Origin of the sequence: Pseudomonas sp. ICMP 460 (genome assembly GCF_002723595.1) — a bacterium.
GTDB lineage: Bacteria > Pseudomonadota > Gammaproteobacteria > Pseudomonadales > Pseudomonadaceae > Aquipseudomonas > Aquipseudomonas kitaguniensis.
This window is the reverse complement of record NZ_LKBR01000016.1, coordinates 57,672-115,342: the sequence shown is the minus strand read 5'-3', so window position 1 is coordinate 115,342 and position 57,671 is coordinate 57,672. Positions and strand designations below refer to the sequence as shown.

Below are 57,671 nucleotides of genomic sequence, written 5' to 3'. Positions count from 1 at the left end.
GACCTTGCAGCATAAGGTCAGCTACTTCGCACGCGGCGCGGATACCAGCCCTGCCGCACTGGCCGGCTACCTGGCCGGCGAGTTGAGTTGAGCCCGGCACCCGCGGCCATCAGCATTGCCCGACACGCAGCCCTGCACCTTTGCTCCGGTAGAAGGTAAACTTCGCCCCCTGCGCAGGAGCAACCATGAATTATCGTCACGCCTTTCACGCCGGCAACCATGCCGATGTCTTCAAACACCTGACTTTGACCCGCCTCATCGCCCTGATGTCGCGCAAGGAGCAGCCGTTCGCCTACCTCGACACTCACGCAGGCATTGGCCTGTATGACCTGCAGGGTGATCAGGCGAACCGCACCGGTGAATACCTCGAAGGCATCGCGCGCCTCTGGGGCGAGAACGACCTGCCGCCGCTGACCGCCGACTACCTGCGCGTGCTGCATGAGATGAACCCGGATGGCCAGTTGCGCTACTACCCGGGTTCGCCGGAACTGGCGCGCCGCCTCACGCGGCCGCAGGACCGTGTATTGCTCAATGAAAAACACCCGGAAGACGGTGTGCTGCTCAAGGACAATATGAAAGGCGACCGTCGCGTCAAAGTGCACTTGGGCGAGGGCTGGCATGTGCCGCGTGCCTTGCTGCCGGTGCCGGAAAAGCGCGCATTGATGCTGATTGACCCGCCGTTTGAAAAGCTCGACGAGATGCAACGCTGCGCGGCGTCGCTCAAGGAAGCCGTCAGCCGTATGCGCCAGACCGTGGCGGCTATCTGGTACCCGGTGAAAGACCAGCGCCTGCTGCGCCGTTTCTACCAGGACCTGGCTGGCACCGGTGCACCGAAGTTACTGCGCGTGGAATTGCTGGTGCATCCATTGGACACACCCAACACCCTGACCGGTTCGGGCCTGGCGATTGCCAACCCGCCGTGGGGTTTGGAGGAGGAGTTGCGTGAGTTGCTGCCGTGGCTGTCCAAAAAACTTGGCCAGACCCAAGGCGGGTGGCAGATGGATTGGCTCATTGCTGAATGAAAGCAGCGGCAAGTTTTAAGCGACAAGCGACAAGCTAAAAGCCGGGCGCAACACGTGCTGCTTGTAGCTTGTAGCTTGCCGCTTAAACCTCCGATGTTCAGATCGGGCAGGTCACGCCTGTGCCGCCAATCCCGCAGTACCCCTGCGGATTTTTCGCCAGGTATTGCTGGTGGTACGTTTCGGCGAAGAACACCGTCGGCGCCTCGGCGATTTCCGTGGTGATTTCGCCCAAGCCAGCCTTGCTCAATTGGGCTTGATAAGTCTCGGCGCTGGCCTGCGCCGCCGCCAGTTGCTCAGGCGTGGTGGCGTAGATCACCGAACGGTATTGGGTGCCGATGTCGTTGCCCTGGCGCATGCCCTGAGTCGGGTTGTGCAGTTCCCAGAACATCTTCAACAAGTCTTCGTATTTCACTTTGGCCTGGTCATACACGACCAGCACCACTTCGCTGTGGCCGGTCAGGCCCGAGCACACTTCTTCGTACGTCGGGTTCGGGGTAAAACCACCGGCGTAGCCGACCACGGTGCTGACCACGCCGTCGCGTTCCCAGAATTTGCGCTCTGCACCCCAGAAACACCCGAGGCCGAAAATCGCAAACCCGACGTCGTCGAGGAACGGGCCCAACAGCGGGTTGCCGTTGACGAAATGCGTCTCCGGCAGCGCCATTGGGGTTTCACGGCCAGGCAAAGCTTGTTCTTGAGTAGGCAACACGTTTTTGTTCACCAGAATTTCCGAGCGCAAGACCATGATCAGTCCTCTCAGTCAGATTGAGTAATGTAAGAAGTCGGGCACTAGTGTGCCCCAGTGTTGCAGCGCTGTCAGGCGATTGGCCCGCGAGGGTAGCGTTTAAGCTTCTCAAGCAGCTCGGAACCGGGGATCGGCCGGTCGAACAGGTAGCCCTGGCCGACGTCGCAGCGATGCCGCCGCAGGAACGCCAACTGCTCGGCGGTTTCCACACCTTCGGCCACTACTTTGAGCTTGAGGTTATGCGCCATGGCAATCACTGCCGAGGTAATTTCCATGTCGTCCTGGTTATCCGGGATTTCGTGGATAAAGCTTCGATCGATCTTAATGATGTCGATGGGGAATTTCTTCAAGTAGCTCAGCGACGAGTAGCCGGTGCCGAAGTCGTCCATGGCCAGGGTCAGGCCAAAGCTCTTCAGTTGGTCAAGCTGCAGGCGCGTGTCTTCCGTGGCCTCCAGCAACAGGCCTTCGGTCAGCTCCAGTTCCAGCAGGTTGGCCGGTAGCTGCTCTTCCTTGAGGATGGTGGCGATCGAGGCCACCAGGTCAGGGTCGGAGAACTGTTTGGGCGACAGGTTGATCGCCACCTGCAAGTTGCCCAGGCCGCCGGCGCTCAACTGCTTGCTCATGCGGCAGGCCTGGCGGGCGATCCATTTGCCGATGGGAATAATCAGCCCGGTCTCTTCGGCCACGCTGATAAATTGGTCGGGGCGGATCATGCCCTTTTCCGGGTGGTTCCAGCGCAACAGCGCTTCCATGCCCAGCAAGCGACCGCTGCGCAGGCACAGCTTGGGCTGGTAGAACACGTCCAGCTCGTTCTGGGTCAGCGCCCGGCGCAGGTTGTTCTCCACGAACAGCTTGTAGCTGGCCTCGGCGTTCAGCGCTTCGGTAAACACCTGTACCTGATGTTTGCCGTTGGCTTTGGCTTTGTGCAGCGCCAAACCTGCGTTACGCATCAGGGTTTGCGGGTCGCGGCCATGCAACGGCGCACAGGCCAGGCCCACAGAGCCGGTGACGCTGATCAATTGATTGTCGACGAACATCGGCTTGTCGAGGGTTGCCAGTAGCTCGCTGGCGACGTGTTGGCCGCTCTCCAGGTCGGTGTCGTCCAGCAACACCGCGAATTCGTTACTCGCAAAGCGCGCCAGGCTGCCACTCGCACTCAAACTGTTGCGCAGGCGTCGGGCCAGGCTGATCAACAGCTTGTCGCCGGTCTGGTGGCCAAGGCTGTCGTTGATCCGCTTGAAGTTGTCGATGTCGACCAACAGCAGGCTGATCGGGCGGTCGCTGTCGCGCGCAAAACGCTCATCGAGGTTGCGGATAAACGCCGGGCGGTTGCCAAGGTTAGTCAGGTTGTCGGTGTAGGCCAGGCGCTCGATGCGCTGCTGGGCCAGCTTGGTCTGGGTGATGTCTTCGTAGATGCCGATGTAATGGGTCAACTCACGGTTGTCGCCATACACCTTGGAAATCGACAATTGGCCCCAGTAGGGTTCGAGGTTTTTACGCCGGCTCTTGAATTCACCCTGCCAGCTATTGCTTTTGGCCAGGGCGGAAGGCGCGTCGAAGAGCAACTCGCTGAGGTTCTCCAGCGCCGGCAGTTGCGCCAGGCGGTGGCCGTGGACTTCCTCGGCGCTGTACTGGGTGATCGCGGTAAAACTGGGGTTGACGTATTCCACTACACCGTCGCAATTGACCAACAGAAAGGCATTCGCGCTTTGTTCCACGGCGCGCTGGAACAAGTGCAGGGCGCTGGTGGCGGTGCGGCGGTTGTGGTTGTTGATGACTTGCGCGAACTGGTCCGCCAGCTCACCGGCAAAAGCAATTTCGTCGGCCTGCCACGCGCGTGGTCTGCCGCTTTGTTCCAGGCACAACACGCCGATGACCTGGCCATCGACGCGGATGCTCGCGTCGAGCATCGCATGTACATCCTTGGCGCGCAGGCTTTCGGCCATTTCCCGGGTGCGTGGGTCGCGCATCGCGTGGGTGGCGTCAATTGCGCGGCTCGAATGCAGGGCTTCCAGGTAGTCCGGGAAACTGCTCGCGTCGATCGCTTCCGGCAACTGGTGCTGTTGGTCGGTGCGGTGGTACGCCGAGATCGGCACCAGGCGCTCGCCTTCGAGGTTCCAGATGCTCGCGCAATCAATCTGGTAGATGTCGCAGGCGCTGCGGGTGATCAGCTCTGCGGCTTCTTGCAGCGAGTTGGGCGTGGTGTAGCGCTGGCGCGCCAGCAGCAGGATCAGCTCCTGTTGGGCGCGCACGCGTTCCAGGTGCTGCAACTGTTCCAGTTGCGCGCGCTGGTTGAGTTCCAAAGCGATCTGCAGGCGGCTGTTCTGGTTTTCGAGGTCGGCCGTAGGGGCCGCTGCGGGGATTTCACTGAACAGCCCGTCGACAACCATCAGGTAGCCGCGCAGCAGGTGACGATTGTGTTGTTTGTAGGCCTCGCCCATTTCCAGCAGGCTCAACGGGCCGTCGCTGGTGTGCAGGGTGTAGCGCACCAGGTAATGCGGGCTCTGGGTCAGTTGTTGCTGGATGGTGTCGTGCAACTGATAGCGCGCCTGGGGCTCCATCAGGCTGGCGTAGGGGGTACCGACCAGGGCGCACAGTTCAACCGCGGACAGGCCGAATTGGCGCTCGCAATTGGGGTCGAGGTACAGCAGCGCCCAGCTTGCCTCATTAAGCCGCTCGAAACGCAGCATACCGAGGCGCGAGGGCACCGGTAACTGCGTCACTACCTCGGCCGCCATTCGGGCGACATCGGGTTGGCTTTTCATGGGGGAAACTCGCTTGAGAAAATGCGCACGGCGCCGGGCTCACGCCCTCTTTACTGTCGCCTGCGGCAAGGTTGCATCATGCAGCACGGACTGACAAGAGAGGATGAAGGCTAAGTGCTATACGGGTGTTATCGGCAGTTGGAGCGGTTTCTGCAATCGAGGTGATGGGTGGCGTATTGACGCAGGTGCAAAATCGTATCGGATTTGCTTTCTGTGGGGGGCTTTACTGCATCTTTGATGTGGCGCTGTCGCGCAGCAAGCGGGCTTGGGGTGTTCTTTGGATTTTCGTGCATATCCGTTCTTTGGGGGATGGCTTGTATCGGTTTCGCTCTTACAGCGAGTCACTTTTGATAGAGCGCAAAAGTAACCAAAACGCTCTCGCCCCACCACTCGGTGCCTCGCTTAGGCTCGGCATGCCCGCCCACAGGCTTGAATCCGTGGGCCGCCGCGATGGGCCATCCTTGGCCCAGCGCGGCTAACCCGGCGTCCTGCCGGGTTACCCACGGATTCAAGCCTGCGTGCGGCCAGCGTGGTTTAACGGGGCGCTTCTAAGATCAAGAGCAAGAGCACGGCGGCCTGAAAGCCGACCTGAGTGGTTGAAGCAGATCAAGGGCGGGTTTTGCATACGCGGCAGATCTGCTTTTTTTGCTTTTTGTGGGAGGGGGCTTGCTCCCGATAGCAGTGTGTCAGTTGAAAAATATTTATCTGACCCACCGCCATCGGGAGCAAGCCCCCTCCCACAGATTGAATGCATTCTGCTTGGGAGATTGGGTCGGCTTTCAGGCCGCCTGCTTTTGATTGTGATCTTGATCTAAGGCGCCCCGTTAAACCACGCTGGCCGAACGCAGATATTACGGAGCGGGTAAACCGGCAGGACGCCGGTTTAGCCGCGACGGGGCAGGGACGCCCCGTCGCGGCGGCCCGCTCCGTAATATCGGAGTGAGGGCACACCGAGCCTAAGCGAGGTGCCGAGTGGTGGGGCGAGGACCTTTTGGTTACTTTTGGGTCCTTTCAAAAGTGACCCGCTGTAAGAGCGGAACCGATATAAGCCATAAACTCAATAACGGATATGCACTCAAAACAAAAAGCCCAAAAACTGGATAAATTTCAATAAAAAACAATAGGTTATTCGTAGTAGATAGGAGCAAGTTCAGCTTGTGGGATTAATTAGGGGCAAAAAAAAGCCCCGCCAATTGACGGGGTTGAGGTACGAGCGTGGCGCTCGAAAATCGGTGCAGCCAGGCCTCCCCATTGCGGGGGAGGCCGCTGGCTGATTACAGCAGGATAGTGCGGATATCGTTCAACAGTTGGCTCAGGCGCTGCGTAAAGCGAGCCGCAGCGGCGCCGTTGATCACGCGGTGATCGTAAGACAACGACAGCGGCAGCATCAGCTTCGGCTGGAACGCTTTACCGTCCCACACAGGCTGAATGGTGGCCTTGGAAACACCCAGGATCGCCACTTCCGGCGCGTTGACGATTGGCGTAAAGCCAGTGCCGCCAATGTGCCCGAGGCTGGAGATGGTGAAGCACGCGCCTTGCATGTCGTCGGCGGTGAGCTTCTTGTCGCGGGCCTTGGCCGCCAGTGCAGCCGCTTCGGCAGCCAGTTGCAGCAGGCTTTTTTGGTCGACGTTCTTGATTACCGGCACCAGTAGGCCATCCGGCGTATCGACTGCGAAGCCTACGTTCACGTATTTCTTGCGGATGATCGCTTTGCCGCTTGGCGCCAGCGAGCTGTTGAAGTCCGGCAGTTCCTTGAGCAGGTGCGCACAGGCCTTGAGCAGCAGTGGCAACACGGTCAGTTTCACGCCGGCCTTCTCGGCCACGGCTTTCTGCGCAACGCGGAAAGCTTCCAGGTCGGTGATGTCGGCCTGGTCGAACTGAGTCACGTGCGGGATGTTCAGCCAGCTGCGGTGCAGGCTCGACGCGCCGATTTGCATCAGGCGGGTCATCGGCACTTCTTCGGTTTCGCCGAAGCGGCTGAAGTCCACCACTGGGATCGGCGGAATGCCCGAACCACCGGTAGCAGCGCCGGCAGCCGGAGCTTCCTTGGCCTTCTGCATCATGGATTTGACGTAAACCTGCACGTCTTCCTTCAGCACACGACCGTGAGGGCCAGTGGCCGACACAGCGTTCAGCTCAACCCCGAACTCACGCGCCAGTTGGCGTACGGCAGGGCCAGCGTGAACCTTGGCACCGCTTGGCGCAGGTGCGGCAGCCGCCGGGGCCGGTGCAGCCTCAGCTTTTGCAGCCGGTGCCGCAGCGGCGGCAGGTGCCGGTGCAGCTTCAGCCTTGGCCGCCGGCGCAGCAGCGGCTGCAGCCGGTGCCGCAGCAGGCGCGGCGCCTTGTACTTTGAGCTTGAGGATAAAGTCGCCAGTGCCGACTTCGTCTTCCAGCTTGACCGCGATGCTTTCCACAACGCCGGCAGCCGGTGACGGGATTTCCATGGAGGCCTTGTCGGACTCCAGGGTGATCAGCGACTGGTCGGCTTCGACGGTGTCGCCGACTTTGACCAGCAGCTCAATGATCTTGGCCTTGCCCGACGAGCCGATGTCCGGAACATGAATGTCCTGAACGCTGGCGGCGGCGGCAGCCGGAGCAGCCGCCTCGGCCGCTGGGGCCTCGGCAGGCTTTTCAGCAGGTTTTTCTGCTGGCGCTGCAGCGGCAGCAGGAGCTGCCGCAGGGGCCGCATCAGCGGCGCCTTCGATTTCCAGCTCAAGCAGTTCGTCGCCTTCTTTCAGACGGTCGCCCAGCTTGACCTTGAGGCTCTTGACCACGCCGGCCTTGGGAGCAGGGATTTCCATGCTCGCCTTGTCCGATTCCAGGGTCAGGATGCTCTGGTCGGCTTCGACGGTGTCGCCGACCTTCACAAACAGCTCGATTACTTCACCTTCACCGCTGCCGATGTCAGGTACGCGAATGAGTTCGCTCACAAAAAATCTCCTCAGCAGTCCAGTGGGTTGCGTTTTTCCGGGTTGATCCCGAACTTGACGATGGCGTCAGCCACCACCTTGGGTTCGATCTCACCACGGTCAGCCAAGGCTTCCAGGGCTGCCAACACCACGAAGTGACGGTCGACTTCGAAGAAGTGACGCAGCTTCTTGCGGCTGTCACTGCGGCCAAAACCGTCGGTGCCCAGGACTTTGAATTCCTTGGACGGGACCCACTGGCGAATTTGTTCAGCAAACAGCTTCATGTAGTCGGTGGACGCGATGACCGGACCTTTACGGCCGTTCAGGCATTCTTCGACGTAGCTCAGTGCAGGCTTCTGGCCAGGGTGCAGGCGGTTGTTGCGCTCTACGGCCAAGCCATCGCGACGCAGTTCGTTGAAGCTGGTAACGCTCCACACGTCAGCGCCGACGTTGAACTCGTTACGCAGGATCTTCGCCGCTTCACGCACTTCACGCAGGATGGTGCCGGAGCCCATCAGTTGCACGTGGTGCGCCGCTTCCCTGGTGTCTTCTTCGAGCAGGTACATGCCCTTGATGATGCCTTCTTCAACACCGGCCGGCATGGCTGGCTGCTGGTAAGACTCGTTCATCACGGTGATGTAATAGAAAATGTCCTGTTGCTCTTCGGTCATCTTCTTCATGCCGTCCTGAATGATCACCGCCAGCTCGTAGCCGTAGGTTGGATCAAAGGTGCGGCAGTTCGGGATGGTCGCAGCCAGGATGTGGCTGTGACCGTCTTCGTGTTGCAGGCCTTCGCCGTTCAGCGTGGTACGCCCGGCGGTGCCGCCGATCAGGAAACCGCGAGTACGGCTGTCGCCCGCTGCCCACGCCAGGTCACCGATACGCTGGAAACCGAACATCGAGTAGAAGATGTAGAACGGCAGCATCGGCTGGTTGTGGCTGGAGTACGAAGTACCGGCAGCGATGAAGGAGCTCATGGCGCCCGCTTCGTTGATGCCTTCTTCGAGGATCTGGCCCTTCTTGTCTTCCTTGTAGAACATCACCTGGTCTTTATCGACTGGCTCGTAGAGCTGGCCGACGGAAGAGTAGATGCCCAACTGACGGAACATGCCTTCCATACCGAAGGTACGCGCTTCGTCCGGGATGATCGGGACGATACGCGAGCCGATTTCCTTGTCCTTGACCAATTGCGCGAGGATGCGCACGAAGGCCATGGTGGTGGAGATTTCACGGTCGCCAGAGCCGTCCAGGATAGCCTTGAGGGTATCGAGTGGCGGCGTCGGGATGTTAAAGCTTTTGGCGCGACGCTGTGGCACGAAACCACCCAGCGCGGTGCGGCGTTCGCTCAGGTAACGCGCTTCGGCGCTGTTTGGCTCTGGCTTGAAGAACGGCAGGTTCTCCAACTCTTCGTCCTTGACCGGGATGTCGAAGCGATCACGGAACAACTTCAGGCTGTCGACATCGACTTTCTTGGTGTTGTGCGCAGTGTTTTTCGCTTCGCCGGCACCGGTGCCATAACCTTTGATGGTTTTGGCCAGGATGACGGTCGGTTGTTCTTTGTGGTTAACCGCTTGGTGGTACGCCGCATACACCTTGTACGGGTCGTGGCCGCCACGGTTGAGTTTCCAGATCTCGTCGTCGGACAAGTCTGCAACCATCGCCTTGAGTTCCGGCGTGTTGAAGAAGTGTTCACGCACGAACGCGCCGTCTTTGGCCTTGTAGTTCTGGTACTCGCCGTCGATGACTTCGTCCATGCGACGTTGCAGGATACCGTCGACGTCTTTGGCCAACAGTGGGTCCCAGAAACGCCCCCAGATAACTTTGGTCACGTTCCAGTGAGCGCCACGGAACACGCCTTCGAGTTCCTGGATGATCTTGCCGTTGCCGCGAACCGGGCCGTCGAGGCGCTGCAGGTTGCAGTTGATGACGAAGATCAGGTTGTCGAGCTTCTCGCGGCCAGCCAGGGAGATGGCGCCCAGCGATTCCGGCTCGTCACACTCGCCGTCACCCAGGAAGCACCAGACCTTCTGCTTGCCTTCCGGGATGAAGCCACGCGCTTCCAGGTACTTCATGAAACGTGCCTGGTAGATCGCCTGGATCGGGCCAAGGCCCATCGACACCGTCGGGAACTGCCAGAAGTCCGGCATCAGCCAAGGGTGCGGGTAGGACGACAGGCCGCCACCGTCGACTTCCTGACGGAAGTTGTTCATCTGGTCTTCGCTGATGCGACCTTCCATGAACGCACGGGCGTAAACGCCTGGCGAGGTGTGGCCCTGGAAGTAGATCAGGTCGCCGCCGTGTTCTTCGGTCGGGGCCTGGAAGAAGTAGTTGAAGCCGATGTCATACAGGGTTGCGCTGGAAGCGAAGCTGGAGATGTGACCGCCCAGGTCCGAATCTTTCAAGTTCGTGCGCATTACCATCGCCATGGCGTTCCAACGTACCAGCGAGCGAATGCGGCGTTCCATGAACAGGTCGCCAGGCATGCGTGCTTCGTGGGTAACGGGGATGGTGTTGCGGTATGGCGTAGTGATGGCGTAAGGCAATTGCGAGCCGCTGCGGGTCGCGAGTTCGCCCATACGGGTCATCAGGTAGTGAGCACGGTCTTCGCCTTCTTTGTCGAGAACCGATTCCAGGGCGTCCAGCCATTCCTGGGTTTCGACGGGATCGAGGTCTTGCATGGCTTGCTCCAGGGCGGAAAGGCTACCAGAATCGGCTGCCTGAGTTTGCGACTGGCCTTGTGGGCAGACGACATAAATTCTTGGATGGCCGAAGGTTGCTTCGGCGTCCTGTAGTTTTACTACAAATCGTCGGCCATTTCAGCCTTTCGAATGTATATACGAGTAGTAAAACTACACAAGACTGAGCGTATGGCTCGGTCTGGCTGGTGAGCATAATCGTTATTGTTGATCTTTTGCGAACAAGAAAAGGTGAAAGTTTGATGTTGCCTGCCAAGATTAATTTAATTTCAGCTATTTATAACCTTTGTTCGACAGTCCATCACCGTGCGAGGGTCTTGCGCTCACCGCCACAAGCCATTTACGCGCCGATCAAGGATAGACCATGAGCCTTCCAACACTGGCCGAATTACCGGCTATTTTAGTGCCTTTCGCGACGCGAGCCGAGCAGTCATTACGTGAAGCGGTGGCCGCGCTGGACGACGATCATGGCCTTTCTGCGTGGACGCCGCAACGCTGGGCCGATTTTGCGCGTGTGTGCGCCGCCAGTGATTTTGTGATTGAACAGAGCCTGCGTGACCCTGTGATGTTGCTCGAACTGGTGGCCTGGGGCGAGCTGGACCGAGGCTTTGCGCCCGGCGAGCTGTGTGGGCAGATTGCCGGCGCCGTGCAACAAGCTGAAACAGAAGATGAGTTGGGCCGCGTGCTGCGTCGCCAGCGCACGCGCCAACAGGTGCGCATAATCTGGCGCGACCTGACGCGCCAGGCCGATCTGGTGCAAACCTGCCGCGACCTTTCCGACATGGCCGATGCCAGCATCGACCAGGCTTATCAATGGCTGTACCAACGCCATTGCCTGCAGTTCGGCACGCCCACCGGTCGGCGCAGCGGCGAAGCGCAACACATGGTCATCCTCGGCATGGGCAAGCTCGGCGCGGTGGAGCTGAACCTGTCGTCGGATATTGACCTGATCTTCGCCTACCCCGAGGGTGGCGACACGGTGGGCGTGAAGCGCGCGCTGGATAACCAGGAATTTTTCATCCGTCTTGGTCAAAAATTGATCAAGGCGCTCGACCCGATGACAGTCGACGGGTTCGTGTTCCGCGTTGACATGCGCCTGCGCCCGTATGGCTCGGCCGGTGCGCTGGTGCTGAGCTTTAACGCGCTGGAGCAGTATTACCAGGACCAGGGCCGTGACTGGGAACGCTACGCGATGATCAAGGCGCGGGTTGTGGCGGGCGACCAAGTGGCGGGCGCGCAACTGCTCGACATGCTGCGCCCGTTTGTTTATCGCCGTTACCTCGACTTTTCCGCCATCGAAGCGCTGCGCACCATGAAGCAGTTGATTCAGCAGGAAGTGCGGCGCAAGGGCATGGCCGAGAACATCAAGTTGGGCTCGGGCGGCATTCGCGAAGTGGAGTTTATCGCCCAGGCGTTCCAGCTGATTCACGGCGGGCGCGACCTCAGCCTGCAACAGCGGCCTTTGCTCAAGGTGCTGGGCATGCTCGAAGGCCAAGGGTATTTGCCGCCGGCGGTGATCGCCGAGTTGCGCAATGGTTATGAGTTTTTGCGTTACACCGAACACGCGATCCAGGCGATTGCTGACCGGCAGACGCAAATGCTCCCGGACGGCCCCGAAGACCAGGCGCGTATCGCGTTTATGCTGGGTTTCGCCGACTGGGCCGCGTTTCATGAGCGTCTGATGTACTGGCGCGGCCGGGTGGACTGGCACTTCCGTCAGGTCATTGCCGACCCTGATGAAGAAGAGGGCGAAGAAAGCGAGATGGTTGTCGGCGGTGAATGGTTGCCGTTGTGGGAAGAGTCGCAAGACGAAGACGCTGCCTGCCGCCAATTGGCCGAAGGGGGTTTCAGCGATGCCGCCAAGGCGCTCAAAGCCCTCGCCGGTTTGCGCGGTAGCCCGCAATTGCGCGCCATGCAGCGCTTGGGGCGCGAGCGGCTGGATGCGTTTATTCCGCGCCTGCTGGCCCAGGCCGTCGAGCACGCCAACCCGGATCTGGTGTTGGAGCGCGTACTGCCACTGGTCGAAGCCGTGGCCCGCCGTTCCGCTTACTTGGTGCTGCTTACCGAAAACCCCGACGCTCTGCGCCGCTTGTTGACCTTGTGCGCCGCCAGCCCATGGATCGCTGAGCAGATCACGCGTTTCCCGCTGTTGCTCGATGAGCTGCTCAACGAAGGCCGTCTGTTCAAGCCGCCTTTGGCGCCGGAACTCGCCGCCGAGCTGCGCGAACGCCTGACGCGCATCCCCGAGGATGACCTTGAGCAGCAAATGGAGGCGCTGCGCCACTTCAAACTGGCCCACCGGCTGCGCGTCGCTGCGTCGGAAATCGCCGGCAGCCTGCCGTTGATGAAGGTCAGCGACTACCTGACCTGGCTCGCCGAGGCCATCCTCGAACAAGTGCTGGCCCTGGCCTGGCGCCAGACGGTGGCCCGCCACGGCTCGCCGCAGCGGCTGGACGGCACCGTGTGCAACCCGGGCTTCGTGATTGTCGGGTATGGCAAAGTCGGTGGTATCGAGCTGGGGCATGGTTCCGACCTGGACCTGGTGTTTATCCATGACGGTGACCCGCAGGCCGAAACCGACGGCGCCAAGCCGATCGACGGCGCGCAGTTCTTCACGCGCCTGGGCCAGCGCATCATTCACCTGCTGACCACCCAGACCAACTCCGGCCAGTTATATGAAGTGGACATGCGCCTGCGACCTTCCGGCGCCTCCGGCCTGTTGGTGAGTTCGCTGGGTGCCTTTGCCCGCTATCAAGAAAATGAAGCCTGGACCTGGGAACATCAGGCCTTGATCCGTGCGCGGGTGCTGGTGGGCAGCCAGGATGTGGGCCATGCGTTCGAGCAGGTGCGCGCCAAAGTGCTTGGGCGCACGCGTGACCTGGCGAAGCTGCGCCAGGAGGTCAGCGAGATGCGCGCCAAGATGCGCGATAACCTCGGCACCAAGAGCACAGCGGCGGGTACGGCGGCGAATGCCTTCGCAGCCACGGCCGTGTTCGACCTCAAGCAGGACGCCGGAGGTATCGTCGATATTGAATTTATGGTGCAATACGCGGCTTTGGCGTGGTCTGCGCAACATCCATCGTTGCTGCGCTACACCGACAATATCCGCATTTTGGAAGGTTTGGAGCAGGTCGGGCTGATGCCTGCCGCCGATGCTCATCTGCTGCGCGAAGTGTATAAAGCGTACCGTTCCGCCGCGCACCGCCAGGCCTTGCAAAACGAGGCCGGCACGGTTGCCGGGGACCAGTTCGCCGACGAACGGCGTCAAGTGATGCGAATCTGGAATGAACTGGGTTTAAGCTGAAACCGATGAATCGAGCGATGCCAATCTAATGTGGAAACCGGCTTTATGGGGAAGCGGGCTCGCCCGCGATGCAGACGCTTCGGTGTATCAGGTACACCGAGGCGATGCTATCGCAGGCAAGCCAGCTCCCACAAAAAGCGCGATCCGCAGTAATCATCGATTCGGGGAGGCGTAAGCCTCCCCGCATCGTTTGTGGAAACTACATGAATATTTTGATTGTTGGTCCCAGTTGGGTCGGTGACATGGTGATGGCGCAGACACTGTTCCAGTGCCTGAAACAGCGTCATCCCGACTGCCAAATCGACGTGCTCGCCCCCGAGTGGAGCCGGCCGATCCTTGAGCGCATGCCGCAAGTGCGCAAGGCCTTGAGCTTTCCGCTCGGCCACGGCGCGCTTGAACTGGCGACCCGTCGTCGCATCGGCAAATCCCTGGCTGGCGAATACGATCAGGCTATTCTGCTGCCCAACTCGCTCAAGTCGGCGTTGGTGCCGTTTTTTGCCGGTATCCCCAAACGCTCCGGCTGGCGCGGCGAGTTTCGCTACGTGTTGCTCAACGACGTGCGCACGCTCGACAAGGCGCGTTACCCGCTGATGATCGAACGTTTCATGGCGCTGGCCTACGAGCCGGGCGCCGAGTTGCCGACGCCGTACCCACGGCCGAGCCTGCAAATCGACCCGGTAACGCGTGACGCGGCGCTGGCCAAGTTCGGCCTGGTGCTCGACCGGCCGGTGCTGGCGCTGTGCCCCGGTGCGGAGTTTGGCGAGTCCAAGCGCTGGCCGTCGGAGCATTACGCCAAAGTCGCCGAGATGAAGATCCGCGAAGGCTGGCAAGTCTGGTTGTTCGGCTCGAAAAATGATCACTCGGTGGGTGAAGACATTCGCCAGCGCCTGATTCCCGGGCTGCGCGAAGAGGCCGTGAACCTCAGTGGCGACACCTCACTGGCCGAGGCCATCGACTTGCTCTCCTGCGCTGACTCGGTGGTGTCCAACGACTCCGGCCTGATGCACGTGGCGGCGGCGTTGAATCGCCCGCTGGTGGCGGTGTACGGCTCGACCTCGCCAGGCTTTACGCCACCGTTGGCCGACAAGGTTGAAGTGGTGCGCCTGGGCCTCGATTGCAGCCCGTGTTTTGACCGCACGTGCCGTTTCGGCCACTACAATTGCCTTCGACAGTTGCTGCCGCAACCGATCAGCGACGCCTTGCAGCGGTTGCAGGGCTCCGTGGTCGAGGTCCGTTAGTTTGCGCGTACTGGTCGTCAAAACCTCATCCCTGGGCGATGTGATTCACGCCCTGCCTGCACTCACTGACGCGGCGCGCGCGATCCCCGGTATTCGCTTTGATTGGGTGGTGGAAGAAGGCTTTGCCGAAATTCCCACCTGGCACCCGGCTGTAGACAAGGTGATTCCGGTGGCGATTCGCCGCTGGCGCAAAAACCTCTGGCAGACCTTCAAGAGCGGCGAATGGCGACGCTTCAAGCAGAGCATTCAGTCGACCAAATATGACTTGGTGATCGACGCGCAAGGCCTGCTGAAAAGCGCCTGGCTGACACGCTATGTGCGTGCGCCAGTGGCGGGGTTTGATAAAAATTCGGCCCGCGAGCCGATTGCCGCGCGCTTCTACTCGCGGCGCCTGGCGGTTGCGCGTGGGCAGCACGCAGTCGAGCGTTTGCGTCAGCTATTCGCGGTTGCGCTGGGCTATGACTTGCCCAAAGGCCTCGGCGATTACGGCCTGAGCGTCGACAAACTGCTGGGCCTGCCGCCTGAAAAACCGTTTGTGCTGCTGCTGCACGGCACCACCTGGGACACCAAACACTGGCCCGAAGCCTACTGGCGCGAGCTGGCTGAACGCATGGGGCGCCTGGGCGTGGAGGTGAAGCTGCCTTGGGGCAACGCCGACGAAAAAGCCCGCGCGCAACGCTTGGCCGACGGCCTGCCGCACGCCGAAGTGCTGCCCAAGCTGAACCTGGCCGGCGTGGCGCGTGTGTTGGCCGGCGCGCGTGCCTGCGTGGCGGTCGACACTGGCCTGGGGCACTTGGCCGCCGCGCTGGATGTGCCGACCATTTCGCTGTTCGGCCCCACCAATCCCGGCCTCACCGGCGCCTACGGCAAGGGCCAGATTCACTTGGCCAGCGACTTCCCCTGCGCGCCGTGCCTGCAAAAACACTGTACCTATCAACCCACAGCCGACGATGTGCGTCGGTTCGACATCAAGCGCGAGTCGCCCCTGTGCTTCACGCGCCTGAACCCTGAGCGTGTGGCAAGCCGGCTGAGCACGTTGTTACTGGCTGAGGAGCTGCACTGATGCAACTGGCTTTTGTTCTGTACAAATACTTCCCCTTCGGTGGCCTGCAGCGCGACTTCATGCGCATCGCGCTGGAGTGCCAGCAACGCGGCCACACGATTCGTGTCTACACGCTGATTTGGGAAGGCGATATTCCGCCCGGTTTTGAAGTGCTGGTGGCGCCGGTCAAGGCGTTCTTCAATCACCGACGCAACGAGAAACTCAGTGCGTGGATGGCCGCTGACTTGGCCAAGCGCCCGGTGGATCGCCTGATCGGCTTTAACAAAATGCCTGGCCTGGACGTGTACTACGCCGCCGATGGCTGTTTTGAAGACAAGGCGCAGAACCTGCGCCATTCGCTTTACAAAAGCTTTGGCCGCTACAAGCACTTTGCCGAGTACGAGCGTGCGGTGTTCGCCAAAGATGCCAAGACCGAAGTCTTGATGATCTCTGAAGTGCAGCAACCGCTGTTTATCAAGCATTACGACACCCCGCTGGAGCGCTTCCACCTGCTGCCACCGGGCATTGCCCACGACCGCCGCGCGCCGCCGGATGCCGCCGAGATTCGGCAAGGGTTCCGCAAGGAATTCAAGCTGGCTGACGACGACCTGCTGCTGGTGCAGATCGGCTCCGGCTTCAAGACCAAGGGCGTCGACCGCAGCCTCAAGGCCGTGGCCGCGTTGCCGGCTGAACTCAAAAAACGCACGCGCCTGTTTGTGATTGGCCAGGACGACCCCAAAGTCTTCCAATTGCAAAGCGCCACACTGGGGCTGGGCGATAACGTGCAGTTCCTCAAGGGCCGCAGCGATATTCCGCGTTTCCTGCTGGGCGCCGACCTGTTGATTCACCCGGCGTACAACGAAAACACCGGCACCGTGTTGCTCGAAGCCCTGGTGGCCGGTTTGCCAGTATTGGTTTCGGCCGTTTGCGGTTACGCGCATTACATCGCCGAAGCGGACAGCGGCCTGGTGCTGGATGAGCCGTTTGAACAAGCACAGCTCAATCAGTACCTGACAAACATGCTCACCGACACTGCACAGCGCGCGGCCTGGGGCCGCAATGGGTTGGCCTTCGCCGAGACGGCCGACCTCTACAGCATGCCGCAGCACGCTGCGGATGTGATTCTGGCGGAGCCAAAACGATGAAGTTGATTCTTGCCGAACCGTTCAAGACCTTATGGGCCGGGCGTGACGCCTTCGCCGAAGTCGAAAAACTGCAAGGCCAGGTATTTCGCGAGCTGGCGGCGCGGCGCACGTTGCGCACCGAAGTCGACGGCCGCGCGTATTTCGTCAAAATCCACCGCGGCATCGGTTGGGCGGAAATCCTCAAGAACCTGATCACCGCCAAGTTGCCGGTGCTCGGTGCCGGCCTGGAATGGAATGCCATCCACCGCTTGCAGGAACTCGGCGTGCCGACCATGACCGGCGTGGCCTTTGGCGAAAAAGGCAACAACCCGGCCGACCAGCATTCGTTCATCATCACCGAGGAGCTGGCGCCGACCATCAGCCTCGAAGACCTCAGCGTCAATTGGGCCGCGCAGCCGCCTGCACCGGCCTTGCGCCTGGCGCTGACGGCTGAGCTGGCGCGCATGGTCGGCGATATGCACCGTGGCGGTGTGAACCACCGCGACTGCTACCTGTGCCACTTCCTGCTCGACACTGCCAAGCCGATCGACGCGCGCGACATCAAGTTGTCGGTGATCGACCTGCATCGCGCTCAATTGCGTGCCCATCTGCCGCTGCGCTGGCGCGACAAAGACTTGTCTGCGCTGTACTACTCGGCGCTGGACATCGGCCTGACGCAGCGTGACAAGTTGCGCTTTCTCAAAGGTTATTTTCGCCAGCCACTGCGCCAGATTCTCGCCGAGCAATCGGCGTCGCTGAGCCTGATGCAGCGCAAAGCCGACAAGCTGTACGCGCGCAAACAGCGGTTAGGGGATGCGATCTGATGGCGGGTTGGAACCTGGAACCTGCGTATGCCGCTTTGGCGGATGATTTTGGCAGCCTTGATGCGGTGTTTGCGCTGCAAGGCGAGCGCCTGACCCGCGACCCCTTGTCGGAAGTGATTCGGGTGGAGCGCGCGGGCGTCAATTACTACGTCAAACGCTACGTCGGTGCCGGCAAAGGCCTGCGCCGCTACTTGGGCAAGCCACGGGTCAAGTCCGAGTGGCAGAACCTCAAGCGTTTCGCCAAATGGGGTATTCCTACCGCCGACGTGGTGGCCTGGGGCCTGGAGCGCAAAGGGCTGGCCTATGACCGTGGTGCGATGATCACCCGCGAGCTGCCCAAAACCGAAGACCTGTCGGCGCTGGCCGAGCGTGACGATGCGCGGTTGGACGACCCGCAGTGGGTCAATGTGATCAGCCGTCAGCTCGCTGAATACACGCGCACCATGCACGAGAACCACTTCACGCATAACGACTTGAAGTGGCGCAACCTGTTGGTCGACGACCAGCGCACGCTGTATTTGATCGATTGCCCCAACGGTGCGTTCTGGCGCGGCTTCTGGCTCAAATACCGGATCACCAAGGACCTGGCCTGCCTGGACAAGGTGGCCAAGTATCAGTTGACCGCCACCCAGCGCTTGCGCTTTTACCTGCAATACCGCCAACGCTCGCACCTGACGGCGTCGGATAAACAGCGAATTCGCCACGTGGTGAAGTTTTTCGAGGGACGCGAATGAGTGATTTCCTGGCGGCCGATGACCGCGCTCTGTTGGAGCGCCATGGCCTCGCAACCTTCGACGCCTTGTGGGCCAGGCAACTGGACGCGGTGGATGAGCCCAATACCAGCGATGGTGGCTGGAGCAGCGTGTTTCGCCTGGTGCTTGAAGGCCAGGGTTACTACCTCAAGCGCCAGAGCAACTACCTGACGCGCACGCTGCACTCGCCCTTTGGCGAGCCGAGTTTTGCTCGCGAATTTCGCAACATCAGCCGCTATCAGAAGCTCGGTATTCCGGCATTGCAGGCGGCGTTTTTCGGCGAGCGCAAGGTTAAGGGCGAGCGCCGCGCGATGTTGCTGACCCGCGCGCTGGACGGTTGGAACGACCTGGATTCGCTGCTGGAGCGCTGGTCGCAACTGAGCGACGCCCAGCACCACGCGATCCTTAAAGCCTGCGGCGAGCTGGCTCGTCAGTTGCACAGCGTCGGTCAAGTGCATGGCTGTTTTTACCCCAAGCATATTTTTCTGCAGGCCGCCGGTGACGGTTATGCCGCGCAGTTGATTGACCTGGAGAAAACCCGCCCGCTGTTGTTCGGCTGGCGTGATCGTGTCAAGGACCTGGAGCCGCTGTTGCGCCGTGCGCCGCAATGGACCCACGCGCACGTGCGCGAATTGCTGGCGGCCTACCTGCAACAACCCGAAGACAGCGCGCTGGTCGCCGCCTGGCTCAAACGCCTGACCGCGCGTCGCAGCCACAAGGAGAGCCGTTGATGCGTTTGTCCGAACTGAAAACCGCCGGCCGCGCGCCCAGCTTGCCGCTGACCGTCGAGCTGGCGGACGCCGCAGGCCCAGGGCAGTTGCAATTGCTCAGCCTGCTGCGCGTGTTGCCGGGCGAGCGCTACGTGGGCGCCGCCGTATGGCGCGGTCGCCCGGTGCTGGCCAAGTTGTTGGTGGGCAGCAAAGCAGCACGGCATTTTCAACGCGAACGCAACGGCGTGCGCCTGCTGGCGGAGCAAGGCCTGACCACGCCGCTGCTGCTTGCCGATGGCTTGCAGGAAGGCGAGGGCGGCTGGCTGCTGTTTGAGTTTATTGAAGGCGCCGAAAGCCTGGCCGATGCCTGGCAAGCGGTCGAAGGTTTGCCGCCGCTGGCCGACGAACAAACCGCCGTACTCGCCGAGGCGTTGGCGGCGATTGCCCGGATGCACGCCAAAGGGCTGTGGCAGGAAGACCTGCACCTCGACAACCTGCTGCGCCAGGGCGGCACGCTGTACCTGATTGACGGTGCCGGCATTCGCGTTGAAGTGGCGGGCAAACCGCTGTCGCGCAACCGTGTACTGGAAAACCTCGGGGTGTTTTTTGCCCAGTTACCGAAGAACCTCGAGCCGTTCACCGAAGAACTGCTGGTGTATTACCTGCTGAGCAACGGCGAACACGCGTTGCCGCTGCAAGCGCTGGAACAGCAAGTGCGCAAGGTCAGCGCTTGGCGCTTGAAGGACTTTTTGAACAAGGTCGGCCGTGAGTGCACGCTGTTCAGCGTGGTACGCGGCGCCTTTGCATTGCGCGCGATTCGCCGTGAGGAAGAACCCGCGATGATGCCCGTGCTGGAGCAGGCTGACGCGTTGCTGGATCAGGGCCATCTGTATAAAACCGGTGGCGCGGCGAGTGTCGGCAAGGTCGAGGTGGCCGGTCGGGCGCTGGTGATCAAGCGTTACAACATCAAGGGCGTTGCGCATTGGTTCAAGCGTTTCTGGCGGCCTAGCCGTGCCTGGCATTCGTGGCGTGAAGGTAATCGCCTGGCGTTTCTGGGGATTGCGACGCCCAAGCCGCTTGCGGTGTTGGAAAAACGCTTTTTCTGGCTGCGGGGCCGCGCTTATCTGGTGACCGAGTTTTTGCCGGGGCCGGATATTATCGAGCGTTTTGCGCCGTATGTTGAGAACGGTGATGCGCCGGAAGACGAGCTGGTGGCGCTGGATCGTTTGTTTGCCGAGCTGATTGGTGAGCGCATCAGTCATGGCGACCTTAAGGGCCATAACGTGTTTTGGGCTGGGGACCGCTGGGCGCTGATCGACCTGGATGCGATGTGTCAGCACGCCTCTGTCGGCAGTTTTGCGCCGGCGTTTGCCAAGGACCGTGCGCGGTTTATGCGTAATTGGCCGGAAACCAGCGGGTTGTACCGGTTGATTGATCAGCGCTTGCCTCGGGTGCTTTGACCGGGCCTGCGCCCGGCCAGCTCAAAAGCGCTTCCTGTGGGAGCGGGCTTGCTCGCGATGCAGGCACCTCGGTATTTCAGTTAGACCGAAGTGATGCTATCGCAGGCAAGCCAGCTCCCACACTTGACCGCATTGCGCTTGCGAGATCAGGCCAGCATTGAGGCTCTATAAAACTCAGAACTGATACTCCGCACCGGCTCCCGCATACCACGAGCGGCCTGGCGCGGCTTCGTAGTAGCGGCCATTGCCATCGCCGACAATCACCGAGCCGACGTATTGGCGGTCAAGCAAGTTATCCAGGCGCAGGGTCTGGTGGAAGGTCCAGTGCTCGACCTTCTGCTCGAAACGCGCGCGCCAGTTGAACACGCTGTAGCCCGGTGCGGCGTGTTGCTGGTTGGTGTCTTCGACATACACTTTGCTGCGGTATATGCCTTCCAGCGCGGTGCTGACCCAGTCGCGGGGCTTCCAGTTCAGCTCGGCGAACAGTGTGGTTTGCGGCACGCCGGGCAGGTAGTTGCCTTTGTCGACGGTGGTGCTGGCGCCGCTGACGAAGTCACTGTCGTAAGTGGCTTGCAGGCGGGTGTAAGCGATGTTGGTGCTCCACTGCTGACTGAGCTGGCTGTCGATGCCGAGTTCGAAGCCACGGCGCAACGTACGGCCGGCGTTCTGGTAGGTGGTGCGACCGCCGCTGGCTTGCTGCACCACCAGTTCGTCTTCGGTGGTGATCTGGAACAGCGCAGCATTGAGGCGCGTGCCCTCGCCAATGCGCGCTTTCAAACCCACTTCATACTGCTTGCTGACCGACGGCTTGAGCGCGAAGTTGAAACCGTTGGCCGTGCTGGAATACGCCGACTCCGCTTGAGTCGGGGTCTCGAAGCCGCTGCCCGCGCTGACGTAACCGTGCAGGTTCGGCGTGAAGGCGTACATGACGCTGACCGACGGCGTGTTCTTCTGGTAAGTCTGGTTGCCGCTGTCGTTGCCGTCACTTGTGAAGTGGTCGTCCACGTCCATCTTCATGGTGCTGTGACGCACGCCGGCTTGCAGGGTCCAGTCGCCCAACAGCCAGTTGGCTTGCACAAACGGGTCAAGGCTGGTGGCGGTGTCGAGTTCATCGCGGCCCAAGGCGCCTTTGACGCCGTGCACACCGTTCAGGGTGTTGGAATAACCTTGGCGATCATCCTGGCTGCGATCGTAGTCGAGGCCGGTGATCACGGTCAGCTCGCCGGGCGCACGGGTGATCGGTTGCAGCCAGTGGAGGGAGCCGCCGTAGAATTTTCGGTCGAAGTCGACCACGCCGCCGCGCCTGTCTGCGGGCGTGCCGCCGGGTATCGACAAATACTGAATCACACTGCGCCGCCCGGTGTAGGCATTCACCTGCAACGTCGCATCGCCAAAATAGCGCTCGTAATTCATGCCCAGTTGCTGATGGTCGATGCTTTTGCGCGTGTTGTACTGCAAGGCGGCGGGGGCCACCGAACGCGGGTCGGCCTTGTAGGCCGCCCATGTTTGCCCCAGCGGGTCCTGCGTGCCGTTCTGCTCCAGGCTGCTGTAGATCAGCGCGAGCTTGCTGTCGTCGTCCGGCTCAACATTGAGCTTGGCGAAGGTCTGGTCACGGCGCGCGCTGCTGTGGTCGCGGTAGCCGTCGGTGTCCATGCGCGAGGCGTCGAGCACAAACCCTGCGCCATTCGCCGCGCCCTCGGCGCTCAGGTGGTTTTTGCTCAGGCCATCACTGCCCACCAGGGTTTCGGCGCCGATGCGCGGCGGGCCTTCGCCGTCGCGGGAAAACATCTGGATCACCCCACCGGCGTTGCTGCCATACAAGGTGGCGGCCGGGCCGCGCAGCACTTCAATGCGTTCGGCGGTGTCGAGGTTGAACGTGGCGGCCTGGCCCTGGCCGTCCGGGGTGCTGGCCGGTATGCCGTCGGCAATCAGCTTGATGCCGCGCACGCCAAACGCCGAGCGGGCGCCGAAGCCGCGTGAGGAAATCTGCAGGTCCTGCGCGTAGTTCTGGCGGTTTTGCACCACCAGGCCAGGCACGCGCGACAAGACTTCAGAGGCATTGATGCCGAGCTGGCCGTCGCTGATCTGCTCATGGCTGATGCCGTCCACCGAATACGGCAGGTCAAATGTCGGGCTGGCGCTGCGTGAGCCAGTCACTACGCTGGGGTCGAGGATCAGCGGCGCGTCGTCAGCCAACGCGGTATCGCTCAAGGCGAGCAGGCCGGGCAACAAAAGGGTGATGCGGGCGAGGGTTTTCATGATCAGCCGTAATCCGTGGCGCATAGGGCATAAACGCGCAAAGGCTGCGAGTTTAGTGTCTCAACGGATTTTTATCATTTCGGATTCTTCCTACGGGGTGCATAGGCGTTGCAGTGCTGAATCCTCAGCGGTGGCGGTGCTAGCGTGGCCGCTCACTCGGAAGGGCTGTTCATGACACTGAAAATGACTGTTGCACTGCTGCTTGCATCCCTTGCCGTGAGCGGCTGCGGGACCACCAACACGGTATTGCGTGACGACATGGCAGCGACCCATTTGCTGCGCCAGCAGAAGACTTACTGTCAGTCTGTTCCGCGGGTCTACAGTGGCGTGGTGTTTGATTTCTGCGTGCTGAATGCGCCGCTGACCTCTGCAGATTTTCTGTTGCCGCTGGTGCTGTTTGATATTGCTGCATCGGGTATTGTCGATACCGTGTTACTGCCTTACACGATCTACCGCCAGAACCAGGACGGCAGCATCGAGATCTACCGCTAGCCCCGCTTGGCGCTTGCCGCTAACAGCTTTCCACCGCTTTTAAGCTATAATCCCGCCCTTTAGCTGTTTCTCGCCCAGGCGAGGGGCACACTTTTTTCAGGCGCAGCGCGCCTGCATGCAGACTAAAAGAGGCTAGACCCCTGTGGCATTGACGATTCTTGGCCTGTCCGGCGCCCTTAGCCATGATCCTTCCGCAGCCCTGTATATCGACGGCAAGCTGATCGCGGCCGCCGAAGAAGAGCGCTTCGTACGCGACAAACATGCAAAGAACCGCATGCCCTACGAGTCGGCGAAGTTCTGCCTGGAACAGGCCGGTATCAAGCCTTCCGACGTTGACGTGGTGGCGATCCCTTTCGCCCCGATCAGCCTGTTCGGCGAGGCGCGTTGGCACTATGCCAAGCGTTATTGGTACGCCCCGGACCGCGCGCTCGACGCGATCCTGATGGGCAACCGTCGCTACAAGCGCTATCGCAACAAGATCGTCTGGTGCCTGGAGCAACTGGGCTTCGATCCGAAAAAAATCAAGATCGAACCGGTTGAACACCACCTGGCCCACGCCTCCAGTGCCTATCACTGCTCGGGCTTCCAGGAAAAAACCGCGATCCTCGGCATCGACGGCAAAGGCGAGTACGCGACCACGTTCTTCGGCTACGGCGAGAACGGCAAGATCCACAAGATCAAGGAATTCTTTGATCCGGACTCCCTCGGCGGCCTCTACGGCGCGATCACCGAGTTCCTCGGTTTCGAGATGCTCGACGGCGAGTTCAAGGTCATGGGCATGGCGCCGTATGGCGATGCCAGCAAATACGATTTCTCGCGCCTGGCCTCGTTTGAAAACGGCGAGCTGGTGATCAACACCGACTACGCCAACGTTATCGGCCTGCGCCGCTACAAAGAGAAGGGCAAGGGTTTCTACTTCTCGCCGAAACTGATCGAGTGGCTGGGTCCCAAGCGCGAAGGCGACATCGCCGACGAGCCGTACATCCACTACGCGGCCAGCATGCAAGCGCTGTTCGAGAAGCTGGCCCTGCAGATGATCGACCACTATTTGGGCGACATCCTCAAGGAAACCGGCAAGCTGGCTTTCGCTGGCGGCTGCGCGCTGAACGTCAAGCTGAACCAGAAAATCATCGCGCGTGATGACGTCAAAGAGCTGTTCGTGCAGCCGGCCTCGGGCGATGCCGGCACCGCAGTCGGCGCGGCGGCGTACGTATCGCACGCCCGTGGCGTACCGGTAGAGAAGATGGAACACGTCTATCTCGGCCCGTCGTACAGCAACGAAGACGTGATTGCCGCGTGTGCCAGGCACGCGAGCAAGCCTAAATGGCGCCAGATCGAAAACATGCCCAAGCGCATCGCCAAGATCATGGTCGACGGCAACCCGGTGGCCTGGTTCCAGGGCCGCATGGAGTTTGGCCCGCGTGCCTTGGGCGGTCGTTCGATCATCGGTTGCCCGAGCGCCACCGGCGTGGCTGACCGCATTAACCACCAGATCAAGTTCCGCGAGCGCTGGAGGCCTTTCTGCCCGTCGATGCTCGACACCGTAGCGCCGTTGATGATCAAGGTTGATCACCCGGCGCCGTTCATGACCTTCACCTTTGAAGTGTCGGAAGAGTGGAAAACCCGCGTGCCGGAAGTGGTGCATGAAGATGGCACCTCCCGCGCCCAGGTGCTCAAGCGCGAGTACAACCCGCGCTACTACGACATGATGAAAGAGCTGGAAGTACTCACCGGCAACGGTGTGTCGCTGAACACCTCGCTCAACCGTCGTGGCGAAGCGATGATTTGCTCGCCGACCGACGCGCTGAACATGTTCTTCGGCTCCGACCTTGAGTACCTGATTATGGAAGACATCCTGGTCGTCAAAGACGGCGTGGACCCTTATGACGCTGTGGTCTAAATGCTGAACCGCTTTCAGGGTTGGCGTGAGCGTGGCTGGGTGCCGGTCGAGGCCTGCGCTTACGCCCAGGCCTGGCAGCGTTTTGGCGGCAGCGTGGCGACGCACCCGCAGGTGGTCGAGCGCTTGGCGAACCTGGCGCAGATTCCGGTGCGTTACTTGGGCTGGGAGCAGGATGGCGAACTCAAGGGCGCCATTGCCACGTGGGGGCGCGACCTGGCCTTGTCCAAGGATGTGCTCAAGCGCACCGGCAAAAAAGGCTTGTTCGATCTGGGTAACGCCGAGATCATTTTGCCGATCGCCGCCGATGCGCAGTTGCCCTTGCGCCACCGTGCGCGTTACCTCTCGGCGCTGAATCAAGGGCGCGTCAGCACCCTCAAGCCGCAGGCCGAGCAGTTGGCCATGGCGCGCACGCCTGAAGACCTGTCGAAGAAGTTTCGCTACAACCAGCGCCGCGAATTGCGCCTGCTGGAAGAGGCGGGCGGCGTGGTGCGGGCGGTCAGCGAGTTTTCCAGCACAGAGCTGGCGGCGATTTATTGCGACCTGTTCCAGCGCCGCTGGGGCTTTGCGGCGACGGGTGCCGAGCGCTTGGCCGAAGTGCTGGAGCTGCTCAAGGAGTTCCTGATCGGCTCGGTACTGTTTTTGAACGACGCCGCCATCGCCGTGCAGTTGGTGTATCGGGTGCAGGCCCCGCAGTGGGTCAGCGTTGAATACGTGAATGGCGGTGTCGACCCGCAAACCCGTGCCTTTAGCCCCGGCAGCGTGTTGAGTTTCCTCAATACGCAAAGTGCCTGGGAGCAAGCGCGGGCCATCGACAAGCCGTTGCGCTTCTCGTTCGGGCGTGCCGACCGTGAATACAAGGAGCGCTGGTGCAACCCGGTGCCGGTGTTCAGCGTATGAGCCGCAAACAGCTACTGCTCAAACAGCATCGGCGCAACAAGCGTATCGCCTTGCTGGTCGGCCTTTTGCTGCTGATCGCTGCCGGTGTGCTGGTGGCGTGGTGGTTGCCGCTGGTGCTGGCCGTGGTGCTGTGGGCGGCACATGAGGCCTGGTTTGCCGACCACCTGTTCTATTCGCCCGGTGACGACTATCAGTACACGTTTGCCGAGGCCAGCGAGCAGCCGGGTGTGCGCCTGGACGCTGGGCGATTGGTGTTGGACACGCCGTTGTCTTTGGCGGGCGATGAAACCTTGATTCTGGCGCTTGAGCTGAAAAGCTCGTGGCTGGGGCGTTTTTTTGACCCGGCGCTTGAGTTGTCGGGGCTTGATACTGCCGATTGCCAAGCCTTCGAGCGGGGCGTCGGCGGGCGGCGCTACCTAAACCTGTCGGGCGCAGGCGAAGCGCTGGCCAGCGGCAACCTGCATCTGCGCGGGCGCTTTTGCCGGATCAAGGGGCAGCCGAGGTTGTGGCTGTTCCGCCAGCCGGATTACCGCCGCCAGCGCGTCATGGTGATCGCGCCGCATGCCGACGATGCCGAGTTGGCAGCGTTCAGCCTGTACAGCCAGGCCGATGAAAGCTGGATCGTCACCCTCACCGCAGGCGAGATCGAAGCCGAACACTATCAACAGATGGGCTTGCCCAAGGCCGATGCGGCGCAGCTGAAAGGGCGTTTGCGCGCGTGGGACAGCATCGCTGTGCCGCGTTGGGCCGGGGTGCCCGAGGCGCAGTGTGTGCAGTTGGGTTACTTCTGCATGCAGTTGCCGGCCATGCAGGCTGCGCCGAACCAGCCGCAGGCTTCCCGCGAAGCGCAACTGGACGATACGCGGCTGTTTCGCCAGTTCAATGCACTGGCCTTGCCCGGTGATGTGGACGGTGCGCCGACCTGGAACAACCTGATCGCCGACCTGCGGGCGCTGTTGCTCAAGGCTCGACCGCAAGTGATCGTATTGCCTACGCCGTTGCTCGACCCGCACCCGGACCACATCTGTGCCCACGCAGCGATTATTGAAGCGTTGCAGGGCCTGGAATGGCAACCGGGCACATTGCTCGGCTACGCCAACCACCTGCATGATAATGACCGCTGGCCGATGGGCGATTCAGGCGCGGGCGTGGCTTTGCCGCCGCGCTTTGATGCTGCGCCCGAGCTTGTGCCGTGCAGCCTGCCTCTGACCCTCAACCAGCAGCGGGACAAGGCCATGGCACTGGGTATGATGCATGACCTGCAGCCGCGCCCGCCGTTCAAGCGTCGGGTACGCCGGGTCTTGCAACGATTGCTGGCAGGCCGTGGTCCATCGCCTTACGGGGAGAATGAATTCTTTCGCAAGGCCGTACGCCGGCATGAGCTGTTGTGGGTCTTGAAGCGCGACTGAAGTATTTGAGTGCAGGCTGCGAGCCGCCTGCCGCACCGTTTTCGCCGGGCTGCCTGCCCGCAGCCTGATCGCCGGATGGAGAGTTATGAAACCTCGTTTTAAGGTGTTGCAGTTACAACCGGATTACAACGTGAAGGCTAACGACTTTGCCGACCTGGGTGAGCAAATCGTCAAGTCGCTGCCGGTTGAACGTTTTGAGGTGACGTCGGGGTTTCTCAGTGGCCGTCCGCAGCCAGGCCAGCCCGTGAGCGTGGCTGATCATTCGAAATACTTTGAGTTTCCAGAGAAAGCCCTCAAGGGCATTCGCTTGGGCGCCATGTGGAAGATCTACAAGTATTGCCGCGAACAGCAGTTCGACGTGGTCATCTGTAACCGCTTCAAGTCGGTGAACATGATGTTGTCGCTCAACCGGTGGCTGAAGATCCCGCTGTGCATCGGCATCTCCCATGGTTTTGGCGAGTATGCGCGCAGCTACCGTCGGCGCCAGACCCAGCGCCTGGTCAGCCCGGCCTGGCGTTTTGTGGGGGTTTCGGCAGCAGTTCGCGATTACCTGGTTGAGCTGAACTGCGGCTTCACCTCCGAGAACACCACCTACGTCACCAACGCCATCGATATTCCCCAGGCTGAGGCCTTGCAGTTGCCGCGCGATGCAGCGCGCAGCGCCTTGGGCTTGCCGCTGGACGCACGCATGATTGGCGCCTTGGGCCGACTGGTGCCGATCAAGGGCCATACCCATCTGTTGCAAGCGTTTGCCACGCTTAAAGACAAATACCCGAACGCTCAGGTCGGCATCATTGGCGCCGGCCGGATTGAAGCGGATTTGCGCGCCGACATAGAGCGCCTCGGCCTGAGCGGTCGCGCGCATCTGTTGGGTTTTCGTGAGGATGGCTTGAAGTACGTGCGCGCGTTTGACATCTGGACCATGCCGTCGCTGGTCGAAGGCTTGGGCCTGGCCCTGCTGGAAGGCATGAGCGGGCGTTTGCCGGTGATCGCCTCCAATGGGCCGGCGATGCTGCCCCTGGTGCAAGGCGCGGGCGGGCTGTCGCATGAGCCAGGCAATGTCGAGCAACTGGCTGCCGCGCTGGACACCTACCTGGCGATGAGCGACGAGCAATTGAAGGCCAAGGGCGAGCAAGTATTCAGCTACCTGGAGCAAAACCACGGCTTGGCTGAGTTTCAGCAAAAGTACCTCGATCTGATCGAAACCGGTTTACACAAAGCAGGTAGAGCATGAGTCAGCAACAACCCTTGGTCTCGGTGATCATCGCGTCCTATAACCACGGCCCGTACATCGAACAGAGCATTCTCAGCGTGCTCGGCCAGACCTACCCCAATATCGAACTGTTGGTAGTCGATGACGGCTCGAAAGACGACAGTGTCGAGCGCATCCTGAGCTTGCAGGCCGAGCACGGTTTTGATTTTCAGGTGCAGCAAAACCAAGGGCTTACGGCCACTCTGAACGGTGCCGTGGCGCGCGCCAAGGGCAGCCTGATCGCGCCTTTCGGTTCTGACGACATCATGTTGCCTGAGCGCATTGCGACCCAGGTTGCCTACATGGCGGACAAACCACGGGTGGGTATTTGTGCCGGCAACATCGAACTGATCGATGGCGAGGGCAAACCTTACCCCGCGAAAAAACAGCACCTCGATGTGCCGTTTCGCAGCCTCGATTTCGATGACATGTTCATGGATCGAAAACCTTTCCCGCCCGCGCCGACGATGTTGATTCGTCGCGAAGCGCTGGAGGAGGTCGGTGGGTTTGACCCGCTGATTCCGCTGGAAGACTTGCTGATCCAGTTAAAAATCACCGCCGCCGGCTACACCATCGACGCCTTGGGTGTGGTGATGGCGCGTTATCGTCAGCACGGCAGCAACACCTACAAGAATCATCGCTACATGATTCAGAACATCCTCAAGAGCTACGCGTTGTTCAGCGATCACCCGGCCTATGATCAAGTGCGTTACAGGTTCCTGAATTCGATGTTTTTGAAGACGGCGAACCGTGACCGGGTGCTGGCGCGCGAGATTCTCAAGCAAATCCCGTTGCAGTTCTGGGGGCGCAAGACCTTGCGCGGGCTGGCGCGGCTGTACCTGGCGCCGCTGCGCAGCTCATAGGCTTTCGAGTTTGGCTCGACGCAGGCGCCGCAGCGCCTGCTTGCCGGCCTCGATGCCGGGTTTCTCGATGTAGAGGAAGCTCAAGGTGCTGATGATCACCAGCAGCACCGTAATCACCGCCAGCATCGCCAGATACGGCATGGCGCCGCGCAGATCAATCGCCAGCAGTGCGCGTACCTGTGTGGTCGCCAGCCACAGCAGTAGCCCGTGCAGCAGGTAGGTGCTGTAGCTGACCTCACCCAGCCAGCGCACGCTTGCCAGCCGCAGCGCACCGAACAAGGTGTTGCCCGACGCTACCACCACAAAAAACACTGTCAGCAAGAGCTGTGGCGCGATGGAGAAGCTTTTGCGGAAGGCGCCCATCACCAGCGCCAGGGCCACCAGTGCGATGACGGCTGCGAGTCGCGTCTGGCCCCACGCTACCAGCGCAGGGTTGCGCACCCAATAGGCTGCCGCAATGCCGCCGACGAAGGTCAGCAGAATGTGCGTGCGCAGGGAATGCTCCCAGCCCACCAGTTGATACACCAGCACAATCGCCAGTACCGCCAGCGCCGTTTTATGCCAGCCGCCTCGGTAGATGAACAGCGCGCCAAAAAACGGCAGGCTCAGGTAGAAAAACATCTCGTAGGCCAGGGTCCACGTGACGTTGGCAATCATGCTGCCGGTCTGTGGGTAGCCGTTGATGTCTGGCCGCTCAAAGGTCAGCCACATCGCGATATGCTTTAGCAACTGCGTCGGTGTTTCCATCAGCGACCAATTTTGCAGGCCGAACACGCCGAGTACCACCACCGCCAGCAGCAGCAAATACAGCGGATAGATGCGAAACAGGCGAGAAATGGCGAAGGCCAGCCAGTCGTGGTCCTGGCGTTGCTTGAGCAGTCGCCCCCAGAACAGGAACCCGGTGATCATGAAAAACAGCGCGATGCTGGCCAGGCCGGTCTGTGCGTAAAACTTGTTTTTGGGGACTTCCGTGATGCCGGTATTCAGCGCGATCCAGATGATCACCGCGTGATGAATGAATACGCCGAGTGCCAGATAACCCCTCAGCCCGTCGATACTTGCGAAACGCTGGCTGCCGGTGGCAACCAGACTCTCGCGAATACGCGGGAACAGGTGCAGGAGGATGGATGCAGTGCAAATGGCCAGTGCGTATACCGCAATGGCCAGTAGGGGGGTGGAAATCCAGGGGGTCAAGCCATCACCTTTTTATAGTTGGGCTTTCGCCGAGTGTGGCTGGGCGAGTGAATGCTTGGACCTGCTCGCGGATTTTTGCCGTGGCGTTCGGCGATGCCACAGAAGCATAGCCTTTAGCTAATTGTTCAAAATGCGACTCGAACAGCCAGTTGCGGTCTTGCGGGTAGCGTTGCATGTGCCGCAGGTTGCGTTGGCGCAGCGCATTGCGCAGCGCTGACGGATAGATGCGCATGTCGGCGACGTCGATCAGGCCGAATTCGCCGTCATCCATCAACAAGACGTTACCCAAGTGCAGCGAGCGGAAGTAAACACCACGCTCGTGCAACTGCGCCATGAACCGCCCGAAACGCTCAACCAGCGATTCCCGCAGGCTGCTGTCGAGGCTTTGCAGGGCTTGGCGCAACGTCAGCCCCGGCAGCGGCTGATAGCGTACGGCGCTGCTGCCGTCGTGCAAGCTGAAGAGGTCGAGGATAGACGGCGCTGGGGTCGCGTGCTCACGCAGTTGCTCGCTGTTGCTGGCAAAACGCTCGGAATACGGGTTGAAGCTGCCCGAGGTGTACCAGCGACGGGCGCGGAACAGCTTGAGGAAACTGCCGTCTTCGAGGCGCAACACTTTGGGTCCCAGACCATCGGCCTCGATGACCTGGGCGTTGCTGCACAGCTGTTCGAAGGCGTCGGGCTTGAGGCTTTTGACCGGCCTGCGCAGCAAGCTGCGGCGCCGCTGGGCAATGCTCAGGCCGGCGATCATGGCCAGCGGGATCCACAGCAGAAACCAGTGCTCCTTGGGCCGCGAGAGGATGCCGCCGCCTTCGGTCAGGCCCGCGCCGATGCCATACGCCAGCAGCGACGACGCCAGGATGAACAGCGGCTGCGCGCGCTCCTTGAAGCTTTTGTACAAGCCCCAGCCGAGCATGAAGATCCACGGTATAAAACCGATGATGCCGACGTAATACAGCACGCCCAGGGCGAAGCTGTGAGTTTCGCGCAGCACGATACCTTGTGCCGGTGTCAGGTACAGCTCGGAATCGTAACTGTGGCCGATCCACGGATGCTCGGCGATACGTTGCAGCGACATATCCCACAACTGGAAGCGAAAGGAGCTGCCACGGCTGGTGATGAGTTCCGGGCACAGCAGCAACAGCGCCGCCACGCCCACCAACAGGCCCGCGATCAGCAGCGCGGAGCGGCGGTTGCGGCTGGTGAAACTCAGCCAAAGCACCGCAAGCACCAGTGCCACCAGTGGGGTTCTGGAACCTGTCGCAAGAATCGCAGCGGCCATGATTGCCAGCGCCGGCACGCTGAACCAGAGCACCTGCAAACGTTTGGTGGTCATGCAGACGTACAGCCAATAGACGCAGAAAAAGCCAAACACATGTGAGCTGAGCAGCGGGTTGTCGAGCGCTCCGCGCCCGCCAATCATGCGTTCGCCCTCTGCGAAATGCGGGGCAAAGACCACCAGGTTGCAGGCACAGACCACCAGGGCAATCACCGCGGCGCTGAAGAATATCGGCTTGAACAGTTCGTTGCGGTAGTGCAGCAACAGGCCAAAACCTGCAAACAGCATGAACGTATGCAGCGGGCGTTTAAACAGGTCGGAGTCGGTCTCAGGCTGAGGGCTCCAGAACAGGCTGGTCAGCGCCCAGGCGGAGAACACCAAAAACGCTATCGCCAGCGGCTCGCGCAAAATCGCTTTGATTTCGGCCGGGCGCAGGCATAGCAGCAACAAGGTAGGCGCGCTGAACAGCACGTAGTAGAACTTGTGCAGCACATTGCGATTGGTCACGAAGAACAGCGAACTCAGCAACAACAACAATCCAATGGGTAAAACCCACAGGACCAGGAAGTCGAAAACACGATTTGAGCCATAGGTGAGGCGCGTGGAGTGCATACAGTAAAGCCATTCCAGAAAAGAGAAAGCCGGCCATCTTAAGGTAGTGGCTATATAATGTCGCCGAATGCATCCGGCCCGGCTGCGGGTCATGCCGGGTGCAAGTACAACAGAGAAGCTGTGCTAAAGTCAGCCTCCTTTTTCAAAACGCCGCGTGATATGACCGACTCTAGTCCGAGCGCAAGCCCTTCGAGCTTGAAAATATACTTCCGCCTGCTCAGTTACGTTAAGCCCTACGCCGGCTTGTTCGCATTGAGTATCGTCGGATTTCTGATTTTCGCGTCGACCCAGCCGATGCTGGGGTACATCCTCAAGTACTTCGTCGACGGCCTTTCCAACCCGCAAGCGGTGTTGTTCCCCAGCGTACCGTACCTGCGTGACCTGCAATTGCTGCAGGCCGTGCCTTTGTTGATCATTTTGATTGCAGCCTGGCAGGGCCTGGGTTCGTTCCTGGGCAACTACCTGTTGGCCAAGGTCTCGCTGGGCCTGGTCCACGACCTGCGCGTGCAGTTGTTCAACAACCTGCTGACGTTGCCCAACCGCTACTTCGACAATCACAATTCGGGGCACCTGATTTCGCGCATCACCTTCAACGTGACCATGGTCACGGGGGCGGCGACCGATGCCATCAAGGTGGTGATCCGCGAAGGCATGACGGTGATCTTCCTGTTCGCCTCCCTGCTGTTCATGAACTGGCGCCTGACGCTGGTGATGATCGCTATCCTGCCGTTGATTGCAGTGATGGTCCGCACGGCCAGCAAGAAGTTTCGCAAGCAGAGCAAGAAAATCCAGGTAGCCATGGGCGATGTGACGCACGTTGCCTCCGAAACCATCCAGGGCTACCGCGTGGTGCGCAGCTTCGGTGGCGAAGTCTACGAGGAAAAGCGCTTCCTTAAGGCCAGCCAGAGCAATACCGACAAGCAACTGCGCATGACCCGCACCGGGGCAATCTACACGCCGCTGCTGCAACTGGTGATCTACACCGCCATGGCGGTGCTGATGTTTCTGGTGCTGTACCTGCGTGGCGACGCGTCGGCCGGTGACATGGTGGCTTACATCACCCTGGCGGGCCTGTTGCCCAAGCCGATTCGTCAGTTGTCGGAAGTCAGCTCGACCATCCAGAAAGGTGTGGCCGGCGCAGAAAGCATTTTCGAACAACTGGACGAAGAGCAAGAGGTTGACCACGGCACGGTCGAGCGCGACAAGGTCAGCGGTCGGCTGGAAGTGCGTAACCTCAACTTCACCTACCCCGGCACCGAACGCCATGTGCTCAAGGACATCAGCTTTACCGCCGAGCCTGGGCAAATGATTGCCCTGGTGGGCCGTTCCGGCAGCGGCAAGTCGACCCTGGCCAGCCTGATTCCGCGCTTCTATCACCATGCCAGCGGTGAAATCCTGCTGGACGGTGTTGAAGTCGAGGACTACAAACTGCTCAACCTGCGCAAACACATTGCCCAGGTGACCCAGCACGTCACCCTGTTCAGCGACACCGTGACCAACAACATCGCGTACGGCGACCTCGCCGGTGCGCCGCGGGCAGACGTTGAAGCAGCGGCGGCGGATGCCTACGCCAAGGACTTCATTGACCAGTTGCCAAAAGGCTTCGATACCCCGGTCGGTGAAAACGGCGTGCTGTTGTCCGGCGGCCAACGCCAGCGCCTGGCAATCGCCCGCGCCTTGCTCAAAAACGCGCCGCTGCTGATTCTTGACGAAGCCACTTCGGCCCTCGATACCGAGTCCGAGCGGCACATTCAGGCAGCCCTGGACAAAGTCATGCAGGGGCGCACCACGCTGGTGATCGCGCATCGCCTGTCGACCATCGAAAAGGCCGACTTGATTCTGGTGATGGACGACGGTCGAATTGTCGAGCGCGGCAGCCATGCCGAGCTGCTCGCACAAAACGGCTACTACGCGCGACTGCACGCCATGGGCCTGGATGCGCCGGTAGCTGCCGACATCACCTGATTCTACAACCTGTGTGGGAGCGGGCTTGCTCGCGATGGCATCAACTCGGTGTACCTGGTGGTCCGAGTCGTCTGCATCGCGAGCAAGCCCGCTCCCACAGAAAGTGAATCCGCTTTTTATCTGACCACTCAGGCCGCCTGCTCTTGATCCGAGAAGCCTCGCGTAACCCTGTGCTAATATCGCGGCCCTGTTCATTTTGTAGTGGGTTGCTCCATGAAGTTGTCCATGCCGCGATTCGATCAAGCCCCTGTCTTGGTGGTCGGCGATGTCATGCTCGACCGTTACTGGCATGGTGGTACCTCACGGATTTCCCCTGAGGCGCCGGTACCAGTCGTCAAGGTCGAACAAATCGAAGACCGTCCGGGCGGCGCTGCCAACGTTGCCCTCAACATTGCCGCGCTCGGCGCCCCGGCCTCGCTGGTGGGTGTGACCGGCGACGACGAAGCCGCCGACAGCCTGGCCAACAGCCTGCGCGGCGCTGGCGTGCGTGCGCTGTTCCAGCGTATCGCCCATCAGCCGACCATCGTCAAGCTGCGGGTAATGAGCCGTCACCAGCAATTGCTGCGTATTGATTTCGAAGAACCCTTTGCCACCGACGCCTCGGTGCTCAGCGGCCAGGTCGACACGTTGCTCGACGGTGTCAAAGTGCTGGTGTTGTCCGATTACGGCAAAGGCGCGCTGAAAAACCATCAGGCGCTGATCCAGGCCGCCAAGGCCCGCAACATCCCGGTACTGGCCGATCCCAAGGGCAAGGACTTCTCGATTTATCGCGGCGCCAGCCTGATCACGCCAAACCTCAGCGAGTTCGAAGCCATCGTCGGCGGTTGCGCCGATGAACACGAACTGGTGAGCAAGGGCGCCACGCTGATGGCCGACCTCGACCTCGGTGCGTTGCTGGTAACCCGTGGTGAACACGGCATGACCTTGCTGCGCCCAGGCCAACCGGCGATGCACCTGCCGGCGCGTGCGCGTGAAGTGTTCGACGTCACCGGCGCCGGTGACACCGTTATCTCCACCCTGGCCGCGTCCATCGCGGCCGGTGAAGAATTGCCCCACGCCGTGGCCCTGGCCAACCTGGCGGCGGGCATTGTGGTAGGCAAATTGGGTACTGCTGCGATCAGCGCACCTGAATTGCGCCGGGCTATCCAGCGTTCCGAAGGTTCAGAGCGTGGCGTGCTGACCAGCGAGCAACTGCTGCTGGCGATTGACGATGCCCGTGCCCACAACGAAAGCATCGTGTTCACCAACGGCTGCTTCGACATTCTGCATGCCGGTCACGTGACTTACCTGGAACAGGCTCGCGCCCAAGGCGATCGCCTGATCGTCGCGGTCAATGACGATGCCTCGGTCAGTCGCTTGAAAGGCCCAGGCCGTCCGATCAACAGTGTTGACCGGCGCATGGCCGTATTGGCCGGTTTGGGCGCGGTGGACTGGGTGATCAGCTTCTCGGAAGGCACCCCGGAAAGCCTGCTGGCCCAGGTCAAGCCGGACGTGCTGGTCAAAGGCGGTGACTACTCTGTCGACCAGGTCGTGGGGGCAGACATCGTCAGTGCTTACGGCGGCAAGGTCAAAGTGCTGGGCTTGGTTGAGAACAGCTCGACCACCGCCATCGTCGAGAAGATTCGCAACAATGAGTGAAGCTGATAAGTGGGTTCTGATCACCGGCGGCGCCGGTTTTATCGGCTCGCACCTGGTCGATGCCTTGCTCGCCAAGGGCTACGGTGTGCGGGTGCTGGATAACCTGTCCACCGGCAAGCGCAGCAATTTGCCGATGGGCAACCCGCGCGTGCAGTTGGTTGAAGGTGATGTAGCGAATGCCGAGCTGGTGGCGCAAACCGCCGTTGGCGCCACGGCCGTCGTGCATTTGGCCGCAGTGGCTTCGGTACAAGCGTCGGTGGATGACCCCGTCAGCACTCATCAGAGCAATTTTGTCGGCACCTTGAATGTCTGCGAAGCCATGCGCAAGGCGGGCGTCAAACGCGTGGTGTTTGCTTCCAGTGCAGCGGTGTATGGCAACAATGGCGAAGGCGCATCGATTGATGAGGAGACCACCAAAGCGCCGTTGACGCCTTACGCCTCGGACAAGCTGGCCGGCGAGCATTACTTCGATTTTTACCGCCGCCAGCATGGCCTGGAGCCGGTGATTTTCCGCTTCTTCAACATTTTTGGGCCGCGCCAGGACCCGTCATCGCCTTATTCCGGTGTGATCAGTATCTTCAGCGAGCGCGTGCAGCACGGTGTGCCGATTGCCGTGTTTGGCGATGGCGAGCAAACCCGCGATTTCATGTACGTCGAAGACCTGGTGGACGTGTTGGTGCAGGCCATCGAAGCCGAAGACGCGCCGCAGGGTGCGATCAACGTGGGCTGGAACCGCACCACCACACTCAAGCAAGTACTGCAGGCGTTGGAAGAAGTGGTTGGCACATTGCCGACCATCACTTACGGGCCGGCACGTTTGGGCGACATTCGGCATTCGCGGGCGAACAACCAACGGCTGTTGGCGAGCTTCACGCTGCCCGAACCGACCCCTTTGAACGTTGGCCTGCAGCGGTTGCTGCATGGTTGAGCTGACTCTGTCTGAAATATCCGGGTGCCTGCATCGGGAGCAAGCCCCCTCCCACATTTGACTGCATTCCCGAGTTGGAACTCAGCTAAATGTGGGAGGGGGCTTGCTCCCGATGGCGGAGTGTCAGGCGCTACACAGCCTGGCAGCGCCTAGCGGCTGGCTTTTTTCTTCGGCACGATCTTGCTCAACATCTGCTTGGCCTTGCCGGTCAGGCGCGTAAGTTTCGACTCTTTCTCGGGTTGTGCCAGGCCTTGCTGCCGCAGCCAGTCCTTCCAGCGAATACGCTCATCACGTACCAGCCAGCCTTCCTGCTGGGCGAAGCTTTCGGCCAGGTATAAACCGCGGGTGCTGGCCGGATACAGCTGGTCCTTCTTGACGGTGTACAGCTCGGCGATGGGTTGGCCGTCTTTGAGTGGCATCAGGTACAGGTCTGGGCGCTGGCGGTCCAGGCGCGCTACCAATTGGTCACCTTCAAGCCGTTCATCGACATGAAACAGGCTCAGGGATTTAGCTTCCTTGGGCACTTCCAGGCGCAAGTCATAGATCAATTGCAACGACGCCGTCGGCAAGTGCACGTACGCCCGTGGGCGCTCGATCAATTGCGTGGTCGCGCAGCGCACCGGGCGTGCCGCGCCAGACAACGGGCTGAGGCGAAACGGCAGGGCTTCGCGGTAATGCAGGGCAGCAGAATAGGGCGCTGGCAGCCAGGTGTCGTTAAAGCGCCCGCCAAGCCAGCCTTCGGGCGTCTCCAGCAGGCACTCTTCGGCAATTTCCTGGATGGCGGTGTGCAGCGGCAGGTTCAGCTCATGCGCAGGCACGTAGCCGGAGATCAGCTTGAGCACCACATCGCCACGGTCCTGGCGGCGTTGGCGCACCAGCACCCAGTAATCCTTGTTTTGCCAGTGCAGGGTCAGGCGCACCGAGACGCCGAGGTTCGCCAGTTCCAGCGCAAACCGTTCGGGGTCTGCCACCTCCACCGGCTTGCGCCGTTGCAGGGTCTGGGCAAAGTTGAGCGGCATGCCCACGCTCTGGTAACTCAAGCCCTCGGGCGTGGCTTCGACGTGCAGCGGCAGTGTTTTGAAGTTGCTGGGGTTTTTTCTAATGAGCGTTCGCGGCATGTCGGCTCCTTCTTGCGACGGGGTCGGCCGCGTCGGCGGCATCAGAGTTGACGAATGACCTTGGCAGCGGTCGCCACGTTATGGGCCAGGTGCAGCGGATTAATGGTCCCGACAATAGCACTGGCGACGCCCGTTTGCGCAAACAACAACATGAAACTCGATTGAATTGGATCCATTCCCGGCGCAAGACAAACGTGGCCGCTGGCCAGCGCCTTTTTCACCAGGATGCCTTTACCGTGAGCGGCCGCGTAATCAATCACGGCTTTCTCGGCCTGTTCGTTCAGATTGTAGGTAACCATCGCGCAGTCGCCCAGTTCCAGGGCTTTTATGCCGCCCTCGACGGTTTTGCCGGAGAAGCCGAAACCACGGATCTTGCCCTCTTTTTTCAGCGCCTCCAGGGTTGGGTAAACCTCGCACTCGTTGAGAATATGCAGGTCGTTGCCATCCGAATGCACCAGCACCAGGTCGATAAAATCCGTTTCAAGTCGTTTCAAGCTGCGCTCAATCGACAGGCGGGTATGCGCCGCGCTGAAGTCGTGATGCGACACGCCGTCGGCAAACTCCTCACCGACCTTGCTGACGATCACCCAGTCGTTGCGCTGGCCGCGCAACAACGGCCCCAGGCGTTCTTCGCTACGGCCGTAGGCGGGGGCGGTGTCGATCAGGTTGATGCCCAGCTGGTGCGCCTGGCGCAGCAACATCCGCGCTTCATCATCATTCGGAATCTGGAAACCGTTGGGGTATTTCACCCCTTGGTCGCGGCCCAGCTTGACGGTGCCCAGGCCCAGTGGCGAAACCAGCAGGCCGGTGCTGCCCAGAGGGCGATGCAAGTCGTGCAACGTTGGCAGGCTCATGGCAAGAGTTGCTCCCATGCAGGTTGGCCGATGGCAGGTTTAGGCAGGTCGGGCAGGGCGTCGCCAGCGCTTGGGCGGATGCCGTCGCGCTGCAGGGCATTGAGTACCCGGTCAGCGAAGTCCGGCGCCAGCGCCAGCTTGGTCGGCCAGCCCACCAGCAAGCGGCCTTGTTCGGCGAGGAATGCGTTGTCGGGGCGGCTGAGGCCCGATTGCAGCGGCTCGGCGCGGTCGACCCGCAGGGTGGCCCATTGGGTTTGGCTCATGTCGATCCAGGGCAGCAGTTGCGCCAGCTCTTTTTGCGCGGTGGCGATCTGTTCTTGCGGCGTGCGCGCCACGCCATCTGCCTCGGCAATATCGCCGCCCAGGTACCACACCCAATTGCCATCGGCCGCCGGGTGAGTGGTCACGGTGATGCGCGGCTTGGTGCCGCCGCCCAGGCAGTGCGCGTACAGCGGCTTGAGGCCGGGGCCTTTGGCGATGATCATATGCAGCGCCCGTTTTTGCATGGCCGGTTGGCTGAGGCCGAGTGCGCCGAGCAAGTCCGCCGTGCCGCCACCGGCACTCAACACGATGCGCTGGGCGCGAATGTCGCGGCCATCAACCTTCAAGCCGACCAGTGTGTCGCCTTCCAGCAGCGGTTCGATGTGCTGCCCGGCCAGCAAGCCGTCGCCCGCCAGTTGGGCCAGGCGTTCGATCAAGCTTGGCACGTCAACCACCAGCTCTGCCAGGCGATACACCTTGCCCTTGAAACGGCGGTCTTGCAGGGCCGGAGGCAGTTCATCGCCCTTGACCTGATCGACGCGGCCGCGCACGGCTTTGCTGGCGAAAAAGCTCGTGAGGTTGCCCGCCAACGTGCCGGGGGACCACAAGTAATGCGCTTGGGACAACACGCGCACGCTGGAAAGATCCAGCTCGCCGTCACCCGCAAGGGCTTCACGCCAGCGGCGCGGCATGTCGGCAATCGCTTCGGACGCGCCGGTGAGGGCGCCGTGCAGGGCGTATTTTGCGCCGCCGTGAATAATCCCCTGAGACTTCACGCTTTGCCCGCCACCCAGCGTGGCGCTTTCCACCAACACCGTGGAAAACCCCTCGCGGCGCAGGCGCGCATTCAGCCAGAGGCCGGCAACCCCGGCGCCGACAATCAGAACGTCGGTGGAAATAACGGATGGCATGGGCGACCTCAGTGTTCAAGACAAGAGGCGCAGTATACAGGCTGTTGAGCGGTGATCAGTGCCCGGCGGTTTTCGAGAACAACTGAATCACCACCACACCCAGCACGATCAAGCCCATGCCCATGATTGCCGGGGTATCAAGCTTCTGCCCATAGATAAACAGCGCCGCAATACTCACCATCACAATGCCCATCCCGGCCCACACCGCGTAAGCCACGCCTACCGGCACAGTGCGCACCACGAGCGTGAGCATCCAGAAGGCCACGCCGTAGCCGACAATTACCAGCGCCAGCGGGATGGGCGTGCTCCAGCCCTTGATGGCTTTCATGGACACGGTCGCGATGACTTCCGAGCAAATGGCAACGGCCAGGTAGAGGTAGGCGACATTCATGGGGTAATCCTCGGTGCGCAGCCTGTTTGAATAAGGCGACCATTTTAACCCTTCAATAGATGGGGTAAAGTCATTACCTATCCGAATTAAAGATGGGTTGAGCCATGAGCGTGCAGTGGAACCTGGAGCAGATGCGCGTGTTTGTCAGCGTCGCCGAGCAGCGTTCTTTTTCCGCCGTGGCGCGTGACCAGCGCAAGGCGCAATCGGCGGTGAGCAACGCGATTGCCCTGCTCGAAGCCGACCTTGGGCTGAGCTTGTTTGAGCGAAGCAGTGGCCGCCAGCCGAGATTGACCGAAGCCGGCAGCGTGTTGCTCGAAGAAGCACGCGAGGTGTTGCGCCAATGTGAGCGGCTGAATGGCCGCGCGCTGTCCCTTACACGTGGCGAGGAAGCCTGCCTGCGGCTGGCCCAGGACGAAGCCATGTTGTTCCAGCCGGTGCTCGACAGCCTTGAGGCGTTGGCCGGGAAATACCCGCATCTGGAAGTGCAACTGTCCAGCGCGGCGCAGGGCGATGTGGCGCGCAAGCTGGTGGAGCGCAAGGCGGATTTGGGCCTGTTGTTCTATCACGACCAGATCCCCGAAGCGCTTGAGCGCCGGGTCGTCGGCAGCGTGGAGATGGTCACCGTGTGCGGCGTGAATCACCCGCTGGCTAAGGAGCCATATGTGGACTGCCAGCGCCTGGCGCAGTTTCGCCAACTGTTGATGTCGACCCAAACCAGTGTTTACCCCGGCAGCGAAGCCGCCAGCCCACTGGTGTGGCGCGCCGACAGTTTTTACGTATTGGCCGAATGGCTGATGAGCGGCCTCGGCTGGGCGTGGTTGCCCCGGCACATCGTGCAGTACCCGACGTATCAACACCAAATGGTTGAACTGGACAGCGAATGGACCCCGCCGGCCCTGGTGGTCGAACTGGTTTGGCGCCGCGACGAGCACCTCGGCCCCGCTGCACGCTTCCTCGCCGAACGATTTGCCGAGTGCTTGCGGGCGATTGACTGAAAAAGCCGATAAACTCCGCCGCCATGAATAGAACTCTCTACAGCTGTCTGTTTTACCTGGCGCTGCCGTTGGTGGCTTTACGTCTGTGGTTGCGCGCGCGCAAGGCGCCGGCGTATGCCAAGCGCGTCAGCGAGCGGTTTTCCTTGGGCCTTCCGGTGATGCAACCAGGCGGTATCTGGGTGCACGCAGTGTCGGTGGGCGAAAGCATTGCGGCTGCGCCGATGATTCGCGGCTTGCTTGCACGCCATCCGACGCTGCCGATTACCGTCACCTGTATGACGCCCACCGGTTCCGAGCGCATTCAGGCGCTGTTCGCCAATGAGCCGCGCATTCAACACTGCTATTTGCCTTATGACTTGCCCTGCGCCGCGAAGCGCTTTTTGGACCGCGTGCAGCCCACACTGGCGGTGATCATGGAAACCGAGTTGTGGCCCAACCATATCAACGCCTGTGCCCAGCGCGGTATTCCGGTGGCCTTGGCGAATGCGCGGCTGTCGGCGCGTTCGGCCAAAGGCTACGCACGTTTCGCCAAGCTGACGGCGCCGATGCTCGCGCAAATGAGCCTGTTTGCGGTGCAGACACCCACCGAAGCGCAGCGTTTTCTGAGCTTGGGCGCGCGCCCTGAAAGCGTCGAAGTCACCGGCTCGATCAAATTCGACCTGACCATCGACCCCGAGCTGCCGCTGCGCGCCAGCGCTCTGCGCGCGCAATGGGGCGCCAGCGAGCGCCCGGTATGGATCGCTGCCAGTACGCATGAAGGTGAAGATGAAGTGGTGTTGGCTGCCCATCGCCAGTTGCTCGCCAGTTATCCCGACGCGCTGTTGATTCTGGTGCCGCGTCATCAGGAGCGTTTCGGCGCAATGTTTGAGTTGTGCGAGCAACAGGGCTTTGCCACCGTGCGCCGTTCCAGCGGCGAGCCGGTGACTGCACAAACGTCGGTGCTGCTTGGCGACACGATGGGCGAGCTGCTGTTTCTTTATGCGTTGGCTGACAGTGCCTTTGTTGGCGGCAGCCTGGTGCCTACGGGGGGGCATAATCCGCTGGAGCCGGCGGCGTTGGCCAAGCCGGTGATCATGGGGCCGCATGTGTTCAACTTTCTCGACATCAGCGCGATGATGCGCGACGCGGGGGCTTTGCGAGAAGTGGATGACGCAGAGGGGTTGGCTGAGGCTGTGCGGCAGTTGTTCGAATTGCCGCAGGATGCGCGCAAGATGGCGCAGGCTGGGCGGGTGGTGATGCAGGCTAATCAGGGCGCCTTGAAGCGCTTGCTGGATGGGTTGGACCGACTGATAAGCCACTGAGCCTGAGTGGTTGGGCATCTTTGATGTAGCGCTGTCGCGCGGCAAGCGGGCTTGGGGGTGTTGTTCAGGTTGGGTATATATCCGGTATTGGGGTTACGGCTTATATCGGTTTCGCTCTTACAGCGAGTCACTTTTGATAGAGCGCAAAAGTAACCAAAACGCTCTCGCCCCACCACTCGGNGCTCGGCATGCCCGCACACAGGCTTGAATCCGTGGGCCGCCGCGATGGGCCATCCTTGGCCCAGCGCGGCTAACCCGGCGTCCTGCCGGGTTACCCACGGATTCAAGCCTGCGTGCGGCCATCGTGGTTTAACGGGGCGCTTCTAAGATCAAGATCACAAAGATCAAAAGCAAGAGCACGGCGGCCTGAAAGCCGACCTGAGTGGTTGAAGCAGATCAAGGGCGGGTTTTGCATACGCGGTAGGTCTGCTTTTTTTGCTTGTTCTGCTTGTTCTGCTTGTTCTGCTTGTTCTGCTTTTTCTGCTTTTTCTGCTTTTTGTGGGAGGGGGCTTGCTCCCGATAGCAGTGTGTCAGTTGAAAAATATTTATCTGACACACTGCAATCGCGAGCAAGCCCGCTCCCACATTTGACTGCATTTGACTGCATTTGACTGCATTTGAGCGGGTGAGCCTGCTTCTGCTGTCAGGATGGAGCCCGTTTCAGCGGTTACGCAAAAGCCTAGTTGCCGGGCCGCGCTTTGAGTTGTTCGGCGGCAGCCTTGGCCAGGTCCGGTGGCAAAAAGTCTTTGTCCGGGTTGTAGTCCGCTTTGAGGTAGCGCGTCAGGTCCTGCAAATCGCCTGGGTTTAGCGTGCCCGCAGCCTGCTTCAAACGCAGGTTGTCGAGGATGTAGTCATAGCGGCTGTTGTTGTAGTTGCGCACCGACGAGTAAAGCTGGCGCTGCGCATCCAGCACGTCGACGATGTTGCGTGTGCCCACCTGATAACCGATTTCCGTGGCTTCCACCGCGCTCTGGTTTGAGATGATCGACTGGCGGCGCGCCTGTACCTGCTCTACGTCGGTGTTCACCGCGCGGTGCAGGTTGCGCGTGTTTTCGACCACTTGGCGGCGCAGGCCTTCGCGTTGCTGCTCGCTCTGGTCGAGGCGGGAATACGATTCGCGCACTTGCGAACTGGTAAGGCCACCGCTGTAAATCGGGATGTTCAGGCGCAGGCCGATGGTGCGCTGCGACACGTCGCCACCGTAGGGCACGGGCAACTGGTTTGGGTTGGCGAAACCGAGCGCGTCGTTGTCGCCTTTTTCGTACTGCGCCACGGCGTCGAGGGTCGGCAAGTGGCCGGCCTTGCGCTGGCGCAGGGTTTCTTCGGCGGCGGTGACCGCGTAGTTGCTGGCCAGCAGGTTGAGGTTTTGGCGCCCGGCGGTTTCGACCCAGGCTTTGGCGTCATTCGGCGTCGGTGGCAGCACCGGCAGCGTATGCACGATGCCTTGAATCGCGTTGTACTGGCGGTTGGTCAGTGTGATCAGTGCTTCGAAGGCGTCATCTACCTGGCGTTGCGCGACGATGCGGTTGGCGCGCGCAGTGTCGTAGCTGGCTTGAGATTGCAGCACGTCGGTCTTGTCCGATAGCCCCACATCAAAGCGTTCATTGGACTGGTCGAGTTGGCGCTTGAATGCGTTTTCTTCGGCCTTGGTCGAGGCCAGGTTGTCTTGGGCGCGCAACACCGCGAAGTAGCTCTCGGCGCTTTGCAGGATCAGGTTCTGTTCGGTGGCCGAAAGCTGCAGCGAAGCTTGTTCGTTGACGGCTTCGGCGGCTTGCAACTGGAACCAGCGATCGGCGCGAAACAGCGGCTGGCTCAAGGTCGCCCGCCAGGAGTGCGCGTCACGGTTGACGGTAGCTGCCGGTTGGTCAAGTTGTGTGCGCACGTTATTGCTGTCGGCGCCGGCCGACAGGTTCGGCAGCAAACCTGCGCGGGCCTGGGGCACCACTTCTTTCTGCGCGCCGTATTGGGCACGGGCGGCCGCCAGGTCGGCATTGTTGTTCGCCGCTTCCTGGTAAACGCTGACCAGGTCGGTGTTGGCGGACAAGGGCGCTTCGGCTGCCCAGACCATTCCATTGGTCGCACAAGACACGGCGAGAGCCAGTGAGAGTTTGCGCAGCATGAGGCGATCCCTAGTATGAATATTATGGCTGTAATTTATCGCCCAAGGCCAAGCTTGGCAACGGGTTGCGTCACGCATCGCTGCAACGCCCGAGTGTAGTGGCGCTTGCGCTGCGCAACAATCCCGTAATCGCGCCATTCATCACGCTGAATACACCGCTGTTGGCAATTTGCCCACGCCATGGTCTAGACTGGTCGTGTTCTTGTCGGGGTGCCTTGTTGGAAGGCTGAGATCGGTAAATACCGGATCCCGTTGAACCTGATCAGGTTAGCGCCTGCGTAGGGAACAAGATTTCTCGTCACCCGGCGAGTCCTCTTGTGCTTCGTCCGGGATGTTGTTCGACAATCGAACAACCCTCGTGCCTTGCACAGCACTGGTTTCAGTGCCTCCGTCCGTCACAGGTTCGCTCCGACAAAAATCCACCGCCTGGATAGTTGGAGAGCCCGTGATGAGCACCGAATTAAAAAGCCAAAAATCAAAAAATACCGTGCACTTGAGTGAGTCCGCCAAGGTCGACTCAGGTTCTGTGCAGCCGTTTACCCGCTCGCAAAAAATCTACGTGCAGGGCACTCGCCCGGACATTCGCGTGCCGATGCGCGAAGTCAGTCTGGACGTGACACCCACCGAGTTTGGCGGTGAAATCAACGCGCCGGTGGTGGTCTACGACACCTCCGGGCCGTACACCGACCCCAACGTCATCATCGACGTGCGCAAAGGCCTCGGCGATGTGCGTTCGCCGTGGATCGAATCGCGTGGCGACACCGAGCGCCTGTCAGGCTTGAGCTCGCACTTCGGCCAACAGCGCCTCAGCGATGCCGAACTGACCGCGCTGCGTTTTGCCCACGTGAAAAACCCGCGTCGCGCCAAGGCGGGCGCCAACGTCACCCAGATGCACTACGCGCGTAAAGGCATCATCACTGCCGAGATGGAATACGTCGCCATCCGCGAAAACATGAAGCTCGAAGAAGCGCGCGCCAGCGGCCTGCTTGAGCAGCAACACGCTGGCTACAGCTTCGGCGCCAGCGTGCCGAAAATCATCACCCCGGAATTTGTGCGCGAAGAAATCGCCCGTGGCCGTGCGATTATCCCGGCCAATATCAACCACACCGAACTGGAACCGATGATCATCGGCCGTAACTTCCTGGTGAAGATCAACGGCAACATCGGCAACAGCGCGCTGGGTTCTTCCATCGAAGAAGAAGTGGCGAAACTGACGTGGGGCATCCGCTGGGGTTCGGACACGGTGATGGACTTGTCCACCGGCAAGCACATCCATGAAACCCGCGAGTGGATCATCCGCAACTCGCCGGTGCCGATCGGTACAGTGCCGATCTACCAGGCCCTGGAAAAAGTCGGCGGCGCCGCCGAAGACCTGACCTGGGAGCTGTTCCGCGACACCTTGATCGAACAGGCCGAGCAGGGCGTCGACTACTTCACTATCCACGCCGGCGTGCTGCTGCGCTATGTGCCGCTGACCGCCAAGCGTGTCACCGGCATCGTCTCGCGTGGCGGTTCGATCATGGCCAAGTGGTGCCTGGCGCACCACAAAGAGAACTTCACCTACACGCATTTCGACGAAATTTGCGAAATCATGAAGGCCTATGACGTCAGCTTCTCCCTCGGTGACGGCCTGCGCCCCGGCTCGATTGCCGACGCCAACGACGCCGCGCAATTCGGCGAGCTGGAAACCCTTGGCGAACTGACCAAGATCGCCTGGAAGCACGACGTACAAACCATGATCGAAGGCCCGGGCCACGTGCCGATGCAGTTGATCAAAGAGAACATGGACAAGCAGCTTGAATGCTGCGACGAGGCGCCGTTCTACACCCTCGGCCCGCTGACCACCGACATTGCGCCGGGTTACGACCACATCACCTCGGGTATCGGTGCGGCGATGATCGGCTGGTTCGGTTGCGCCATGCTGTGCTACGTCACGCCGAAGGAACACTTGGGCCTGCCGAACAAGGATGACGTGAAGACCGGCATCATCACCTACAAGATTGCCGCGCACGCAGCGGACTTGGCCAAAGGGCATCCAGGCGCACAGATTCGCGACAACGCGTTGAGCAAGGCGCGCTTCGAGTTCCGCTGGCAAGACCAGTTCAACCTCGGCCTGGACCCGGACACCGCGCGTTCCTACCACGATGAAACGCTGCCGAAGGATTCGGCCAAGGTCGCGCATTTTTGCTCAATGTGCGGGCCGAAGTTCTGCTCGATGAAAATTACCCAGGAGGTGCGCGAGTACGCCGCCAACCAGCGTATTGAAGCGGTGGATGTGGACGTGGCCAAGGGCTTGGCGGAGCAGGCGGAGCGGTTCAAGCAGGAAGGCAGCCAGTTGTACAAGAAGGTCTGACACCGACGATCGTTCCCACGCTTCGTGTGGGAATGCATCCCGTGACGCTGGGCGTCACAAAGGCGGACGCAGAGCGTCCAAAGCGGCATTCCCACGCAGAGCGTGGGAATGATCGGCCCCTCAGAGATAACACCCTTGAGCATTCAACCGAGTACCTACTCACCCGACATCGCGGTGCCGAGCGACAAACGCGTGTTCGGCGGCCGCGACCTGTTCTCCCTGTGGTTCTCCCTCGGCATCGGCCTGATGGTTCTGCAAACCGGCGCGCTGCTTGCGCCGGGGCTGGGGCTCTCCGGCGCATTGCTGGCAATTTTCCTCGGCACGCTGGTCGGCGTGCTGTTGCTGGCCGCCGTCGGCGTAATCGGCAGCGACACTGGCTTGTCTGCCATGGCCGCGCTCAAACTCAGCCTCGGCACCAAGGGCGCGAGCCTGCCGGCGTTGCTCAACCTGCTGCAACTGATCGGCTGGGGCTCGTTCGAAATCATCGTGATGCGCGACGCTGCCAGTTTGTTGGGCGCGCGCGCGTTCAGCGAGGGTAGCCTGCTGGCCAGCCCACTGGTTTGGACGCTGTTTTTTGGTGGCCTGGCGACCTTGCTCGCCGTCAGCGGCCCGTTGACCTTCGTACGCCAAGTCCTGCGCAAGTGGGGGATTTGGCTGCTGCTCGCGGCGTGCGTGTGGCTGACCTGGAACCTGTTCGCCAAGGCTGACTTGGCCGCGCTGTGGGCTAAGCCCGGTGACGGTTCGCTGCCGTTCGCCGTGGGTTTTGATATTGCCATCGCAATGCCGTTGTCGTGGCTGCCGCTGATTGCCGATTACTCGCGTTTCGGCAAGCGTGCAAAAAGCGTGTTCGGCGGCACGGCCTTGGGCTTTTTTATCGGTAACTTCTGGCTGATGAGCCTGGGCGTGGCCTACACCCTGGCGTTTGCGCCAAGCGGTGAGGTGAATGCATTGTTGCTGGCGCTGGCTGGCGCCGGCTTGGGCATTCCGCTGTTGCTGATTTTGTTGGACGAGTCAGAAAACGCTTTTGCCGATATTCACTCGGCGGCGGTCTCCAGCGGTATGTTACTGCGCTTGAAAGTCGAGCACCTGGCGTTGGCCATCGGCGTGATCTGCACCCTGATCGCCTGCCTCGCGCCCTTGGCGCAGTACCAGAACTTCCTGCTGCTGATCGGCTCGGTGTTCGCGCCGCTGTTCGGCGTGGTGCTGGTCGATCACTTTATTCTGCGCCGCCGTGGCCAGGGTGCCGTCGCCAACCTGCGCTGGCCGGCATTAGTCGCCTGGCTGGGTGGCATCGCCACGTATCACCTGCTCGCCAACCTGTACCCGGATTTTGGCGCAACCCTGCCGGCGTTGGTGCTGGCAGGGTTGTTGCAGCTGGTGCTGAACCGGGCCGTCAGTGGCGGGCGGGCATCAGCTCAGGCTTGAGTACGCCGGTGAGGCGCGCATAGGGGATGGTCATTTCGATCAACCCCAATGCGTAAGGGGCGATGGTCGCTACGTTGTACTTGAGCACCACGCCGCTGCTGGTCAAGGCAATGTTCGGGGTTTTCTGGAACGGCCAGGTCTTCACGAATTGCGGGTCGCGGTCCATCTGCGAGTTGATCAGCCAACTGTTGTGGGCGACTTTCGCGGTATTCCAGAACGCCTGTTCCTGGCCCGGCAACAGCATGTCGGTCAGGCTCAGCTCTTTGTGCAGCAAGCGCGAATAGTTGATGAAACCACGGCCGGGCTCGCCGTGCGCTGCGCCCGTGTCCAGATAGCTGGACACTTCAACGATCACCAGTCCGTCATGCTGCTCACGTACCTTGGCCTGCAAGTACATGCTGTGGCGGTCGGGCGACTCGCGCAGGAATTTGTCGCGGTAGGCATTCAAGGTCGGCGGCATGCTGGCGCCGGGCGTGGTGCGGGCCATCTGCAGCAGGCGTTGTTCCACCAGGCTGTCGAGTTGCGGCTCGGCCGGGAAGTGCACGGTATCAATGTTCACCAGCGGGCAATCAGGGCTGTCGCAGCCAGGCTTGATCTGCTCCGAGGCGGCTGCTTTGGTGTCCAGCGGCTTGAGGTAGCTGGGTTGAAACAGGCTCTGGCAAGCACCCAGAGTCAGGGCAATACAGGCCACGGAGGCGACTTTTAAAAGCTGCATGTGCGTCCTTCGGAAATCGATGGAAAGCTAAAAGAGTAGCGCTTCGACTGCCAACAAGGCCGTCAGTTCGCCACTAAGCTGATTAGAGTGAGTTTGACGCCCGCCGTCTATCCCGGCAACTGGAAAGGGGCTGCACCAACCGGCAGGAGCGCGTTAGGATGGCGCGAATTGCACGCGCCTAACGAGGAAGCATATGACTGACGTTGCCAAATCGACGCCGAACAAAATCGAAATTGTTCAGCGCGACAATGCCTACCAGGGCTTCTACAAGCTTGATCGCGTGCAACTGCGCCATGAGAAGTTCGATGGTGGCATGAGCCGCGTGATCAACCGTGAAGTGTTTGTTCGCCATGACGCAGTGTGCGTGCTGCCTTACGACCCGCAGCGCGATGAAGTGGTGCTGATCGAACAGTTCCGTGTCGGCGCCATGGGCCGCACCAAAAATCCCTGGCTGGTGGAAATGGTCGCGGGCCTGATCGATAAAGATGAAGAGCCGGAGGAGGTTGCACACCGCGAAGCCGAGGAGGAAGCTGGGCTGACGTTTTCCGCCCTGTGGCCGATTACCAAGTATTTTCCTTCACCCGGTGGCAGTACCGAATTTGTGCACTTGTACCTGGGCCGTTGCGACAGCGCAGGTGCGGGTGGCGTGCATGGGCTGGAAGAAGAGGCAGAAGACATCCGGGTCACCCCCTGGGCATTCGAAGATGCCCTGCAGGCGGTGCGTGACGGTAAAATTTCCAACGCAGCCAGCATCATCGCCCTGCAATGGCTTGCGCTTAATCGCGCGGAAGTGAGGGGGTTATGGCAGTAAAGGCACGCGAACGTTATCGAGTCGACCTGATCGGGTTGCAAGCCGCCTGCGAGGCCAATTATGCGCGGCTGATGCGCTTGCTCCCCGACATGCGCCACGCCCCCGAGGCGCGGCGCATTGCCGTGACCCATGGCGACCAGATGCTCGGCGTGCTGGCCCTTGAGGTCATTGTGAATTGCCCGTACACCACCACCCTGCTTGCGCGCCAGGAACATAGCCTGCCGTGGCTGCCGGTGCCGCAGCTTGAAGTGCAGGTGTACCACGATGCGCGAATGGCCGAAGTTATCAGCGCCGAACATGCGCGGCGCTTTCGCAGCATCTATCCTTACCCCAACGTGTTCATGCACCAGCCCGATGAGAAAGCACAGCTTAATGTGTTCCTTGGGGAATGGTTGAGCCACTGTCTGGCCTTGGGCCATGAGTTCGAAGTCGTGCGGTAGATGTGAACGGCGTCTGCTTCCTGGGTTTCCTCTTTGTGTCCTGCCCCAGCATAATCGCGCTAAACGTCCATTTCCTGTGATTGCCTTGGGAGAGCGCCTTGCCGAGCGTATCCACCTTGAACCCCGATGCGCCGGCGCTGCTGGTGCAACTGACTGACAGCCACCTGTTTGCCGAGGCCGACGGCACGCTGCTGGGCATGAATACCCGCGAAAGCTTGCAGCGCGTGATTGAGCGGGTGCGCGAGCAGCAGCCGCAGATCGATTTGGTGCTGGCCACGGGTGACTTGTCCCAGGACGGTACGTTGGCCTCTTACCAGTTGTTTCGCGAGATGACCGCGGTCATCTCCGCGCCGGCGCGCTGGATCCCCGGCAACCACGATGAGCCGCAGGTCATGGCCCACGCGGCGGTGCAGAGTGATTTGCTCGAGCCGGTGGTCGATGTGGGTAACTGGCGCGTCACGCTGCTGGACTCGGCGGTGCCGGGCTCGGTGCCGGGTTATTTGCAAGACCAGCAGTTGCAATTGCTCGCGCAGGCCTTGAGCGAGGCGCCGAGCCGGCATCATTTGGTGTGTTTTCACCATCACCCGGTGTCGATTGGTTGTGCCTGGATGGAGCCTATCGGGTTGCGTAATCCTGAGGCTTTGTTTGCGGTGCTTGACCGGTTTCCGCAGGTGAAGGCAGTGCTTTGGGGGCATGTGCATCAGGAGGTTGACCTTGAGCGCAATGGGGTGCGGTTGATGGCGTCGCCGTCTACGTGCATCCAGTTTGCGCCGGGCAGTGAGGACTTTAACGTCAGCGAGCAGGCGCCGGGGTATCGGTGGCTGCGGTTGCATGCCGATGGGCGGCTTGAGACGGGCGTGGAGCGCGTTGAGGGGTTTGCCTTCACCGTGGATTACGGCAGTAACGGCTACTAAATTGTGGGAGCGGGCTTGCTCGCGATATAGGCACCTAGGACCATCAGGCACACCGAGGTGACTGCATCGCGAGCAAGCCCGCTCCCACATTTGATCTCATTTTGCCCGGGAGATTGCGGCGGGTGACGGCCGTTACCTGAAAACCGATAGGCACCTCGCTCTACGGTGACTAGACGATAGGGCACTCACACAAGGCGCCTATCCCTGTAAACTGCGCCTCTTTTTGGCGCAAGCACGGAGGCCCCGGCATGTCTGCTTCGATCTTGTATATCCACGGTTTCAACAGCGCCCCCGCATCCAACAAGGCCAGCCAGTTGAGCGCCTTGATGGACACGCTCGGCCTGGCTGACCAACTGCGCGTGCCAGCCTTGCATCACCATCCCCGTCAGGCAATTGCCCAATTGGAGGACGCCATTGCGCAGCTCGGTCGGCCGCTGCTGGTCGGCAGCTCACTCGGCGGCTACTATGCAACCCACCTTGCCGAACGCCATGGCCTCAAGGCGCTGCTGGTCAACCCTGCGGTCAGCCCCCATCGGATGTTCGACGGTCACCTTGGCCCGCAGAAGAACCTCTACACCGGCGACACCTGGGAACTGACTTACGACCACGTGACGGCCCTGGCCGAGCTGGAAGTGCCGGCCCCGCAAGACGCCGAGCGTTATCAGGTGTGGTTGCAGACAGGCGATGAAACACTGGATTATCGCCTCGCCCAACAGTATTACCGGGCCTGTGCGCTGCGTATCCAGGCGGGTGGCGACCATGGTTACCAAGGGTTCGCCCTGCAATTGCCGGCGCTGTTGAGCTTTGCCGGGATTGGCGCAGATCAGTATCAATCCTTCGATTTCGCAGCGCTGTAATACGCATGCTGGAAACCGCAGGTTACTTTTTAATCGAACGACTCACGACGAGACCCCATGGCCACTCCCAGCGCTAGCTCTTATAACGCCGACGCCATCGAAGTCCTCTCGGGCCTCGACCCGGTGCGCAAACGCCCCGGCATGTACACCGACACCAGTCGGCCGAATCACCTTGCCCAGGAAGTCATCGACAACAGCGTCGACGAAGCGTTGGCCGGGCATGCCAAGTCAGTGCATGTGATTCTTCACGCTGACCATTCCCTGGAAGTGTCCGACGATGGTCGCGGCATGCCGGTGGACATTCACCCGGAAGAGGGTGTGTCGGGCGTCGAGCTGATCCTCACCAAGCTGCATGCCGGCGGCAAGTTCTCCAACAAGAACTACCAGTTCTCGGGTGGCCTGCACGGTGTGGGTATTTCCGTGGTCAACGCCTTGTCGAACCACGTGCGGGTCAAGGTCAAGCGCGACGGCAACGAGTACGAGATGACCTTTGCCGATGGCTATAAAGCCACCGAGCTGCAAGTGATCGGCACCGTTGGCAAACGCAACACCGGCACCAGCGTGTACTTTGCGCCAGACCCGAAGTACTTCGATTCGCCTAAATTTTCCATCAGCCGCCTCAAGCACGTGCTCAAGGCCAAGGCTGTGTTGTGCCCGGGCCTGCTGGTGACCTTTGAAGACAAAGGCACCAATGAGAAGGTCGAGTGGCATTACGAAGACGGCCTGCGCTCCTACCTGGAAGACTCGGTCAGCGACTTCGAACGCCTGCCCAACGAGCCGTTCTGCGGCAGCCTGGCGGGTAATAAAGAAGCCGTCGACTGGGCGTTGCTGTGGTTGCCGGAAGGTGGCGACAGCGTGCAGGAAAGCTACGTCAACCTGATCCCCACCGCCCAGGGCGGCACCCACGTCAACGGGTTGCGCCAGGGTTTGCTCGACGCCATGCGCGAGTTCTGCGAATACCGCAGCCTGTTGCCGCGCGGCGTGAAGCTGGCGCCGGAAGACGTGTGGGAGCGCATCGCGTTCGTGCTGTCGATGAAGATGCAGGAACCGCAATTTTCCGGCCAGACCAAGGAGCGTCTGTCGTCCCGCGAGGCGTCGGCGTTTGTCTCCGGTGTGGTCAAGGATGCTTTCAGCCTGTGGCTCAACGAACACCCGGAATTGGGCCTGGCGCTGGCGGAGCTGGCGATCAACAACGCCGGCCGTCGTTTGAAGGCCAGCAAGAAGGTCGAGCGCAAGCGTATCACTCAAGGGCCTGCGTTGCCGGGCAAGCTGGCCGATTGCGCCGGGCAAGACCCGATGCGCTCCGAGCTGTTTTTGGTCGAAGGTGACTCCGCCGGTGGTTCCGCCAAACAAGCGCGGGACAAGGAATTCCAGGCGATCCTGCCGTTGCGCGGCAAGATCCTCAACACCTGGGAAGTCGACGGCAGCGAAGTGCTGGCCAGCCAGGAAGTGCACAACATCGCCGTGGCCATCGGTGTCGATCCGGGTTCGGCGGATATTGCCCAGCTGCGCTACGGCAAAATCTGCATCCTCGCCGACGCCGACTCCGACGGCCTGCACATCGCAACCTTGTTGTGTGCGCTGTTCGTGCAGCACTTCCGCCCGCTGGTGGATGCCGGTCACGTTTACGTCGCCATGCCGCCGCTGTACCGCATCGACCAAGGCAAAGAGATTTACTACGCCCTCGACGATGCTGAGCGCGACGGCATCCTTGACCGGCTGGTGGCCGAAAAGAAACGCGGCAAGCCGCAGGTCACGCGATTTAAAGGCTTGGGTGAGATGAACCCGCCACAACTGCGCGAAACCACCATGGACCCGAACACCCGCCGTCTGGTGCAGTTGACCCTTGAAGACTACGCCGCCACGTCGGAAATGATGGACATGCTGCTGGCGAAAAAACGCGCACCGGATCGCAAGTCGTGGCTGGAGTCGAAAGGCAACCTGGCCGAGGTACTCGGCTGATGCGCACAGGTTTCGCCTTGGCGATCCTGATGATGAGCGGGTGGGTGGCCACCAACGTGGTTGCCGCACCCTTGGCTGAGCTGAAGTTGGTGTCCGAACACCCGGTGGACGGTATGCGCGGCGGTAACCTGTCGGGCCTGGCGATGTGCGGCGACGCGCTGTGGACGGTTTCGGACCGCGATGACGACCAGATTTACCGTCTTGATAACAGTGCGCCGACCTGGAAGGCCGAGGCGTTGAAAATCGAGGTGCCGCCCGTGCCCGAGTCCGGCCTGCCGTGGGGCCTGCGTTCGCGCACCAAGGCCGCGTCGTTCATTCGCGGTGGCGACCTGGATTTTGAAGGCGTCACCTGTGATGCCGCCGGTAACCGTTACATTGTCAGCGAGGCGCATGCCGCAGTGCTGCAAGTGCCCGTGAGCGGTGCGCCGCAATGGCTGAGAATTGCCCCGAGCATGGTGCGTGAAGCCCGTGCCAGTGGCATGTTGCTGCACTTCAATGCGTTGTTTGAAGGCTTGGCGGTGAACCCCGAAGGTAATCAGATGTGGCTGGCGGCCGAGCGTGAGCGGCGCGGCTTGATCTCTATCAAGCGTGCGCAAAGCGTATGGGATTGCGACGGGCCGTGTGTACTGCTGAGCGAGGCCGGCCAGGAAGTGCAGCCAGCGCAGTTCACCCATGCCAAGGCGGTGTCCAAAGACTTTGCCGACCTGGCGCTGTTCAACGGCAAGCTGTTTACCCTGGAGCGTAATGCGTTCCAGATTTGCCGGCGTGATGCGCGCACGGCCAAAGTCGAGCTGTGCTGGTCGTTTGCCGACGAGACCCTGGCGCCGAACCGGCGCTATTCACAGCCTTATGGCCTGGCCGAAGCCTTGGTGGTGGACGCAGACGGCGCCTGGCTGGGCATCGACAATAATTTTGGCGCGCGCGCCGACGGTGAAAAACGCCCCGTGGTCTATCGTTTCGCCGCCCCTGCGGGTGGTTGGAGCGCCAAGCCATGAGCCCACAACCGCCCGGCAAGCGTGCCGGCCGTGTATTGATGTTCGTGGCGTGGGGCGCCGGTTTGTTCTTGGCGACACGGTTTTTTGGGCAGTGGGAAGCGCGTCAGGAAAACCCCAACGCGCTGGTGGCCTCGGAGCAACACGAGGGTTACATCGAAGTAAAACTGCTTGGCAACGGCCAAGGGCATTTTGTCGCCAGCGGCCAGATCAACGGCCAGCCGGTGGAGTTCATGCTCGATACCGGCGCCACCGACGTGGCGGTGCCGGCCGAGCTGGCTGATCGTCTGGGGCTTAAACGCGGCATGCCGGTCACCTTGAGTACCGCCAATGGCCGTAGCCAGGGCTTTCGTACCCAGCTGGGCAGCGTGCAGTTGGGCGCTATCGTCCTGCAGGACGTGCGTGCCCTGGTGGCGCCGGGGTTGGGCGGCGAGCAGGTATTGCTCGGCATGAGTGCATTGAAACAACTTGAATTTACCCAGCGCAGCGGCACTTTGCTACTGCGCCAGACCACACAATGATGAGGCCCGCATGAGTGACATCCTTGCAGACAGCTTAGATGGCGTAGAACGCCGATCGCTGGCTGACTTCACCGAAAATGCCTACCTCAACTACTCCATGTACGTGATCATGGACCGTGCCTTGCCGCATATCGGCGACGGCCTGAAGCCGGTACAACGGCGCATCATCTATGCCATGAGTGAGTTGGGCCTGGACGCCGATTCCAAGCACAAGAAGTCGGCGCGTACCGTCGGTGACGTACTCGGCAAGTTCCACCCCCACGGCGACTCGGCCTGCTATGAAGCGATGGTGCTGATGGCGCAGCCGTTCAGCTACCGCTACACGCTGGTCGACGGCCAGGGCAACTGGGGTGCGCCGGATGATCCCAAGTCTTTCGCCGCCATGCGTTACACCGAGGCGCGCCTGTCGCGTTATTCAGAAGTGCTGCTCAGTGAATTGGGCCAGGGCACTGCGAATTGGGGGCCAAACTTCGACGGCACCCTCGACGAACCGCTGGTATTGCCCGCACGTTTGCCGAATATCCTGCTCAATGGCACCACCGGCATCGCGGTCGGCATGGCCACCGACGTGCCGCCGCACAACCTGCGCGAAGTCGCCGCCGCGTGCGTGCGCTTGCTGGACGAGCCAAAGGCCACGGTTGAGCAGCTCTGCGAACACATTCAGGGGCCGGACTACCCGACCGAAGCGGAAATCATCACGCCGCGCGCCGACCTGCTGAAAATCTACCAGACCGGTAAAGGCTCGGTGCGCATGCGTGCCGTGTACCACATCGAAGATGGCGACATTATTGTCACCGCGCTGCCGCACCAAGTGTCCGGCGCCAAAGTGCTGGAACAAATTGCCGCGCTGATGCAGGCCAAGCCGTCGAAATTGCCGCAGGTCGCCGACCTGCGTGACGAGTCCGACCACGAGAACCCGTGCCGCATCGTGATCATCCCGACCAACAACCGGGTCGATCATGAAGTGCTGATGCAGCACTTGTTTGCCAGCACCGAGCTGGAATCCAGCTACCGCGTCAACGTCAACATCATCGGCCTGGATGGCAAGCCGCAGTTGAAGAACCTGCGGGCGTTGCTGGTCGAGTGGCTGGAATTTCGCGTGCAGACCGTGCGTCGCCGCTTGCAGTTTCGCCTGGACAAGGTTGAGCGTCGCCTGCACCTGTTGGACGGTTTGCTGATTGCATACCTCAACCTCGACGAAGTGATCCACATCATTCGGACCGCCGAGCACCCGAAAGCCGAGTTGATCGCGCGTTTCGAGCTGAGCGAGATCCAGGCGGACTACATCCTCGATACCCGCTTGCGTCAGTTGGCGCGGCTTGAAGAGATGAAGTTGCGTGACGAGCAAGACGCACTGCTCAAAGAGCAAGCCAAGCTGCAAGCCCTGCTGGGTAGCGAAACCAAGCTGAAGAAGCTGGTGCGTACCGAGTTGATCAAAGACGCCGAAACCTACGG

45 protein-coding genes and 1 riboswitch (2 of these 46 cut by a window edge) are annotated in these 57,671 nt (G+C 60.9%); of the genes, 31 read left to right on the top strand and 14 right to left on the bottom strand.

Going from position 1 to position 57,671, the window contains the following annotated elements:
- Both AO240_RS13845 and AO240_RS13840 read left to right on the top strand, forming a co-directional pair.
- Nucleotides 1-91: the end of a DUF4123 domain-containing protein gene (locus tag AO240_RS13845; RefSeq protein ID WP_099236961.1), read on the top strand. It extends 635 nt beyond the left edge of the window; only the last 91 of its 726 coding nucleotides appear in the window; the start codon falls outside the window, past its left edge; it ends in the stop codon at nucleotides 89-91.
- Between the two features lie 94 nt (nucleotides 92-185).
- Nucleotides 186-1,022, top strand: coding sequence for a 23S rRNA (adenine(2030)-N(6))-methyltransferase RlmJ (locus AO240_RS13840; protein WP_058415602.1), 837 nt, complete (start codon nucleotides 186-188; stop codon nucleotides 1,020-1,022).
- 97 nt (nucleotides 1,023-1,119) lie between these two features.
- On the opposite strand, the gene msrA is transcribed toward AO240_RS13840, so the two are convergent.
- From msrA to aceE, 4 genes are all read right to left on the bottom strand, one after another.
- On the bottom strand, nucleotides 1,120-1,767 hold the full coding sequence (msrA, locus tag AO240_RS13835) for a peptide-methionine (S)-S-oxide reductase MsrA (protein WP_099236960.1): 648 nt from the start codon (nucleotides 1,765-1,767) through the stop codon (nucleotides 1,120-1,122).
- Nucleotides 1,768-1,838: 71 nt separating this feature from the next.
- Nucleotides 1,839-4,532: a bifunctional diguanylate cyclase/phosphodiesterase gene (locus AO240_RS13830; RefSeq protein WP_058415600.1), complete on the bottom strand. Its 2,694-nt coding sequence runs from the start codon at nucleotides 4,530-4,532 to the stop codon at nucleotides 1,839-1,841.
- A 1,274-nt stretch (nucleotides 4,533-5,806) separates the two neighbouring features.
- A complete protein-coding gene (gene aceF / locus AO240_RS13820; RefSeq protein WP_099236959.1) occupies nucleotides 5,807-7,462 on the bottom strand; it encodes a dihydrolipoyllysine-residue acetyltransferase in 1,656 nt (551 codons plus the stop codon).
- Nucleotides 7,463-7,473: 11 nt separating this feature from the next.
- A complete protein-coding gene (gene aceE, locus AO240_RS13815) occupies nucleotides 7,474-10,119 on the bottom strand; it encodes a pyruvate dehydrogenase (acetyl-transferring), homodimeric type (RefSeq protein ID WP_099236958.1) in 2,646 nt (881 codons plus the stop codon).
- A 382-nt stretch (nucleotides 10,120-10,501) separates the two neighbouring features.
- Here aceE and glnE point away from each other — a divergent pair, with 382 nt between their 5' ends.
- The 8 genes from glnE (at nucleotide 10,502) to AO240_RS13775 (ending at nucleotide 20,591) form a co-directional block, all read left to right on the top strand.
- A complete protein-coding gene (gene glnE, locus AO240_RS13810) occupies nucleotides 10,502-13,441 on the top strand; it encodes a bifunctional [glutamate--ammonia ligase]-adenylyl-L-tyrosine phosphorylase/[glutamate--ammonia-ligase] adenylyltransferase (RefSeq protein ID WP_099236957.1) in 2,940 nt (979 codons plus the stop codon).
- A 203-nt stretch (nucleotides 13,442-13,644) separates the two neighbouring features.
- Nucleotides 13,645-14,679, top strand: a complete 1,035-nt coding sequence (gene waaF / locus AO240_RS13805; protein WP_099236956.1) for a lipopolysaccharide heptosyltransferase II — start codon at nucleotides 13,645-13,647, stop codon at nucleotides 14,677-14,679.
- A 1-nt stretch (nucleotide 14,680) separates the two neighbouring features.
- Complete coding sequence (gene waaC, locus AO240_RS13800; protein ID WP_099236955.1) at nucleotides 14,681-15,742, top strand: lipopolysaccharide heptosyltransferase I; 1,062 nt, start codon at nucleotides 14,681-14,683, stop codon at nucleotides 15,740-15,742.
- Nucleotides 15,742-16,866 carry a glycosyltransferase family 4 protein gene (locus AO240_RS13795; RefSeq protein WP_099236954.1) on the top strand — a complete coding sequence of 375 codons (1,125 nt, stop codon included), beginning with the start codon at nucleotides 15,742-15,744 and terminating at the stop codon, nucleotides 16,864-16,866. The genes waaC and AO240_RS13795 overlap by 1 nt, the downstream gene beginning before the upstream one ends.
- Nucleotides 16,863-17,669 (top strand): lipopolysaccharide core heptose(I) kinase RfaP, encoded by an 807-nt coding sequence (gene rfaP, locus AO240_RS13790; RefSeq protein WP_099236953.1) that lies wholly within the window; start codon nucleotides 16,863-16,865, stop codon nucleotides 17,667-17,669. The genes AO240_RS13795 and rfaP overlap by 4 nt, the downstream gene beginning before the upstream one ends.
- Nucleotides 17,669-18,403 carry a lipopolysaccharide kinase InaA family protein gene (locus AO240_RS13785; protein WP_058415420.1) on the top strand — a complete coding sequence of 245 codons (735 nt, stop codon included), beginning with the start codon at nucleotides 17,669-17,671 and terminating at the stop codon, nucleotides 18,401-18,403. Before rfaP ends, AO240_RS13785 begins: the two co-directional genes overlap by 1 nt.
- On the top strand, nucleotides 18,400-19,152 hold the full coding sequence (locus AO240_RS13780; protein ID WP_099236952.1) for a lipopolysaccharide kinase InaA family protein: 753 nt from the start codon (nucleotides 18,400-18,402) through the stop codon (nucleotides 19,150-19,152). The genes AO240_RS13785 and AO240_RS13780 overlap by 4 nt, the downstream gene beginning before the upstream one ends.
- Nucleotides 19,152-20,591, top strand: a complete 1,440-nt coding sequence (locus tag AO240_RS13775) for a lipopolysaccharide kinase InaA family protein (RefSeq protein WP_099236951.1) — start codon at nucleotides 19,152-19,154, stop codon at nucleotides 20,589-20,591. Before AO240_RS13780 ends, AO240_RS13775 begins: the two co-directional genes overlap by 1 nt.
- Nucleotides 20,592-20,765: 174 nt before the next feature.
- On the opposite strand, the gene AO240_RS13770 is transcribed toward AO240_RS13775, so the two are convergent.
- Nucleotides 20,766-22,850: a TonB-dependent receptor gene (locus AO240_RS13770; protein ID WP_099236950.1), complete on the bottom strand. Its 2,085-nt coding sequence runs from the start codon at nucleotides 22,848-22,850 to the stop codon at nucleotides 20,766-20,768.
- A gap of 171 nt (nucleotides 22,851-23,021) precedes the next feature.
- Between AO240_RS13770 and AO240_RS13765 the strand changes: the two genes are divergently transcribed.
- The 6 genes from AO240_RS13765 to AO240_RS13740 all read left to right on the top strand — a co-directional run bounded on the left by AO240_RS13765 (nucleotide 23,022) and on the right by AO240_RS13740 (nucleotide 29,663).
- Nucleotides 23,022-23,342, top strand: coding sequence for a YceK/YidQ family lipoprotein (locus AO240_RS13765; protein WP_099236949.1), 321 nt, complete (start codon nucleotides 23,022-23,024; stop codon nucleotides 23,340-23,342).
- A 142-nt stretch (nucleotides 23,343-23,484) separates the two neighbouring features.
- Nucleotides 23,485-25,242: a carbamoyltransferase gene (locus AO240_RS13760; protein WP_099236948.1), complete on the top strand. Its 1,758-nt coding sequence runs from the start codon at nucleotides 23,485-23,487 to the stop codon at nucleotides 25,240-25,242.
- A complete protein-coding gene (locus AO240_RS13755; RefSeq protein ID WP_099236947.1) occupies nucleotides 25,243-26,139 on the top strand; it encodes an antimicrobial resistance protein Mig-14 in 897 nt (298 codons plus the stop codon). It abuts the gene before it with no gap.
- Nucleotides 26,136-27,548 carry a PIG-L deacetylase family protein gene (locus AO240_RS13750; protein ID WP_099236946.1) on the top strand — a complete coding sequence of 471 codons (1,413 nt, stop codon included), beginning with the start codon at nucleotides 26,136-26,138 and terminating at the stop codon, nucleotides 27,546-27,548. The genes AO240_RS13755 and AO240_RS13750 overlap by 4 nt, the downstream gene beginning before the upstream one ends.
- Nucleotides 27,549-27,633: 85 nt before the next feature.
- Nucleotides 27,634-28,782: a glycosyltransferase family 4 protein gene (locus AO240_RS13745; protein WP_099236945.1), complete on the top strand. Its 1,149-nt coding sequence runs from the start codon at nucleotides 27,634-27,636 to the stop codon at nucleotides 28,780-28,782.
- Complete coding sequence (locus AO240_RS13740) at nucleotides 28,779-29,663, top strand: glycosyltransferase (protein ID WP_099236944.1); 885 nt, start codon at nucleotides 28,779-28,781, stop codon at nucleotides 29,661-29,663. The genes AO240_RS13745 and AO240_RS13740 overlap by 4 nt, the downstream gene beginning before the upstream one ends.
- On the opposite strand, the gene AO240_RS13735 is transcribed toward AO240_RS13740, so the two are convergent.
- Both AO240_RS13735 and AO240_RS13730 read right to left on the bottom strand, forming a co-directional pair.
- Entirely contained in the window at nucleotides 29,658-30,857 is a 1,200-nt protein-coding gene (locus AO240_RS13735) for an acyltransferase (RefSeq protein WP_099236943.1), read from the bottom strand. The genes AO240_RS13740 and AO240_RS13735 overlap by 6 nt on opposite strands.
- 4 nt (nucleotides 30,858-30,861) lie before the next feature.
- Nucleotides 30,862-32,745 carry an O-antigen ligase family protein gene (locus AO240_RS13730; protein WP_099236942.1) on the bottom strand — a complete coding sequence of 628 codons (1,884 nt, stop codon included), beginning with the start codon at nucleotides 32,743-32,745 and terminating at the stop codon, nucleotides 30,862-30,864.
- A gap of 159 nt (nucleotides 32,746-32,904) precedes the next feature.
- Here AO240_RS13730 and msbA point away from each other — a divergent pair, with 159 nt between their 5' ends.
- The 3 genes from msbA to AO240_RS13715 all read left to right on the top strand — a co-directional run bounded on the left by msbA (nucleotide 32,905) and on the right by AO240_RS13715 (nucleotide 37,276).
- Nucleotides 32,905-34,710, top strand: a complete 1,806-nt coding sequence (gene msbA / locus AO240_RS13725; protein WP_099236966.1) for a lipid A export permease/ATP-binding protein MsbA — start codon at nucleotides 32,905-32,907, stop codon at nucleotides 34,708-34,710.
- Nucleotides 34,711-34,923: 213 nt separating this feature from the next.
- Nucleotides 34,924-36,348 (top strand): bifunctional D-glycero-beta-D-manno-heptose-7-phosphate kinase/D-glycero-beta-D-manno-heptose 1-phosphate adenylyltransferase HldE, encoded by a 1,425-nt coding sequence (hldE, locus tag AO240_RS13720; protein ID WP_099236941.1) that lies wholly within the window; start codon nucleotides 34,924-34,926, stop codon nucleotides 36,346-36,348.
- Entirely contained in the window at nucleotides 36,341-37,276 is a 936-nt protein-coding gene (locus AO240_RS13715) for an NAD-dependent epimerase/dehydratase family protein (RefSeq protein ID WP_099236940.1), read from the top strand. The genes hldE and AO240_RS13715 overlap by 8 nt, the downstream gene beginning before the upstream one ends.
- Nucleotides 37,277-37,425: 149 nt before the next feature.
- On the opposite strand, the gene AO240_RS13710 is transcribed toward AO240_RS13715, so the two are convergent.
- Genes AO240_RS13710 through AO240_RS13695 form a run of 4 tightly spaced genes read right to left on the bottom strand, consistent with a single transcriptional unit; the run spans nucleotide 37,426 to nucleotide 40,811 of the window.
- Nucleotides 37,426-38,394 carry a hypothetical protein gene (locus AO240_RS13710; RefSeq protein WP_058411376.1) on the bottom strand — a complete coding sequence of 323 codons (969 nt, stop codon included), beginning with the start codon at nucleotides 38,392-38,394 and terminating at the stop codon, nucleotides 37,426-37,428.
- Between the two features lie 41 nt (nucleotides 38,395-38,435).
- Nucleotides 38,436-39,248 (bottom strand): aldo/keto reductase, encoded by an 813-nt coding sequence (locus AO240_RS13705; RefSeq protein WP_099236939.1) that lies wholly within the window; start codon nucleotides 39,246-39,248, stop codon nucleotides 38,436-38,438.
- Nucleotides 39,245-40,420, bottom strand: a complete 1,176-nt coding sequence (locus AO240_RS13700; protein WP_058411374.1) for an FAD-binding oxidoreductase — start codon at nucleotides 40,418-40,420, stop codon at nucleotides 39,245-39,247. Before AO240_RS13700 ends, AO240_RS13705 begins: the two co-directional genes overlap by 4 nt.
- 55 nt (nucleotides 40,421-40,475) lie before the next feature.
- Nucleotides 40,476-40,811 carry a multidrug efflux SMR transporter gene (locus AO240_RS13695; RefSeq protein WP_099236938.1) on the bottom strand — a complete coding sequence of 112 codons (336 nt, stop codon included), beginning with the start codon at nucleotides 40,809-40,811 and terminating at the stop codon, nucleotides 40,476-40,478.
- Between the two features lie 104 nt (nucleotides 40,812-40,915).
- Between AO240_RS13695 and AO240_RS13690 the strand changes: the two genes are divergently transcribed.
- Nucleotides 40,916-41,806 (top strand): LysR family transcriptional regulator, encoded by an 891-nt coding sequence (locus tag AO240_RS13690; RefSeq protein WP_099236937.1) that lies wholly within the window; start codon nucleotides 40,916-40,918, stop codon nucleotides 41,804-41,806.
- Between the two features lie 23 nt (nucleotides 41,807-41,829).
- Nucleotides 41,830-43,107, top strand: coding sequence for a lipid IV(A) 3-deoxy-D-manno-octulosonic acid transferase (waaA, locus tag AO240_RS13685; protein ID WP_099236936.1), 1,278 nt, complete (start codon nucleotides 41,830-41,832; stop codon nucleotides 43,105-43,107).
- 283 nt (nucleotides 43,108-43,390) lie between these two features.
- Here the strand turns inward: waaA and AO240_RS13675 are convergent, their stop codons facing one another.
- A complete protein-coding gene (locus tag AO240_RS13675; protein WP_143505371.1) occupies nucleotides 43,391-43,663 on the bottom strand; it encodes a hypothetical protein in 273 nt (90 codons plus the stop codon).
- Nucleotides 43,664-43,786: 123 nt separating this feature from the next.
- Nucleotides 43,787-45,226: a TolC family outer membrane protein gene (locus tag AO240_RS13670; RefSeq protein ID WP_099236934.1), complete on the bottom strand. Its 1,440-nt coding sequence runs from the start codon at nucleotides 45,224-45,226 to the stop codon at nucleotides 43,787-43,789.
- 196 nt (nucleotides 45,227-45,422) lie between these two features.
- Nucleotides 45,423-45,528: riboswitch (TPP riboswitch) on the top strand.
- Between the two features lie 146 nt (nucleotides 45,529-45,674).
- Between AO240_RS13670 and thiC the strand changes: the two genes are divergently transcribed.
- Nucleotides 45,675-47,579, top strand: a complete 1,905-nt coding sequence (thiC, locus tag AO240_RS13665; RefSeq protein WP_099236933.1) for a phosphomethylpyrimidine synthase ThiC — start codon at nucleotides 45,675-45,677, stop codon at nucleotides 47,577-47,579.
- Nucleotides 47,580-47,714: 135 nt separating this feature from the next.
- The gene (gene cytX, locus AO240_RS13660) at nucleotides 47,715-49,004 is read left to right on the top strand and encodes a putative hydroxymethylpyrimidine transporter CytX (protein WP_099236932.1); all 1,290 of its coding nucleotides are present in this window, start codon (nucleotides 47,715-47,717) and stop codon (nucleotides 49,002-49,004) included.
- Here cytX and AO240_RS13655 read toward each other — a convergent pair.
- The gene (locus AO240_RS13655) at nucleotides 48,973-49,719 is read right to left on the bottom strand and encodes an RsiV family protein (RefSeq protein ID WP_099236931.1); all 747 of its coding nucleotides are present in this window, start codon (nucleotides 49,717-49,719) and stop codon (nucleotides 48,973-48,975) included. The genes cytX and AO240_RS13655 overlap by 32 nt on opposite strands.
- Before the next feature lie 193 nt (nucleotides 49,720-49,912).
- On the opposite strand from AO240_RS13655, the gene AO240_RS13650 reads away from it, so the two are divergent.
- From AO240_RS13650 to parC, 8 genes are all read left to right on the top strand, one after another.
- Entirely contained in the window at nucleotides 49,913-50,530 is a 618-nt protein-coding gene (locus tag AO240_RS13650) for an NUDIX domain-containing protein (protein WP_058411366.1), read from the top strand.
- Nucleotides 50,521-50,970: a DUF1249 domain-containing protein gene (locus AO240_RS13645; RefSeq protein WP_099236930.1), complete on the top strand. Its 450-nt coding sequence runs from the start codon at nucleotides 50,521-50,523 to the stop codon at nucleotides 50,968-50,970. Before AO240_RS13650 ends, AO240_RS13645 begins: the two co-directional genes overlap by 10 nt.
- Nucleotides 50,971-51,068: 98 nt before the next feature.
- Nucleotides 51,069-51,884 (top strand): 3',5'-cyclic-AMP phosphodiesterase, encoded by an 816-nt coding sequence (gene cpdA, locus AO240_RS13635; RefSeq protein ID WP_099236928.1) that lies wholly within the window; start codon nucleotides 51,069-51,071, stop codon nucleotides 51,882-51,884.
- A gap of 248 nt (nucleotides 51,885-52,132) precedes the next feature.
- A complete protein-coding gene (locus AO240_RS13630; protein WP_099236927.1) occupies nucleotides 52,133-52,741 on the top strand; it encodes a YqiA/YcfP family alpha/beta fold hydrolase in 609 nt (202 codons plus the stop codon).
- Nucleotides 52,742-52,798: 57 nt separating this feature from the next.
- Complete coding sequence (parE, locus tag AO240_RS13625; protein ID WP_099236926.1) at nucleotides 52,799-54,703, top strand: DNA topoisomerase IV subunit B; 1,905 nt, start codon at nucleotides 52,799-52,801, stop codon at nucleotides 54,701-54,703.
- Nucleotides 54,703-55,698: an esterase-like activity of phytase family protein gene (locus tag AO240_RS13620; protein ID WP_099236925.1), complete on the top strand. Its 996-nt coding sequence runs from the start codon at nucleotides 54,703-54,705 to the stop codon at nucleotides 55,696-55,698. The genes parE and AO240_RS13620 overlap by 1 nt, the downstream gene beginning before the upstream one ends.
- Nucleotides 55,695-56,216, top strand: coding sequence for a TIGR02281 family clan AA aspartic protease (locus AO240_RS13615; RefSeq protein ID WP_099236924.1), 522 nt, complete (start codon nucleotides 55,695-55,697; stop codon nucleotides 56,214-56,216). Before AO240_RS13620 ends, AO240_RS13615 begins: the two co-directional genes overlap by 4 nt.
- A 10-nt stretch (nucleotides 56,217-56,226) precedes the next feature.
- A protein-coding gene (parC, locus tag AO240_RS13610) for a DNA topoisomerase IV subunit A (RefSeq protein WP_099236923.1) crosses the window boundary here: on the top strand, nucleotides 56,227-57,671 show its 5' portion. Its footprint extends 820 nt past the window's final position; 1,445 of the gene's 2,265 nt are visible here — the first part of the coding sequence; its start codon is at nucleotides 56,227-56,229; its stop codon lies beyond the right edge, outside the window.

Bases quoted from the DNA above. Each gene is read 5' to 3' on its own strand.
- AO240_RS13840 (WP_058415602.1), top strand. From the start codon at position 186: ATGAATTATCGTCACGCCTTTCACGCCGGCAACCATGCCGATGTCTTC.
- msrA (WP_099236960.1), bottom strand. From the start codon at position 1,767: ATGGTCTTGCGCTCGGAAATTCTGGTGAACAAAAACGTGTTGCCTACT.
- AO240_RS13830 (WP_058415600.1), bottom strand. From the start codon at position 4,532: ATGAAAAGCCAACCCGATGTCGCCCGAATGGCGGCCGAGGTAGTGACG.
- aceE (WP_099236958.1), bottom strand. From the start codon at position 10,119: ATGCAAGACCTCGATCCCGTCGAAACCCAGGAATGGCTGGACGCCCTG.
- glnE (WP_099236957.1), top strand. From the start codon at position 10,502: ATGAGCCTTCCAACACTGGCCGAATTACCGGCTATTTTAGTGCCTTTC.
- waaF (WP_099236956.1), top strand. From the start codon at position 13,645: ATGAATATTTTGATTGTTGGTCCCAGTTGGGTCGGTGACATGGTGATG.
- AO240_RS13795 (WP_099236954.1), top strand. From the start codon at position 15,742: ATGCAACTGGCTTTTGTTCTGTACAAATACTTCCCCTTCGGTGGCCTG.
- rfaP (WP_099236953.1), top strand. From the start codon at position 16,863: ATGAAGTTGATTCTTGCCGAACCGTTCAAGACCTTATGGGCCGGGCGT.
- AO240_RS13785 (WP_058415420.1), top strand. From the start codon at position 17,669: ATGGCGGGTTGGAACCTGGAACCTGCGTATGCCGCTTTGGCGGATGAT.
- AO240_RS13780 (WP_099236952.1), top strand. From the start codon at position 18,400: ATGAGTGATTTCCTGGCGGCCGATGACCGCGCTCTGTTGGAGCGCCAT.
- AO240_RS13775 (WP_099236951.1), top strand. From the start codon at position 19,152: ATGCGTTTGTCCGAACTGAAAACCGCCGGCCGCGCGCCCAGCTTGCCG.
- AO240_RS13770 (WP_099236950.1), bottom strand. From the start codon at position 22,850: ATGAAAACCCTCGCCCGCATCACCCTTTTGTTGCCCGGCCTGCTCGCC.
- AO240_RS13765 (WP_099236949.1), top strand. From the start codon at position 23,022: ATGACACTGAAAATGACTGTTGCACTGCTGCTTGCATCCCTTGCCGTG.
- AO240_RS13755 (WP_099236947.1), top strand. From the start codon at position 25,243: ATGCTGAACCGCTTTCAGGGTTGGCGTGAGCGTGGCTGGGTGCCGGTC.
- AO240_RS13750 (WP_099236946.1), top strand. From the start codon at position 26,136: ATGAGCCGCAAACAGCTACTGCTCAAACAGCATCGGCGCAACAAGCGT.
- AO240_RS13745 (WP_099236945.1), top strand. From the start codon at position 27,634: ATGAAACCTCGTTTTAAGGTGTTGCAGTTACAACCGGATTACAACGTG.
- AO240_RS13740 (WP_099236944.1), top strand. From the start codon at position 28,779: ATGAGTCAGCAACAACCCTTGGTCTCGGTGATCATCGCGTCCTATAAC.
- AO240_RS13730 (WP_099236942.1), bottom strand. From the start codon at position 32,745: ATGCACTCCACGCGCCTCACCTATGGCTCAAATCGTGTTTTCGACTTC.
- msbA (WP_099236966.1), top strand. From the start codon at position 32,905: ATGACCGACTCTAGTCCGAGCGCAAGCCCTTCGAGCTTGAAAATATAC.
- hldE (WP_099236941.1), top strand. From the start codon at position 34,924: ATGAAGTTGTCCATGCCGCGATTCGATCAAGCCCCTGTCTTGGTGGTC.
- AO240_RS13715 (WP_099236940.1), top strand. From the start codon at position 36,341: ATGAGTGAAGCTGATAAGTGGGTTCTGATCACCGGCGGCGCCGGTTTT.
- AO240_RS13710 (WP_058411376.1), bottom strand. From the start codon at position 38,394: ATGCCGCGAACGCTCATTAGAAAAAACCCCAGCAACTTCAAAACACTG.
- AO240_RS13705 (WP_099236939.1), bottom strand. From the start codon at position 39,248: ATGAGCCTGCCAACGTTGCACGACTTGCATCGCCCTCTGGGCAGCACC.
- AO240_RS13700 (WP_058411374.1), bottom strand. From the start codon at position 40,420: ATGCCATCCGTTATTTCCACCGACGTTCTGATTGTCGGCGCCGGGGTT.
- AO240_RS13695 (WP_099236938.1), bottom strand. From the start codon at position 40,811: ATGAATGTCGCCTACCTCTACCTGGCCGTTGCCATTTGCTCGGAAGTC.
- AO240_RS13690 (WP_099236937.1), top strand. From the start codon at position 40,916: ATGAGCGTGCAGTGGAACCTGGAGCAGATGCGCGTGTTTGTCAGCGTC.
- waaA (WP_099236936.1), top strand. From the start codon at position 41,830: ATGAATAGAACTCTCTACAGCTGTCTGTTTTACCTGGCGCTGCCGTTG.
- AO240_RS13670 (WP_099236934.1), bottom strand. From the start codon at position 45,226: ATGCTGCGCAAACTCTCACTGGCTCTCGCCGTGTCTTGTGCGACCAAT.
- thiC (WP_099236933.1), top strand. From the start codon at position 45,675: ATGAGCACCGAATTAAAAAGCCAAAAATCAAAAAATACCGTGCACTTG.
- AO240_RS13655 (WP_099236931.1), bottom strand. From the start codon at position 49,719: ATGCAGCTTTTAAAAGTCGCCTCCGTGGCCTGTATTGCCCTGACTCTG.
- AO240_RS13650 (WP_058411366.1), top strand. From the start codon at position 49,913: ATGACTGACGTTGCCAAATCGACGCCGAACAAAATCGAAATTGTTCAG.
- AO240_RS13645 (WP_099236930.1), top strand. From the start codon at position 50,521: ATGGCAGTAAAGGCACGCGAACGTTATCGAGTCGACCTGATCGGGTTG.
- AO240_RS13630 (WP_099236927.1), top strand. From the start codon at position 52,133: ATGTCTGCTTCGATCTTGTATATCCACGGTTTCAACAGCGCCCCCGCA.
- parE (WP_099236926.1), top strand. From the start codon at position 52,799: ATGGCCACTCCCAGCGCTAGCTCTTATAACGCCGACGCCATCGAAGTC.
- AO240_RS13620 (WP_099236925.1), top strand. From the start codon at position 54,703: ATGCGCACAGGTTTCGCCTTGGCGATCCTGATGATGAGCGGGTGGGTG.
- AO240_RS13615 (WP_099236924.1), top strand. From the start codon at position 55,695: ATGAGCCCACAACCGCCCGGCAAGCGTGCCGGCCGTGTATTGATGTTC.